General features: G+C 42.1%; 50 protein-coding genes and 2 pseudogenes (1 of these 52 running past the window's edge). 17 read left to right on the top strand and 35 right to left on the bottom strand.

The window, feature by feature from the left end:
- The 8 genes and pseudogenes from H6G28_RS29250 to H6G28_RS29215 form a co-directional block, all read right to left on the bottom strand.
- Positions 1-1,537 carry the 5' portion of a hypothetical protein gene (locus tag H6G28_RS29250; protein ID WP_190594526.1) on the bottom strand. Its footprint begins 284 nt before the window's first position, so only the first 1,537 of its 1,821 coding nucleotides appear in the window; its start codon is at positions 1,535-1,537; its stop codon lies off the left edge, out of view.
- Between the two features lie 71 nt (positions 1,538-1,608).
- Positions 1,609-2,043: pseudogene (locus tag H6G28_RS29245) on the bottom strand (four helix bundle protein).
- Between the two features lie 24 nt (positions 2,044-2,067).
- Complete coding sequence (locus H6G28_RS29240) at positions 2,068-2,784, bottom strand: hypothetical protein (RefSeq protein ID WP_190594525.1); 717 nt, start codon at positions 2,782-2,784, stop codon at positions 2,068-2,070.
- Positions 2,785-3,036: 252 nt separating this feature from the next.
- Complete coding sequence (locus H6G28_RS29235; RefSeq protein WP_190594524.1) at positions 3,037-3,447, bottom strand: hypothetical protein; 411 nt, start codon at positions 3,445-3,447, stop codon at positions 3,037-3,039.
- Between the two features lie 7 nt (positions 3,448-3,454).
- The gene (locus H6G28_RS29230) at positions 3,455-3,625 is read right to left on the bottom strand and encodes a hypothetical protein (RefSeq protein ID WP_190594523.1); all 171 of its coding nucleotides are present in this window, start codon (positions 3,623-3,625) and stop codon (positions 3,455-3,457) included.
- Between the two features lie 146 nt (positions 3,626-3,771).
- The gene (locus tag H6G28_RS29225) at positions 3,772-4,485 is read right to left on the bottom strand and encodes a hypothetical protein (protein WP_190594522.1); all 714 of its coding nucleotides are present in this window, start codon (positions 4,483-4,485) and stop codon (positions 3,772-3,774) included.
- A complete protein-coding gene (locus H6G28_RS29220; RefSeq protein ID WP_190594521.1) occupies positions 4,478-4,894 on the bottom strand; it encodes a hypothetical protein in 417 nt (138 codons plus the stop codon). The genes H6G28_RS29225 and H6G28_RS29220 overlap by 8 nt, the downstream gene beginning before the upstream one ends.
- Before the next feature lie 184 nt (positions 4,895-5,078).
- Positions 5,079-5,297 carry a hypothetical protein gene (locus tag H6G28_RS29215; RefSeq protein WP_190594520.1) on the bottom strand — a complete coding sequence of 73 codons (219 nt, stop codon included), beginning with the start codon at positions 5,295-5,297 and terminating at the stop codon, positions 5,079-5,081.
- 281 nt (positions 5,298-5,578) lie between these two features.
- Between H6G28_RS29215 and H6G28_RS29210 the strand changes: the two genes are divergently transcribed.
- From H6G28_RS29210 to H6G28_RS29200, 3 genes and pseudogenes are all read left to right on the top strand, one after another.
- A complete protein-coding gene (locus H6G28_RS29210; RefSeq protein WP_242048675.1) occupies positions 5,579-5,887 on the top strand; it encodes a hypothetical protein in 309 nt (102 codons plus the stop codon).
- 74 nt (positions 5,888-5,961) lie between these two features.
- Positions 5,962-6,273: pseudogene (locus tag H6G28_RS29205) on the top strand (DUF5674 family protein); the annotation flags it as partial.
- Positions 6,270-6,644 (top strand): hypothetical protein, encoded by a 375-nt coding sequence (locus H6G28_RS29200; protein WP_190594518.1) that lies wholly within the window; start codon positions 6,270-6,272, stop codon positions 6,642-6,644. The pseudogene H6G28_RS29205 and the gene H6G28_RS29200, both read left to right, overlap by 4 nt.
- Before the next feature lie 15 nt (positions 6,645-6,659).
- Here H6G28_RS29200 and H6G28_RS29195 read toward each other — a convergent pair whose 3' ends face one another.
- The 9 genes from H6G28_RS29195 to H6G28_RS29155 form a co-directional block, all read right to left on the bottom strand.
- Positions 6,660-7,031 carry a hypothetical protein gene (locus H6G28_RS29195; RefSeq protein ID WP_190594517.1) on the bottom strand — a complete coding sequence of 124 codons (372 nt, stop codon included), beginning with the start codon at positions 7,029-7,031 and terminating at the stop codon, positions 6,660-6,662.
- A 10-nt stretch (positions 7,032-7,041) separates the two neighbouring features.
- Positions 7,042-7,395: a hypothetical protein gene (locus tag H6G28_RS29190; RefSeq protein ID WP_190594516.1), complete on the bottom strand. Its 354-nt coding sequence runs from the start codon at positions 7,393-7,395 to the stop codon at positions 7,042-7,044.
- Between the two features lie 58 nt (positions 7,396-7,453).
- On the bottom strand, positions 7,454-8,320 hold the full coding sequence (locus H6G28_RS29185) for a hypothetical protein (RefSeq protein WP_190676195.1): 867 nt from the start codon (positions 8,318-8,320) through the stop codon (positions 7,454-7,456).
- The gene (locus tag H6G28_RS29180) at positions 8,320-8,589 is read right to left on the bottom strand and encodes a hypothetical protein (protein WP_190676193.1); all 270 of its coding nucleotides are present in this window, start codon (positions 8,587-8,589) and stop codon (positions 8,320-8,322) included. The genes H6G28_RS29185 and H6G28_RS29180 overlap by 1 nt, the downstream gene beginning before the upstream one ends.
- Before the next feature lie 179 nt (positions 8,590-8,768).
- Positions 8,769-9,467, bottom strand: coding sequence for a hypothetical protein (locus H6G28_RS29175; protein ID WP_190676191.1), 699 nt, complete (start codon positions 9,465-9,467; stop codon positions 8,769-8,771).
- A gap of 228 nt (positions 9,468-9,695) precedes the next feature.
- Positions 9,696-10,229, bottom strand: a complete 534-nt coding sequence (gene iscB, locus H6G28_RS29170; protein ID WP_190676189.1) for an RNA-guided endonuclease IscB — start codon at positions 10,227-10,229, stop codon at positions 9,696-9,698.
- Positions 10,230-10,463: 234 nt separating this feature from the next.
- Positions 10,464-10,634: a hypothetical protein gene (locus H6G28_RS29165; protein ID WP_190676187.1), complete on the bottom strand. Its 171-nt coding sequence runs from the start codon at positions 10,632-10,634 to the stop codon at positions 10,464-10,466.
- Positions 10,635-10,671: 37 nt separating this feature from the next.
- Positions 10,672-10,977 (bottom strand): hypothetical protein, encoded by a 306-nt coding sequence (locus H6G28_RS29160; RefSeq protein ID WP_190676185.1) that lies wholly within the window; start codon positions 10,975-10,977, stop codon positions 10,672-10,674.
- Between the two features lie 89 nt (positions 10,978-11,066).
- On the bottom strand, positions 11,067-11,627 hold the full coding sequence (locus H6G28_RS29155) for a hypothetical protein (protein WP_190676183.1): 561 nt from the start codon (positions 11,625-11,627) through the stop codon (positions 11,067-11,069).
- 492 nt (positions 11,628-12,119) lie between these two features.
- On the opposite strand from H6G28_RS29155, the gene relB reads away from it, so the two are divergent.
- The 3 genes from relB to H6G28_RS29140 all read left to right on the top strand — a co-directional run bounded on the left by relB (position 12,120) and on the right by H6G28_RS29140 (position 15,758).
- On the top strand, positions 12,120-12,446 hold the full coding sequence (gene relB / locus H6G28_RS29150; protein WP_190676181.1) for a type II toxin-antitoxin system RelB family anti-toxin: 327 nt from the start codon (positions 12,120-12,122) through the stop codon (positions 12,444-12,446).
- Between the two features lie 185 nt (positions 12,447-12,631).
- Positions 12,632-14,329 (top strand): hypothetical protein, encoded by a 1,698-nt coding sequence (locus H6G28_RS29145; RefSeq protein ID WP_190676180.1) that lies wholly within the window; start codon positions 12,632-12,634, stop codon positions 14,327-14,329.
- A gap of 109 nt (positions 14,330-14,438) precedes the next feature.
- Entirely contained in the window at positions 14,439-15,758 is a 1,320-nt protein-coding gene (locus H6G28_RS29140; protein WP_190676178.1) for a hypothetical protein, read from the top strand.
- 7 nt (positions 15,759-15,765) lie between these two features.
- Here H6G28_RS29140 and H6G28_RS29135 read toward each other — a convergent pair whose 3' ends face one another.
- Positions 15,766-16,242, bottom strand: a complete 477-nt coding sequence (locus H6G28_RS29135; RefSeq protein WP_190676176.1) for a hypothetical protein — start codon at positions 16,240-16,242, stop codon at positions 15,766-15,768.
- 195 nt (positions 16,243-16,437) lie between these two features.
- Between H6G28_RS29135 and H6G28_RS29130 the strand changes: the two genes are divergently transcribed.
- Both H6G28_RS29130 and H6G28_RS29125 read left to right on the top strand, forming a co-directional pair.
- A complete protein-coding gene (locus H6G28_RS29130) occupies positions 16,438-16,779 on the top strand; it encodes a Ycf66 family protein (RefSeq protein WP_190676174.1) in 342 nt (113 codons plus the stop codon).
- Positions 16,780-16,857: 78 nt separating this feature from the next.
- Positions 16,858-17,238, top strand: a complete 381-nt coding sequence (locus H6G28_RS29125) for a hypothetical protein (protein ID WP_190676201.1) — start codon at positions 16,858-16,860, stop codon at positions 17,236-17,238.
- A gap of 290 nt (positions 17,239-17,528) precedes the next feature.
- Here the strand turns inward: H6G28_RS29125 and H6G28_RS29120 are convergent, their stop codons facing one another.
- The 7 genes from H6G28_RS29120 to H6G28_RS29090 form a co-directional block, all read right to left on the bottom strand.
- Positions 17,529-17,870 (bottom strand): hypothetical protein, encoded by a 342-nt coding sequence (locus H6G28_RS29120; protein WP_190676172.1) that lies wholly within the window; start codon positions 17,868-17,870, stop codon positions 17,529-17,531.
- 59 nt (positions 17,871-17,929) lie between these two features.
- Positions 17,930-23,479, bottom strand: a complete 5,550-nt coding sequence (locus H6G28_RS37055) for an RHS repeat-associated core domain-containing protein (protein WP_397330342.1) — start codon at positions 23,477-23,479, stop codon at positions 17,930-17,932.
- A gap of 19 nt (positions 23,480-23,498) precedes the next feature.
- Positions 23,499-24,350 (bottom strand): Rpn/YhgA-type helix-turn-helix domain-containing protein, encoded by an 852-nt coding sequence (locus H6G28_RS29110; protein ID WP_190676170.1) that lies wholly within the window; start codon positions 24,348-24,350, stop codon positions 23,499-23,501.
- Positions 24,351-24,695: 345 nt separating this feature from the next.
- Positions 24,696-25,085, bottom strand: coding sequence for a helix-turn-helix domain-containing protein (locus H6G28_RS29105; protein WP_190676168.1), 390 nt, complete (start codon positions 25,083-25,085; stop codon positions 24,696-24,698).
- Between the two features lie 81 nt (positions 25,086-25,166).
- On the bottom strand, positions 25,167-25,766 hold the full coding sequence (locus H6G28_RS29100) for a hypothetical protein (protein ID WP_190676166.1): 600 nt from the start codon (positions 25,764-25,766) through the stop codon (positions 25,167-25,169).
- Between the two features lie 77 nt (positions 25,767-25,843).
- A complete protein-coding gene (locus H6G28_RS29095) occupies positions 25,844-26,545 on the bottom strand; it encodes a hypothetical protein (RefSeq protein ID WP_190676164.1) in 702 nt (233 codons plus the stop codon).
- Positions 26,546-26,654: 109 nt separating this feature from the next.
- Positions 26,655-26,990: a helix-turn-helix domain-containing protein gene (locus H6G28_RS29090; protein ID WP_190676161.1), complete on the bottom strand. Its 336-nt coding sequence runs from the start codon at positions 26,988-26,990 to the stop codon at positions 26,655-26,657.
- A gap of 220 nt (positions 26,991-27,210) precedes the next feature.
- Here H6G28_RS29090 and H6G28_RS29085 point away from each other — a divergent pair, with 220 nt between their 5' ends.
- From H6G28_RS29085 to H6G28_RS29075, 3 genes are all read left to right on the top strand, one after another.
- Positions 27,211-28,812 carry a hypothetical protein gene (locus H6G28_RS29085; RefSeq protein WP_190676159.1) on the top strand — a complete coding sequence of 534 codons (1,602 nt, stop codon included), beginning with the start codon at positions 27,211-27,213 and terminating at the stop codon, positions 28,810-28,812.
- 96 nt (positions 28,813-28,908) lie between these two features.
- Complete coding sequence (locus H6G28_RS37050) at positions 28,909-29,667, top strand: hypothetical protein (RefSeq protein WP_242049380.1); 759 nt, start codon at positions 28,909-28,911, stop codon at positions 29,665-29,667.
- 16 nt (positions 29,668-29,683) lie between these two features.
- Positions 29,684-30,745: a hypothetical protein gene (locus tag H6G28_RS29075; protein WP_190676157.1), complete on the top strand. Its 1,062-nt coding sequence runs from the start codon at positions 29,684-29,686 to the stop codon at positions 30,743-30,745.
- A 150-nt stretch (positions 30,746-30,895) separates the two neighbouring features.
- Here H6G28_RS29075 and H6G28_RS29070 read toward each other — a convergent pair whose 3' ends face one another.
- Together H6G28_RS29070 and H6G28_RS29065 are read right to left on the bottom strand one after the other, a co-directional pair.
- Complete coding sequence (locus H6G28_RS29070) at positions 30,896-31,960, bottom strand: ankyrin repeat domain-containing protein (protein ID WP_190594503.1); 1,065 nt, start codon at positions 31,958-31,960, stop codon at positions 30,896-30,898.
- A gap of 3 nt (positions 31,961-31,963) precedes the next feature.
- Positions 31,964-37,555: an RHS repeat-associated core domain-containing protein gene (locus H6G28_RS29065; RefSeq protein WP_397330341.1), complete on the bottom strand. Its 5,592-nt coding sequence runs from the start codon at positions 37,553-37,555 to the stop codon at positions 31,964-31,966.
- Here H6G28_RS29065 and H6G28_RS37510 point away from each other — a divergent pair.
- A complete protein-coding gene (locus tag H6G28_RS37510) occupies positions 37,518-37,652 on the top strand; it encodes a hypothetical protein (protein WP_277877390.1) in 135 nt (44 codons plus the stop codon). The genes H6G28_RS29065 and H6G28_RS37510 overlap by 38 nt on opposite strands.
- Positions 37,653-37,678: 26 nt before the next feature.
- Here H6G28_RS37510 and H6G28_RS29060 read toward each other — a convergent pair whose 3' ends face one another.
- On the bottom strand, positions 37,679-38,530 hold the full coding sequence (locus H6G28_RS29060; RefSeq protein ID WP_190676153.1) for an Rpn/YhgA-type helix-turn-helix domain-containing protein: 852 nt from the start codon (positions 38,528-38,530) through the stop codon (positions 37,679-37,681).
- A 496-nt stretch (positions 38,531-39,026) separates the two neighbouring features.
- Between H6G28_RS29060 and H6G28_RS29055 the strand changes: the two genes are divergently transcribed.
- Positions 39,027-40,088 carry an IS630 family transposase gene (locus H6G28_RS29055; protein WP_190676151.1) on the top strand — a complete coding sequence of 354 codons (1,062 nt, stop codon included), beginning with the start codon at positions 39,027-39,029 and terminating at the stop codon, positions 40,086-40,088.
- On the opposite strand, the gene H6G28_RS29050 is transcribed toward H6G28_RS29055, so the two are convergent.
- The 5 genes from H6G28_RS29050 to H6G28_RS29030 all read right to left on the bottom strand — a co-directional run bounded on the left by H6G28_RS29050 (position 40,074) and on the right by H6G28_RS29030 (position 42,253).
- Complete coding sequence (locus H6G28_RS29050) at positions 40,074-40,220, bottom strand: hypothetical protein (protein WP_190676150.1); 147 nt, start codon at positions 40,218-40,220, stop codon at positions 40,074-40,076. The two genes, H6G28_RS29055 and H6G28_RS29050, sit on opposite strands and share 15 nt — an antisense overlap.
- A 79-nt stretch (positions 40,221-40,299) precedes the next feature.
- Positions 40,300-40,827 (bottom strand): hypothetical protein, encoded by a 528-nt coding sequence (locus H6G28_RS29045; protein ID WP_190676148.1) that lies wholly within the window; start codon positions 40,825-40,827, stop codon positions 40,300-40,302.
- A gap of 45 nt (positions 40,828-40,872) precedes the next feature.
- Positions 40,873-41,172, bottom strand: a complete 300-nt coding sequence (locus H6G28_RS29040) for a hypothetical protein (protein ID WP_190676146.1) — start codon at positions 41,170-41,172, stop codon at positions 40,873-40,875.
- Positions 41,173-41,249: 77 nt separating this feature from the next.
- On the bottom strand, positions 41,250-41,828 hold the full coding sequence (locus H6G28_RS29035) for a hypothetical protein (RefSeq protein WP_190676144.1): 579 nt from the start codon (positions 41,826-41,828) through the stop codon (positions 41,250-41,252).
- A 107-nt stretch (positions 41,829-41,935) separates the two neighbouring features.
- Positions 41,936-42,253, bottom strand: a complete 318-nt coding sequence (locus tag H6G28_RS29030; protein WP_190676142.1) for a hypothetical protein — start codon at positions 42,251-42,253, stop codon at positions 41,936-41,938.
- Between the two features lie 260 nt (positions 42,254-42,513).
- Here H6G28_RS29030 and H6G28_RS29025 point away from each other — a divergent pair, with 260 nt between their 5' ends.
- The 4 genes from H6G28_RS29025 to H6G28_RS29010 all read left to right on the top strand — a co-directional run bounded on the left by H6G28_RS29025 (position 42,514) and on the right by H6G28_RS29010 (position 47,973).
- Positions 42,514-44,187: a hypothetical protein gene (locus H6G28_RS29025; RefSeq protein ID WP_190676140.1), complete on the top strand. Its 1,674-nt coding sequence runs from the start codon at positions 42,514-42,516 to the stop codon at positions 44,185-44,187.
- A gap of 87 nt (positions 44,188-44,274) precedes the next feature.
- Positions 44,275-45,726, top strand: coding sequence for a hypothetical protein (locus H6G28_RS29020; protein ID WP_190676199.1), 1,452 nt, complete (start codon positions 44,275-44,277; stop codon positions 45,724-45,726).
- A gap of 308 nt (positions 45,727-46,034) precedes the next feature.
- Complete coding sequence (locus tag H6G28_RS29015; protein WP_199332968.1) at positions 46,035-47,051, top strand: hypothetical protein; 1,017 nt, start codon at positions 46,035-46,037, stop codon at positions 47,049-47,051.
- 16 nt (positions 47,052-47,067) lie between these two features.
- Positions 47,068-47,973 carry an S-4TM family putative pore-forming effector gene (locus H6G28_RS29010; protein ID WP_190676138.1) on the top strand — a complete coding sequence of 302 codons (906 nt, stop codon included), beginning with the start codon at positions 47,068-47,070 and terminating at the stop codon, positions 47,971-47,973.
- A 109-nt stretch (positions 47,974-48,082) separates the two neighbouring features.
- On the opposite strand, the gene H6G28_RS29005 is transcribed toward H6G28_RS29010, so the two are convergent.
- Together H6G28_RS29005 and H6G28_RS29000 are read right to left on the bottom strand one after the other, a co-directional pair.
- Positions 48,083-48,868, bottom strand: coding sequence for an ankyrin repeat domain-containing protein (locus H6G28_RS29005; protein WP_190676136.1), 786 nt, complete (start codon positions 48,866-48,868; stop codon positions 48,083-48,085).
- Between the two features lie 19 nt (positions 48,869-48,887).
- The coding region (locus H6G28_RS29000; RefSeq protein ID WP_190676134.1) for a putative Ig domain-containing protein at positions 48,888-57,671 on the bottom strand (8,784 nt) is incomplete at its 5' end.

The following is a 57,671-nucleotide window of genomic DNA, read 5'->3' as shown; positions in this document are numbered from 1 at the left end:
AGAAGTTTTTCAATTGGGGCATAGGAAACCATTCATTGATACCGCCGTAATAAACGGCTCGACCTACAGGCGAACTCTGTGCAATCTGCATTACTTGAGTGGAAGTAATCTTGCGATCGCTCGGAATTAACTGTGTGGCGATCATGGCACTGTAAGCCGGGACATTATCTGGAGAAACCAACGCCACTGAGGTTAACTGAGATCGCAAACCCCCAGAAACACCCAAGTCGTCGGTGTGGGGATTTTGAACGACAATCCAGAAATGCCAGCCAGAGCTATCACCGCAAGAACAGTAAGAAATGATTTTGTCCTTGAGCCAACCAATTTCACCCTTGGCATTTTTGAACTTGGAACAAACAGCCGTGCCTTCATCGAGAATGATCAGCTTTGGGCCGGAGATTTTCTGGAACTCGGTAAAGCATTCTTTGACCCAACTGACGGCTTCGGCTGGAGACATTTCAACAATCTTGGCGCGTTTGAGGGTATCAACACGACCATTGAAGTAACCAGTTTCTTTTTCGTCACCTTTGGGGTCAATATAAAAGATATGTATGCCAGGATGTAGCCGCTTGATGGCATCGATGGCATTGCTAATGGTGATGCCCTTGCCGGAACCAGGGACACCAACCCACAGCATATTCGTAACTTTTCTGGCGATGTGAGCGATTAAGTCATATTCAGCATGGGGAGATTTTGTGTAAGTGGAAATTTCAGTATTAATAATGTGATCTATGGTGGAGGAAGCGGATGCTCCCGAATGCACAGGATAAATCTCATCCTGATTAATTTGTGGTGTTAATGCTTGTGTTGTTTGAGAGACTGGAGTTGGTAACTGCGTAAACCGCGCAGGAGGGATACCTAAATTCTGGGGCTTGGTTGCTTGCTGAATTGCTGTAACTTGTTGATAGTTCACTCTGGGGTCGATAGTAACTTGCGCCAAATGCCCAGATAGCTGCTCAGTAGTAGGGAACTGCCCTTTAAGTTGAATAAACCAGTCCAACAACCAACGGTAGGCATAAAATCTTTTTCCAGGCTCAACGGCATTCAGGTATTCGCACACAACATGAGAACATTGCTTGAGCATGGCGAACTCGTATTTCTCCATTGGCTCTAAGTGCAGCATTAACTCGGCAAGCTCATTTTGGTTAGCAAAATATTCTTCCCTGGCAACACTATCACCCATAGCCGAAAGGAAACTGAGGAAGTCGCCACGAATGAATGGAATCGGTGCAAATTGATGAGTATCGTTTAAGTCTTGGACAATTGACCAGAGATAACCAACTCCGGCAACAACCGCACCAATAGGAGCAAGGGGAGATGTGGCATAGCAAACCGCACCAACCGCAGATGTGGCCAAGGTGATGAACTTAGCGAGATTCATTTCATTGCGTTCGTCTGTTGCCCGAACTAACAACTGGTCTTGGCGTTCTTGCAACCAAGAGGCGATGTTACCAGCTTCCAAATACTCAATGCTGGGATAATCGCCACGTAATTGTGCCGTTTCTTGAGTTCCAAGCATTGGTATGGGTGATTCCATTTTTCTTGTCCTAGTGAAGTCTTATCGTGTGGGTTGCAGGGGGGCAGGGTGCAGGGTGCAGGGGGGAGTAATTAACGTTTTATAATCCAAGGTGATGGATTGTTAATGATGGTGACTAGAATGCTGAGAATTCGGTTATATGTAGAGTAAAGCTCTCTAGCTGCTTCAGCATTGAGGTAATTACATTTGACAGCAAACTTCAACCATGTCTGGGTTTCTGCGGCTTCTGCCTCACTTTATAGGCAGGGGAGATTGGGAGCAGGGAGCAGGGGGAGATTTGAAAGTTGTTTCCCTTGCTCCCTGCCCCCTGCCCCCTTGCCTCTTGTTCTCCATGCCTCCGCCATGTTTGCACAAACAGAACGTGATGATCTCCGAATTTGATCAGTTAATGAGTATCTTTCCTCAACTGGGAAAGTTTTAGAAAGCTCAAAAATTCGCATAGCTACATCAAACGCCAGTTTATAAACTTCTAAATCTTCGTGACTTTTAATAGGTTGTTTTTCCATCTCCCCTGCTCCCTGCTCCCCTCCCTATTTAGTAAGTTTCCAAATGCTGTAACCAATTTCTCCTGCTGCCATTGACACAATGTTGTAAACAATGCAAGCCAGGACTATGAGTGGATTGGTGTATTTAAAAGGCCATCTCCCAACGAATGTGGTAGTGATATCTAAAAACCAGAAAAATAAAGCAATCAATCCACCTGCGTAACGCTCTTTCATGCCGGCCCGCTTATAATCGCCCCACAAAGCAACTGTTAGATCGATATTTCCGGTGGGTTTAGTGCCGAGTGTGTATTGTTTTGATTCCTCAAACTCATTTTTGGCACTAGCCGGATCTTTACCGCGCAGAGTCTTAGCTTCCATCACTTGCACGAGTGCAGAGATGCCAAAACTAATCCAAAACAAAACATTAAATGGCAGTTGTAGCCAACCTATCCAACCAATCCATTCGGGTTCAAACCAGGGGAAAATCGGTTTTCCTTGAAATAAAACCTGCCAAATACTATCAGTTGAAAGTAATGTGCCAATCCAAAAACCGATTGCCCCAACTAGCTTATAACCAGATGTGCCGGGAGTGACAAATTGAGCAACAATATACGAAACAAACAGGACTGGCAATGATACCAGAGTCACAATCCATTGAGCTAATAGTTCTAAAATGTCACTGCCATTTTTTTTTGTCTGGGTTTGTGGGTATGGCTCCCGGTTGGATTGTGAATTAGTATCTTTTGGAGTGAGGTATTTCATACTAAAAGTTTTCGATAAAGTGAAGGATTTTTTGCTCTAAAACGTAAGCAATTAAATTGAATAAAAAACATTGATTCATTGAGACTGTAGGAAATATTTGATGAGCTATTACATTAACGCCAAGGTTAAGCAGGGGGAGAGAAAAGAACAAGAAAATAATTTACAATCTATTCCTCCCCTGCCGCCCTTGCCCCCTGCTCCTCATCTTCCCCTGCTTCCCCTGCTCTCTTTTTAACAGCACAAATCGGTAAATCAATTAGAAGAATCTTGATACAGTGGCGAATTTTTACAGGCATTTTTAAATCGATATTTCCATTTCCACTGCCTTTGTTCAATCCGTCCAACACATTTACCAGTTGAGTCATAAACAAAAACGATTTCATCTTCTAAATAACCTGTAGTGTTAGGTCTGGGGTTAAATCGTTTGGAGTCCAAATAATCGTTGATTCGCAACTTCTTGAAAGAGGGCATCACTCCCAGTTCATTAATTTTGTCGGCGGTCGCTGCCCTTTGCTCGGCTTTAATGCGTTCTAGTTCTTCTGATTCTCTGATGGTGATGCCACTGTTGTAAGTTTTGAATTGCGCTGGCAGTTGGGACAACCAAGGACTAATGATTAACCCCATTCCCAGTAATCCCAATAAAGCTTGTTTCTGGTATTTCATTACCAAATTAGTTTGAAACTGGGGCGTATTCATCCAGCAGTTTGCTGAAATTGTCGATAGTATTTGCGATTGGTTCGTCCTTGACTACTATTTCTTCAGCCTGATTCACCACACCTTCTGGTTCGAGTTGAGGAGTTTCAAAACCGACAGCATTTAATATTTCACGTTCTAGACACATGAGTACCTCTTACTGTCTAACTTGAATTTGTTCTGTACTTGTCTGGTTTGGTGCATTAGTCACACGAATGTAAACAGACAATCCAACACACACCATAAAGAAAATAATTGAGAAGCCCAACCAATTTTGTTGAAATAATTTCTGTATTAAGCTGGGGATTGGAGTTGTTTGCTCAACAAAGAGCGTGTCAAATTTTTCATGTCCTGAATCGTTGTTGGTTGAGTAGACTTTTTTTCGGGTGTTGGGACTCCTATTTCATCCAAAAATGCTTTCGGGTCAAAACCAGAGGTCGCACTATTGGTGAGCGTTTGAACTTCTTGTCTAATTTCTTGGGCAGTTTTCAGTCCGTAGTCTTGAGTGATACGTTGTCTGATTTCGGGGTTCTTCGCTAACTGATAGATAAATGCTACTTCCTCCAATCCCGCTTGTGTTTGTTGCTGTAAACTCTCAACATCAAGCTCACTCTTGATTTGGTTGAATAGTTCTTGTTCAAATTGATGAACAGCTAATGCTTTAGCTACAGCCTTACCTGCCACAATGTCCAAGAACGCTTTGAACGTTTCGCGGCTGACTCCTTCAATCTGCAATTGTTCGCTTACACTTTCTATGGCTTGGGTCTGTATATTCGCCAAATTACTACCACCTCCCAATAGCTTCGATTGATCTAGGGTTTTCTGCGCTAGGTTGAACAGCCTCTCTAAGCGATCGCTCACCTCCACATCAAACTCTTCGCCGTCTGGATCAATACTTGGGTCTGTTTTAGCCAACTCTTGCAACCCAGCAAGGATTTTCTCTGAAGGATAACTGGCACTTAATAACTCAAATAATTCTTGGCGGGTGAATGTATCTTTGTTAGACATTTTGTAAATCTCCTGTTAACGGTTTTGTAAATCTAATTTGTTCGACTTCAAACTCTTTGCGGCTGTACTGGGCTTTATTTGTCGCCACAATTGCTTTAGCTAGATTCAATTTATTTGTTCCTTGAGCTAAACCATCAAAGATTTCTCCGACTTTTCCCACTACCCAAACTTGGTAAGGAAGAATTGGTGACGCTCTGAGGCTGTATTGTTCTGCAAAGTTCTTCATCTGTATTTGTGCCAGTTTATACTGAGCTATCGTTTCTGCTACTTCTTCCCAACGTCCCCAAGTTCGATAGCAAATGCCCAAAATTCTCAAAGATTTGGCATTCGTCATGGGTAAAACTAGGGGATTTAATGCAGAATCTGTGTTTTCTTGATTAAAAAGTGCTTCTCTCCATGATTGATTCATTCTAGGTAGTCAATAGTCAAATTAAGTTGGTCAATACCCGTGTCAATATCCGTGTCAAATTGATATTACTTTCACAGTTAACAAACAGTTTGTTAACTGTTAATTGACCTTGCTCTTTTATAATAAAAAACCTGCCATCAGCAGGCTGGAAAAAATCGTGACAATTTCGTGACAAAAATTTCCGCTATTCCTCAAAAAAAATGGCGTAGTTAATTCTGCCTAATTGCTCCCACTCTTTATCTAACCTTTTTAAGTTCCAACGGACATATTGAGGTGTATTATTTACCCAATTACGAATTGTGCGTGGGTCACGCTCAAAAAATGTGGACAACATTCCTTTAAGTTTTTGCTCGGTTTCTGTGTCGTTACCCGCCCATTTATTTAAGAAGTCTAGGAGGTTCATTTTTCTTTTTTCTCCTTTGTCTTATTTGTCTGATATTCCTCAAGACAAAGCTCTAAAAAATTTGGCTAACTAATTATATTAATAATACTGTACTAATCCAGTAAATAAGTAGTTGTTTAGAAATACTCTTCTTGTACAGTATGATGAAAACACAGAACTCAAGAGTCAGTTTCTACAAGAAAGTAGAGCTACACCCGCTATTAATTCTGTATCAAATACAGAAAGCTAAACGAGCTACTGCTGGAGCGATTCGTTTTAGGTAAAGTTCTTGATTCTGACTTATGCCCAACTGCTTATTAGATAATTTATTTTCTATGCCACGCTCTGGTTATCAAAATGTTTCACTCAAAGATGAAGTCCTAGCTTTACTCGATACTTTGCCCGGTAGCAGTAGACCAGAAAAATTAGAGCGCATGATTAGAAGTACCAACGATGCTTTGCTGCGAGTTGGTTCACTTCCCGATGAACCACCTGAAGCTGTTATCCAGTATGTGCTTGACCAAATTCCTTCTTGGAACCAAAATTCTGTGTTGGAGTTAGCCATCGCTTTGCTCAAGCATCTGCAACTTGGAGAACAATTTCATGAATAGCTAAGGAGATAGTAATCGAAGTGGAAAGCATGAACCTGAGCGAGGATAACTGATTGATTTTACTGTTATGAGATCGCGCCACACCCGAACAAATTGAGCAAATGCTCGAAGAACACAAGTTCTACATTAAAACGGCAGTAGATATTGAGCGTCGAGTATTAGCTGGTGGTGGTGATCTGCACGCTGATTGTGAAAAAGAGTTGTTGAAAGATGGTAGTAGGCAGCAAGATATTTGGGCTGCTAGTTTTATGCCTAGCACGGGAAGAATTATTTACGAGTCGATGGTCAACCTCCGCCCACGCCAGAATCGTAAAATGGAAATACTTGACCCCAACATTAGGGAAAGAGTCGCTCAACTGATTAACGAGTTTCTGGGAGATTTATGATCGAGCCAACACCAGAGCAACAACTCTTCATGAAAGATGATGTTTCCACCCGCTTACATCATTTGGCAAGTCACTTGTCGCAAATTCAGTCTTTCTGGACTCAAAACTCATCAAAGGATTTAATGCTGCCTCTGGTAAAAGAAAGTCGGTATTTTATTGAGTGGACTGTACCTGACATGGTGAAAGCGGATGACATTGACCGGGCTTGTGAATTGGTTGATTTAGTTCGTTTACTGACTAATTGGTTATTCCATTGGGACGAAATATGGTCTGATGCCCAACAAAAACAAGCTGCGGCTGTTGCAACTGGGGATTGGTTGCATCGGGTTTTGGAAATAGCTGATACAGAACCAGAACCACTAAATGCTTAATGTTAGGGTAATCAATTAAGGCTTGCTGAACTTTTCGTGATCTGGGCAAGTACTCTCCTCTACTCCTTGTGGATGAATTGCACATACAATCTGCACCCCTCCATATTCCAGACCATGAAAATTGCGACACCCTCTGCAAGGTTTTGGTATTGCTTGAAGCCTTTGCTCTCTAGTTCTGTCGATCTCTTCATCGACTTGATATTTGAAAAAACGGTTGAGGGCGGCTGCTTGTAATGCAGTTCCACCTAGCATGAAAGATATAGCTGCAAACCAAGTCTTTGCACCTTCTCCCTTGATTACTCCTTTAATACCGATAATGCTACCAATGACTAATACAATTGCTCCACAAGCAGCCATAAAAAGGTTTAGATATTTAAGCTTTAACATTTTGGCTCTCCTATTGGGTTCCATCAAAATCCAGGCATCCATTCAACAAAGCACTACCTAAAACTCCCGAAATACATACCAACATCCCACCTAAACAAATGTTCTTCCGAGCTTGCCAGTTATAGTGACTGATAATGCTAGAACTCGAATTAGCTCCGATAATTTCAAATCCCCAACAACCTAAAGCACCAATTCCCAAAAATACTGTGCTTAACAGGCAAACAATACCTACTGATAGCAATGCGTTTTCAACAACATCTCTTGCTCTTGAACGTTTGATGTAGCGATATCGAATCACAATCAGGCTTGGTTCGTCGTACTTCGCTAGATATTCCTGGGTTAACTTTTGATTGCGGTTGTTCATACTTACTCCTATAAAGAAAAAAATAAGACAGCAACAGCTGTCTTATAAAAAACTAGAATTAGCGAGAGCTAACAGTTGCTCTTTGCCCCACAACATAATTCATCCATGCTTGAATAGCTTGAATTTCATCAGTACCAGAAGCGATCGCTCCTAACACCTGCTGCTGATACGAACTGGTGGCATGATTTGAATCAACCTTGTCAGCAGCCCACGACAAGCAAATGTCCCTCACCAGCTTATCGACCACAGCCACACTCAGTTGACTGGGAGCCGAAGCATCCTGAAATTGCAACCATTCTTTGATTAGATCAATAGGGTAATTTGTCAAAGTGCGGACTTGTTTGACCCGTAAATCTTGGGGATGTATCGCAGCTGGTTTTGTCGGTGTTGGAGCAGGCTGTTGTACAACGGAGCGATCTCGTTCATCCTCGTCTAAATCATATTTAGGACGGGTGAATAATCTTGATTGAATCTGCTGTAATAGTCCTGCCCAATCGGCATTAGCGTCCCAATCTCTACGGATTTTGGTCTTGGTTAAAGCATCATATAACCCGCAGAACACGACGTTTTCCTCTCCGGGATTAGCAACAATTGTTAGAGGTCTAGAGAAGTCTTCTACAATTGATGCGGCGAGTAAGAAAGACTTAGTAAAATTAGTCTCAATTCCGCTTCTGACGATATATAAATCATCTGCAAAGACAACAATATCTAATTTAATATTGTCCTTGCCTTTGAAATCTTTACCAGTCAACCTTAACTCGCTCAAATAACCTGTTAATGCTCTTTCGGCTACTGGAGTCTTTTTATCAAGACTAACATCATAGTTATACCAAGCATAAGCTTGACCATCAATTTCTAATTTGTTGACATACAGGTAAATAGGAAGTGGTGGATTACCTAAGCCTAGTTTGATTTCAGTGTTCATTAGAATTTCTCCAGTTCATCAGTAGTTGTTTCTTTAACGGGTTGTTTGTACATTCGAGCTTTGTTCATTTGATGTGATGATGCCTTAATTAATGGCATTGCTGCTTTTTTTACAGATTCCTTGGCTTGTTCAAAAAGAAACTGTGTTGCTCCATCTGCGTCTTCTTCTGGGTCTATTTGACCCCATAATGAGCAGCCTACTTCTACTGATTCAAAATCACCCAGATTAAATTTTCGGTGATAGGTTACAGAAATAGTTTTGATTTCCATTAGTCTAATTTCAAATGTTCAAAAATTATTAGCAAAGCGGCTATTATAGGTTATGAATAAGGCTGATTAATTTATGCTAGTACAACATCAGATATTAGAATATTTGGAATTTGAGAAACTAGCATAGTAATCTATAATTTATTATTGTAGCTGTTTCCAACTATAAATCGTTAGAGCTTCTAGGCTTTCCCATCAAAAATTAGTGATAAATTAGCGATTAATTCTTGCTCATCTGGAGTTAAATTATCTAAGCTTTGAATTATGGCGTTATACCAATGACTGATTAGGTCAAGAATATTTTGTCTAAATACGTTATTTTCTGGTAATGCCAATAATTCACATATAGCTTGGCGTTGTATTTCTCCTTTACCTAAAAGCCGGAGCCAAAGAGTATCGGGTGTAATCGGTAAAGAGTCAATTGCCACTATCGCTGTTCTATAGATGGGTGGCAAAAAGTATATGCCACAAGGCCAATCTTCTTTTAAGCGACCACCAAAACCATCAAGCAAATCTATAGAAGCTGATGGAACTAAAATGCGTGAACTTGGCAGTTTATCTTCCTCTAAAGGTAGATTATTTTGTTTAGCCTGAGACTGCAACAGTGCTAAAACACTAAAGAGTTTGCGAATGCAATTCAATACTTCATCTTCATCAATTAGGTCACAATAAACATTTAAAGCACAATCGCTTTGAGCAATTCTGGCAAGTAATCCTAACTCGGAATTTGACAGGACGAATCCCGAATTAGGAAAAAACAGAACAATTGCTTGTTCTTGCTCATGTTCTATTTGTTCTGGACTAACCTCTACATTTCCAAATCCTGAAAGTAATTCCTGCAAATACTGTTTGGCAAATTGGCTATAAAATCTTAGGGTCATTTTGCTATTTAAATTAAGCGAACTGGACAAGGAATATTTTGTAACAGCTACGAGCAATCAACAATTTCTTTTTTAGTCTAAGTGAGGGGGTTAACACCGCAGTCCTAATCAAACTTAAACGTATTACAGTCTTAACAACCTATTGCTTGTCAAAACTCCTCAATTATTTAAGTAGCGATCGCTCTTTGTACAGCGATCGCTTTTTCTGTGTAAACCAAGGTGACTGTTTTATAAATAGCAGTTGTTCTGTTGATGAAATAACTGCGATCGCTCGACTAACAGGCTTACCCCCAGAAGCAGTACAACAGTTACAGCAGCAGCAAACCATAATTTATTTACCCAAGTCAAAATATTCTCAATCCGAGATTGCAATGATGGTGGTAGCCAACCACTGGGACGAGTTCTATTGAGAAATCGCGCTTTGCGATAACGTGTTTTACGCGATCGCCTGGAACCTCTTAACTGCCTTCTTGATAGAAGTGCTTCTCTAATTTGAAACCCACGATGGGTTATCTCACAAGCAAATACACATCTGGCGGTATTTTCTTGCAGTATAGTCATTCCTGTGGTGCGGCTACCTGGGTCAATTTTTACCCGATGTGGATGTGTGACTGATTTTTCTAAAACTCTATCCTTGATAAGAATCGTAAATGGATAACGTTTATAGACCGCAGCCCTTCCCTTCTGCAATAACTCCCTTGCCCTTGCTGGATGGCACGGGTCAAGTGGTTGCTTGTTTTTATCTAAGACGAAAACGTACATTACTGTTACCTCTTACCTTGCGGTAGTAAAGTTTGCCTCGCCCAGATATCATGGCTTGTTCGGCTCAAAACACTGCTTGGTTCCCGTCCTTGCTGTTTAATTTTGAGCGACAGTTGCCCAGAACTGGCACGCATCCTGGGGTGTCGTGACCGTAATATCGTTTACCCGTAGGTGAGCTGGTCAATGTAGGCTTTTACAAGCCCCCACTAGAATCTGCAAAGATTTAGCGGCGGGTCATTGACAGCCAGTGTTCGTAACTTCCACCAATTCCCGATCTACGAGTGCTTGAATTACTTCTCTAGAAAATTTGATGTTGTACAACGGAACAGAACCACCACAACAACGGAGGGAATGCAGTAAATTTGCAGCAGTTAAATCAGAGGCATTCTTACGTGATTTAGCCATTTGTAGTACCTTTTTGATAGAGGTTAATTAGCCTTAATTACGCTGCAATGTTTTTGTCATCAGCCATACTTGCAGCCAGAAGGAAATCATCGAGTGCCACTGCTGCGTTCAACGGTTTGGTGTAATGGTTCTCGTCTACTTCGTTTGTCCAATGCGTGATGTGTTGAAAAACCAAACCCAGCATTGATTCACCCTTGTAAACGCGGTAGATTTTCGGGCGAAACCCGTTGCAGTAAACCAGCGTGTAACCAGGAATTTCAATTAACTCTGCGTTTGGATGATTCGGGGGTAAAAGTATCGGTTCGCAGCATTCACCCCAGTCGGGATCTTGAACGAATGACATAGCTATTTCGTGCCATGATTTTTCTATCGTTTTCGTTGTATTGGCGATCGCTGTTGAGTGAACAGCAATCGCCTTTTCTACGTTTGGTACTAAGCTGCTACTGCTTGTCTAACCCCTAATAATGCAATCGCCACATCAATATCGATAGCCGTGCGACTGCCCCCCAACTGACTGCACCTGCTGTACCATTTGCCTTCAAGGTTGCAGCCAAGGAAGCCTACACGCTGGCGGTTGAAGTATAGAGTAGTGCTGAAGGAAAGCCAGTCAATCTCTCCGTGAGTTAAACCGTATTTCTGACAAGCGGTTTCTAATTCTTCGCTCAGACGATCGTTGCGTTCTCTGGGGGTTTCGGGTAGGGTGGCTTTAACTTCTGCAACTCTTTTGGCGAACCAGTTGCGGTCGAATGGTAGTCGTCCACCATTCACCAATTGCACCCATACGGTGATACCACCTTCTATCCAGATAGTGCGGACGGATTCGGGGTCTACTTGGATAATCTCGGCAATGATGCGACGGTCACGAGATGTTAGGGGGTCTGCGGTTGGGGCGATAGTTTGGGCTTGGGCTTCGAGGTGGTTGTAAAATTCTGCTTGTGCTGAGGTTTGCTCATCAACACAATATTCTTGCTGTGTATGAGTTATATGCGTCATAATAGAATCTCCATTCACTTGGATAAAGGGCGATCGCTTTGTTTACCAGACAGGGGCGATCGCCTTTGACTTTTTACAAACTAACGTTGTGGTTTAGCACAACGCACTCATCAAAATTTGGCGTAGCCGTATTAAAACTCAAACCCAGTGGTATTTGAGTATTACCAAGATAGACACAGATGTTTGCAAAAGCTCAACTATTGATGGCTCTTGTTTGTGGTGGAGTCTTGGTTGTAATGAAGTTTTCAAGGTTCAAGGAGCTATGGTTGCAAACTCTTTAGCTGTTTAATTGCTGGTAATTTGCTTTGCTCTATACCCTTAATATTAGTACTTCTATTGGTAGTAGTCAATAAGGTAGTAGTTGCTTTCTGATAGAGATTTGTAATACTACTATTGGTTGTACATAAGCTTTTTAAATACCAATAGGTGTAAGCCCTATGTGTTTACAACCATTGGTAGTACCCCTTATAATAGGAGCATTATTTGGAGAGGATGATTGTGTTTATTGCATTAAAAAAATTGCGAGAGGCTGCTGGCCTTTCTCAAAACGACCTAGCTAGAAAAACTGGGTATAGTCCTCAGTTCATCCAAAAAATTGAACAAAATAAGGTTAAGTCCCTAACCTTAGAAGCGGCAGCCAGATTTTGTGAAGCTCTTGATTGCAAGCCTGGAGACTTACTTGAGGAGGGTGAGCCACCAAAGAAATTAGCAATTGACAAAGGGATTGCTTTAAATCCTCCTTTAGCAAAAGACGGATCTCACAGTAACAAAAGAATATCGGATAAAACTTCTGAACTTGATCTACTGAAAGCAGCCTAAAAATTGAGAGCGACCGCCGCCGACCAAGCTATGCGATCGCTTACTCAGATTGTTGGGCAACAAAGTGAGCTAAATATAATGCTGACACAGTTTTAGTTAAACCTGACGATCAGTATCAGTGTTCACTTTGGTTGAATTGCATTTTCTGTCTTTTTTTGTGCATTTACCAAGCGTGGGCAATAATCATGCTGACACTAGACCGCGAACAAACATCAGCAACCAGCTACAGCCTTCTCAACAGCAGCATTAAAGAAACGTTCACTGCCATTAACAGATTTGAATGGCAAGCAGTTGATGAAATTCTCGAAATGCGAGATCAACAACTGTATCGTGAAGCTGGCTACAAAACTTTTGAGGAATACTGCCAAGCTGAGTTATCCGCTTGGGGTGGATACCGACGCATTAACCAACTGTTAGGGGCTAAAAAAGTTAAAGATACAGCCGATGAATTGGGCGAACACATCAAAAATGAGCGTCAAGCCCGTTCACTGCTACGTTTGGTCAAAGAACCAGACAAGCTAAAGGCTGCTGTTGCGATCGCACTTTCTGAAAACCCTACCCCCAGTGAATCAGACTTTGCATCTGCGGCGAACATTGTGGTTCCTCGACTGCCACGGCAAAAAACTCAGGAACCAGTGGTTCCTAAAATTGTAGAACCAGTGGTTCACCAAAATCAGGAACCAATGGTTCTTAAAACCAACACAGTCAAAGTTACCTCACCAGCACACCTCCGTTTTGGTGAACAAGGAACCATTGAAGCAGACGCACCGAACCCCAAACAGCAGATTGTCACCTTTGAGGATGGTGAGAGAGAACTGGTGAACAATGCCGATTTGAGTAATAGCGCAATTGAGTCATTTAGCACCGAAAGAACTTACCCCAAAGAGTACGCCGAAGCGATCGCCCAACTCAAACAGCAGCACCAACAGGAATTGGAACGGCTGGAACAGGATTTGAGGATTGGGTTATTGTCAGAAGCAACTACCCAAGCCCAGCAACAGGTACAAGAACAACTGACCGCTTTACAAAACCTGTTTCAGCAACAGAAACAAGAAAACATCCAGCTACAGCAACGCATGAACGAGTTGGAAGGCTTGAGGCAGTTAGAACTTGAAAATCATCGTCTAAAAGGGCGTATTCAAGAATTGGAACGTGCTGTAGAAGAACGCCCTACAAGAAAGGAAAAGGGGCAGGGAGCAGGGAGTAAGGGAGAAAAACGTCCCCTTGTCACCCTGCACCCTGCCCCCATGCCTCTTATTGACCTGCGATCGCTTGCCGAAGAACCACCCAAGGAAAACGCCCAAGAGTGCTTACGGCTCATGGGTATAGCTTTGGGTAATCTGGCCAGTGCTATGAACAACACCCAAGCTCTGCAAGCTGCGGCGTTAATTTTAGGGAGTGAGCCAACCCCGCAAGCGATCGCATATCGAGCCGAACAGCTACAACTACTACCCCAAGCAGTAAGCGATATTCGGGCTGTGCTTGCCAAGCCTGGATGTAGTTGGTGGGACTATTTAGAAGTGGCTACAGAGTATGAGGTTATCAAAGCCGACTACTGGGCAGAGTTAACCCCACAAGAAGCAGAGTTAATCACTGCCCTCGAAAAAACCGCATCTTCTCAAATTACGGAACCAATGGTTCCTGAAGAAACTGTTACCGAGTCTGGTTCTTCTGATGACGAAGTGATTGGGCTGGGTTCTATCGTCGCCCATGCCGACATTTACTGTGCTTTGTACAACGCTAAAGGTGAAGTTATTGAAGACATGGGTGATGAAGTCTGGGTAGCTTGGAAGCATTGGCAAGACAAACCCAAGAAGACTGATCGCTATTTCAAGAACGAGTTGAGGTTCTGGCAAGAAACAACCAATCAATTCAAAATTTAAAATTCAAAATTCAAAATTAACTTTGCATTTTTAATTTTGCATTTTGAATTCACAAAGCGGCATTGCAACTATGTCGCTCGTATTGTCATGCTTAAATTTAGGAGAAAATATGACTACAGCATTAAAGGCAATCAAAGGTGGCCAAAATAAAGGCAACCACAAACAACCCACAGAAGAAAAACCGATTCGACCTCACTGCAAAATCTCGATTGAGGACATTAACTGGATAAGACAGCAACCGCCCTGTGTGCAGCAGCTATGGTTGGACTCAGTTGCAGCAGAACAATTTGGTGGGTCTGCTCACAAGCTGGATACGAATCTCACCTATAAGTCGCTACAAAAGGCAGGTGCAGCGTTGACGGCTCAGGGCTTGTTCCAGTATGAGGAAGTGTTTGGCCGATTACCATCTGGTAGACCTGGGCTGATTGGCTACCGTGTCCGTAACTTGCACGGTTATTACAATCGCTTTTACTGGGAATCGTCTACGTCCGGTGAAACCAATTCTTGTGACGAGAAAGCTGTCCATACCGGGAAGGAAATCAACCACACCAGGAGGAACCAAAACCACCCCGAAGTGAAACAAATCCAAGCTGATTTGGATCATTTCCAAAAAAATGGTCAAAAAAGTGAGGAATTGCAAGGGTTCCAGAAACCTAACAACGTTTCTAACTACCCCTTAACTACCTACCAACAACCAACTAAGGTTGTTGGTAAGGTAGTTGGTTCTTCCACGCAAAACAAAAATTTGTGTGTTGATGAGACGGCGATCGCACCCTTGGGGGGTGCATCGCCTCAAACTGTCCTTGGCGTGGAAGAAGAGAAAGAGTTACCTGCGGTAACGGACTGCACGACGCTGACGCTTGTAGAAGCTGTGCCGAGTCAATCCGCTTCGTTGTCTGTAAAAAACGAGGATTTGGGTAAGGATGCGATCACTCCTCATGAAGACAAATTTTCCGCCGCGCCCGTCGCTATAAATTTTGAAAATCTCAGTCAGTCCCAGAACCAAGCTCAACCGAGTCAATCTGCTTCCTTGGTAGAAAAGAACCAGGAATTGGGTGATGAGCCGGGAACCAATCATGAAGACACAATTTCCGCCGCCCCTGCCGAGTCGAATTTACCAGCACAGGAACCAAAAGCCCATTCTGTTCGCGCAGCGTCTCGCAGAGAAGGTGTTTGTGCTGTGGCAGCTGACTCTGATCCTGAAAAATGGTCTTATGAAGCAGTCGTTGAGCGTTCTAAGGCTCGGCCTTGGCGTATGGAAAAACTGAAGATGGCAGAACTATTATGTGAAAATCCAGGGGATGATTTTCTGATGGAATGCTGGGCAGATGACCCTGCTTTGAGGATTGTGATTAAGAAACTGGTGGTGAAGTGTCCGCAATGGGGGCTTGTGGCGGCGGATGGGGTGCTGCTGAGGTGGGATGAGTAGCAAGCAGCTATCGATTAGTGGCATATTTCAGCAATCGTTCCCACTCCCAACGCCATGCTGTCTCTACCGTGATTTCTTTGCCGTTAGTGAATTTGATAAACTCTGTGCCTTCATCATAAAAAACATCAGCAACGAGGCGATTGCGGACATCGTAACCCCACATTTTAGCTGCTGAATTCCACCACCTCTGACCCGGCGATTCTAGATTTGGTAGTTCCAGGTATTCATCACGCCATGCTTTTGGTTTCCATTGCTCCCGTAAAGCACTAGCCAAAATTGCGTTTGGAAAATATTGCTTTCCATTCCTTTGCAACCACAGCACATACTCAATTGTTCTTCTGAGTGCATCCTCTAACCCGTAAGTGCAGCCTTCTAAAGCGTTTTGAACTTCTTCAAGTGAAAAGTTAACGCTAAGACTGACTAACGCTCGTTCATATTTTTTGAATATCTCGTATTCAACGGAGTCTTTTTTCCAGAACCACACAGTTAATTTATCCTTCAAAATTGACTGAGTAACTTATATTTTATTAAATTTTGACAGTTGGCTGGATGTTAACTATATGTAAAGTCATTTTGAGAAGAATAGTTTCGCCATGTAATATTTTCAGGGTTTTAACTCTTTTAAGTTAATTGTTTACTCGGCTACAATGATACTTCATAAAAAAATAGGAATTTACAAATGCTAAATTTAGCTCAGGTTACTATTGGAGTAAAAACATCTGGTTTGATTGAAATTAAGTTAATTGCGTTGTCGTATATAGGGGTAGCAATCATTTATTTAATTTTGATGATAGGATGGCTTGTTTCAAGAAAAAATTCTCTAACAAACTCAGCTTTAGTAATTTATGTTATCCAAGGAATAGCAGTACCTATTGTAATTTTGATATCTGGGATAATATTAATGATTCAGGGTTGGCGTTTAGACCCAGTTATGCAATTTCAGCAGTTTTTTTTATTATTGCTAATTATTTATCTAAGCTTTAGAGATATTATATTCAATCTAATTTTGAGAATTAGATAAAGTGATAATAGACAAATAATTATGCTTCCAAGCTAAGGGGAAAATCAATTCGCCCAGTCAACAGAAGTAGCGTTTGTATTGCAACAGTTACGAAAAATACCCTGTACACCCCAGTTTCGGCTCAATACAGAGATTCAGCGTACGGCCAAGCGGTACTGGGAAAATGTGCCAGGGGCGATCGCCTATTTGAAAGAAGCATTGCGGACTTGGAAAGAGGTTAAATCACCCGAAGCCGTGTTTGTGGCTGCTTGTAAGGAGGGGAGGAAGCCGGAGGTGCAGCAGGACAAGCCTGGAGCGATCGCTTGGTTTGAGTGGGCGAGGAAAAACAGGATTGTGATTGCGATGTCGGGTGAGATCGTGTATACGCCGGATGGGGAGGCGGTTGCGATTGCGGAGATGATGCGGCGGTGTCCGGTGATTGAAGATGGCAAAACAACTGCGCGAAAATCCAGGGGATGATTTTCTAATGGAATGTTGGGCGGACGACCCAGCGAGTGCGGATTGTGATCAAGAAACTGGTGGCGAAGTGTCCGCAGTGGGGTTTTGTGGCAGTAGAAGAGATGCTAGTGAAGTGCGGTTGTGGGTAATAATCCTTATTATTTGTTGAAGTAAAAAGATACTTGTACTTACACTTACACCTAAAAGATTTGTGTATAAGTATAAAATCGCTTGATGATTAACCATTTAGTATAACTTAAATCACTTAAGTGTGGTTAGTGGTGCGGATTTAAATATCACAAGCAGACATCTCATTTCTCCTCTTTTGACCCGTCATCATTTTCAGTTTCATTATGCTCTTGTGCTTGGTAATCATCAAACAATGCAAATAATTTATCCAAAGCATCGCGTTCATCTGCTGAGTAAAACAGTATTAAATTGGCCCATGTATGATGTGTTTTAACAGGACAGATTTCTCTTAGCCACTCTAAAAAATCATCAAACTCTATTTCCTCTTCAGTTTTAGTAAATCCAAGATTTATTCGTGCTATTTCATAACCTTGAAGAAATGAGTGAAAATCAAAAATGCTTTTCCTACTTAAATATAAAGCTGGTCTTCTTTTAATTTCTTGTAAAAGTTCATAAAAATTCACTTTTAAACTCCTTTTATTTTTCGTAATGTTGATTGTGCAAGAAAGTGGAGATGATTTTATTAAGAAAATGGTTCATTTCTCACTATTTCTAACCTATTTCCGTTGCCTGGAAAAACTTCAAATTTACTCATCCATTCTTCATAAGCTATACCTTTAGGGTTAAGATTATCATAAACGATATCCTTATTACCCATCCTAACAACAATTGCTTCATGAAAACCATCAGTTGAAATTGGTTCTTCTATATCTCCATAAGCAATCCTACCAAATACACCTTTTTTACCAGCAGTTGTTTCTAGGCGAATATGTCTTCCTGGAATATTATATTTAGTCAGTTCTGCCTTTAAGACTTGAGCGCATTCATCACAAGTACCAATCCGAATTAGTCCTCTACTTGATAAAGTCTTGCTAGTAAGACGGCTTAATGAATTGGCGTACCTTGCTATAAAATTAGACGATACAATTAATGAACCATAAATTACAGGAGCAGCAAGCAATAGCCCAATAGCAATAGCACTGTCTTCAAGAAAATCTCCTGGGGTATAGTCTCCTCTTAGAGTTGCTAATACAAGTTTTCCACCATTATCAGTTTGCATTCCTGCCAAAACGTTACGAATTGTATCAGCAGCAGCCATTTCACCCATTGTAAATAAGCCAGTTGGATCGACACTATTTACCGGATTGTTATGGGCATAAATATATTTATGTAGTGTTAATACCTCAGCAATTCTTCCCTCATAATCATCTTTTCGTGTAAATCTTCCAGTATCGGCATCATAATACCTTGCCCGATTGTAATAATCTCCCAAGGCTTGATCGAACTGTTCTCCAGCAAACAGGTATTTATTCTCTACCCCACCAGTAGAGTTGATTAATTTACCGTAAGCCTCATAATCGTAAGTATTAACAACAGTACCTTGCTCATTAGTCAACACCCGCGTACTACCCAAGCCATCAACATGGTAGAAAGTGCGGCTGTTACTCTGTTCCTGAGCAATCAAGTCATTGCCATAAACATACTCCACCTGCACAGAACTATTAGGAGAATATTCTTCTAAAACCTGTGCATACGGTTGCATTTCATCAATCAGATACCGGGTTTCAACTCCATTAACCGTTGATGTAACCCGAATACCACTGTCGTTATACCGATACTGCATTGATTGTTGTGTTGCGCCGTTGGCATCTTTTACCCTTGCAGCAATCAACTGATTTTCGTAATCCCAGGTGTATTCAGTTGTAATGCCATTTTCGGTCTTGGTTAAGGTATTGCCATTATGATCGTAAGTATAATTAACAACTACCTGTTGATTCACTGTCTCATTTAACAGTCGGTCATTGGCATCGTAGGCGTAGTTAGTAATAGTTGTAGTACCGTTGACAGTTTCATTCTTAGTAAGGCGATTGCCTACCTTATCGAATGTGTAATCGTAGATGTGATCGCCGTTAACTGCATCAGTGATTTTCTCTTGAGTCAACCTATATAAAGCATCGTAAGCATAATCAACAGTACGTCCATTATGTTCTACAACTTTAGTACGATTGCCCACTTTGTCCAGTGTGTAGGTATAGCTTGAGAAAACAGTATCACCCTTACGATTTTCTAGATATTTGAGGTGATAGAGGTCGTCATATTGACGAATCTCTTGCGTACCATTGGCAAAAGTGGTACGCACCAGATTACTTACTGCATCATAGTCATAATCTGCTGTAACAGATCCATCTTCAATTACTTGGTCAAGGCGGTTGCGAACATCAAATGTGTAGTTAACTGTACCGGATGCAGTAGTAACTGAAGTGCGATTACTTGCAGCATCGTAGGTATAACTAATACTGCGGCTCACGCCAGCAATATTATCTGTGCGCTTGACGAGGCGATCGCGCTCATCGTAATCATAATCGTAAGTTGCAGTAGTTTGACCATTTGCATCAACAAAAGTGATAATGTCTTGTAATCCTACTGTTGTATAAGCATACGTTACTTTCGATCCATCCTGGAACTGCTTCGAGGTCATCCAGTTCATGGGATTGTAACTGTAGGTTATGGTATTACGGTTAAAATCCGTGTACGTCTTCAGGTTGCCAACTGCATCATAAACACTATCGGAACGCTGATCCATTGGCAAGATTACTGCTGTGCGACGACCAACACCGTCATATTCATACTCAGTGCGATGATCGTTAGCATCCTCTATCCAAATCAGATTACCAACTTCGTTATAACTATACTCAGTCCAATCCTGAAGCGCATTCTTCACTCCAGTTAGGCGACCCAGCGTATCATAGCGATATTCAGTCCGCTTGTCATTCTGGTCAGTCATTGCAATGCGCCGACCTAAGTTGTCGTATTCGCTGGTAGTGTACGTTTTATCGTTAAACTCAGTTCTGGTCAACCGTCCTAGATCATCATACTTAAACGTAGTAGTATGATTGAAAGCATCTGTTTGGGCAATTCGCTGCCCTGCTTTGTCATATTTATAAGTAGTGCGGGGATTGTCATTTAAAGTATTTGGTGTATCGTCGGCATAAATAACTTCAATCTGCCGCCCTGCCGCATCATAGCGGAACTCGGTTCTATTACCCCTCTCATCAATTTGCGCCTTAACCAAGCCATCTGTGTAATACTCAATCCGAGTTCTAGGATTATCATCCCAATTACTTGGCGTGTTGTCTGGAACAATAGTTTCAAACAATCGACCGACATCATCGTAAACAAAGCGCGTTTCTCTTCCAGCTTTATCAATGGTGGCTATCGTGCGCCCAGCTGCATCGTAGCGACTGATATCTCGCAAGTTATCAAATGGATTATCAGGAGTGTTGTCTGCATAAATAGTTTCTACCAGTTCACCCCTCTCGTTGTACTTATATTCAGTCCGGTGCTGAAGCGCATCAATTATAGCAATCTGCTTACCGTTAGCGTCGTATTCGTAAGTAGTTGTATGATTTTCAGCATCGGTCATAGTCCTCATGCGACCGTTATCATCATACGTCCACCTTGTTAATAGCTCCCGTACTTGGCCGTTAGCCAGAGTCATGTATCTTGTCTCGGTCAGCTTGTCACCATTACGGTTGTAAGTGTATTTGGTGACATTGCCCAAAGCATCTGTTACTTGTGTAACGTTGCCGTTTGAGTCATAGTCAAAACGGGTAGTCTGCTTATTGGCATCTGTGACTGAAGTTAGCTGACCATCGCCGTCATAGCCGTAGCTTGTGACCTTACCAAGTGCATCTTTACTAGCACTCAAGTTTCCATAACTGTCGTACACGTTGATACTAGTACGCCCCAAGGCATCAGTCTGTGTCAACAAGCGACTGTAAGCACCATAGGTATTACGAGTAACATTACCTAGCGCATCTTCTTGAGTCAATAAATTATTCTTGTTGTCGTAAGTATATTTTGTTGTAAAACCATTTGGGCCAGAACGATCTGAGATAACGGTTTCTTCCAGAACATTATTGTCATCATCATACTTACGTTTGGTAATCTGACCCTCAGCGTCAATTTCAGTGAGAATATTGCCACGAGTATCGTATTCGTAGATAGTGGCATGACCAAGTTGGTCTAGTACAGTCTGTCTGGAATTGCTGGGGTCATAGGACATTTCCACCTTCTGACCGTTAACATCCACAATCTCCTTCAACCGTCCGTCATCACCGTACTCATTGCGGATACCAGACCGGTTGAGTGGATCAATGATTTTGTCCAGGTAGTGCGATCGCTGTTGGTTGTACTCCATTTTGGTAGTATTACCTTCACGGTCGGTAACACTCACCAAATCGCCCTTCGCATCGTAGGTGTACCGAATGAGTTCACCCATTGGGTCTTTAACCGCAGCAATCCGCCCCTGAGCATCTCTCTCGAAAGTAACCTGCTTACCACTGGAACTGTAGATACCGTCATCCGTATACGTCAGCTTATTACCATTAGTATCAGTGACAGTCAACAAATCACCAGTCTGCGCGTCAATTTCGTAAACTATGCCTTCTTTCGTAGTAAGCACGTACACGTTACCGAAATTAACATCAGCCGGATTGTAATTTAGACCACCGTTCAAACCAACATACTCATCAGTCCCATCCTTCCGCAGAATCCGCGCACTCTTCACAGTGAGGGTGCTGGTAACGCCTTTGTCACCAACAAACGCAGGTTTGTAAACTGTACTATTAACACCACCGATCGCACTCGCCAATCCAAATATCGGGTCAACAGTAGGACGGAAAGTAAAGGCTTCTCGTTTTCCTCCAGGTAAAGTAATATAAACCCGTGTTCCATCCTTAAACGCCGACTGGTAGCCCAGTAGTTGCTCCTCCTCACTCGGCGATCGCAAACTAGTCCGTAAATCAGTATCCCTAAACTCCATCCGCCACCCATACCCAAAGTCATCAGTAATACCCGAAGTGAGCGTGTCATAGGTGCGAGTGAGAGTAATGGGTATACCAGTCACAGGAACAGTCAAGTCAGTAAACGACAGCCTAAAATTCCCCAGTTTCAGTTCCCCAGCAACATCCACCACTTCCTCGGAGTACGAAATATTACCGCCGTTGTCAGCCACTTCCAGCCTGAGAATATAGCTGTCATTCTGCAACAAGGACGGGTCGAATTTTCCGAGAACACCGTTAGCAATCGCACTAGGGTTATCGACAAATAATATTTCCCTAAACTCGCCACCAGCAACAGGCGCAACTAGTAGGCGGTAATAATCTAACTGCCCATCATCGGAAATCGACCCCCTAATATCAATCGGTGCTGTGACTAAACTACCGGCGATCGCACCCAAATTCAAACTGACTTCAGGTGCATTCAAGTCACTGGTATCAATTACTGCCACATCGAATGTTGCCTGCCCGATATTCCCTGCTGTATCTGTTGCGATCGCTTGAGCAAAGATTGTCCCGGCTGTGGTTGGCGTAAATCTCGCCATCCCATTGGTATCAAGTACCACAGCATTTCCATTGACCAGCAGTTGCAAACCAGCAACCCGAATATTATCAGTGGCTTTAGCCTGGAAGATGACTGTCTCACCTTGATTAACCGTGTCATAATTAGCTATCAGCCTAACTAGTGGTGCTTCAGTATCAGCCGCCACCGCTAAATCGTATTCCTGCGGAGTGGACACGATACCATCGCTGACAGTCAACACAATGCGGTGTGTGCCAATATTGCTAACGGTCGGATTCCAGCGCAGTCTGCCTAGTATATCAAGTGTGATGCCTTTGTCACGGGATGCTTGGTCGAGGGTATAGGTGAGGCGATCGCCATCCACATCTGCGGCTATCACATCATAAGCATAAGCACTCCCCGGAGTAGCAGTTAACACAGGATTAGACCGAATAAAGGGAGCATTATTCACCCGTGCAGTCAAGTTGAACCCCTGTGCAGCCCCCAATCCACCATCATCAACTGCCCCAACGACAATCCTGTAATTACCAGCAACAGGGTTATTCCAAGTCAACAACCCAGTGGTCGAGTCAATAGTAATACCAGTAACACCAGCAGGGACAGAGAGAAGTTGGTACGTTAGGCGATCGCCTGCATCTGGGTCAGTTGCTTGCACTTGGTATTGGTAAGCACTGCCAGTATTAGCGACGTAAACGGGAGTAGACGTAATACTGGGAGCGTGATTGATATCAATTCTCTTGAGTTAGCTGTGAGAGTAATTCCTGCACTTGCTCTGGCGTTAACCCTGTGACTCGCACAATTGTCTCAGTTGCGATCCCCTCACGTAGTAAATTCGCAGCAATCTCTTTTTTTGTTTTTTGGGCAGCTTTTTCTTCCCAACTAGTAACAATTTCCATAATTTCCTCCTGCTGTGTTAACCCCATTGTATCGATAGCCGCTTGAAAAACTTGCTCTTCGACTGCATCCAGACGCAAATAAGTATCCACAAACCCAGAAATCAATTGCATTCGGGCTGGGTCTAATTTTAAGGTTGCCAGCAATCGCAAACATTCTGCTTTTACCTGCGGACGCTCTTGTTTGGGAATATTCATTTTCGACATCAATGCTGCGGCTACTGGATTAGGTTGAGTGAGAAAATCCCGCCAGCTTAAACGGTTTAATTGAATGGCTGCAAATTGAAATTCTAGTACATTTAAGTCTGGAAACGCCACGCGATAAATTTGCGGTTCTGCACGCTTTGGTTCATCAAAAGAAAAAATTACCACTGGATAAATTGGTAAGTCGTATTTCTCATGCAGCCGAGCAAAATACTTAAACATCCGCTTTGCAAAGATTTTTTCAGTATAAGATTGATTCTCGACATGAATTAAAAAACAAGTTTTCTGCCCTTGGTAACGCACTTGCGCCAGTAAATCAATTTCTTTCTTTTCGCCAGAGGTAACATCGGTAAACACTTCTTGGGGTAAAAACTGAATGGAATCTCGGTCTATTTGACTAGATACTTGCGGTAAAAATAAATCGAGAAATTCCACAAAAAAGGTAGATAATAATTCTTTGAATAATCTGTCATGGTCAATCATAATTTATTGTCTAAGTTATTCATAGCAACTATGCAAATACTATACCTTAATCAAGGGTAAATTAAGTTTTTATATTAGTTGAAGAAGAAGTCAGAAGTCAGAAGTCAGAAGTCAGAAGTCAGAAGTCAGAATGTTATTAGTGTGGGATTCAGACCCGCCACTAATTGTAGACTGCTAAATTTTTAATTTAGCTGGGGTCTTAAACCCGCTTTTTCATCCACAACTCGTGTAGAATTCATACTGAATTCTGACTCCTGACTCCTGAATTCTGTTCGATAAAATAAAAAATAGCGACTCAATCTTGGAATCGCCTTTTTCTAATTAATGTTTTTGTCTGTAATATAATTAACCCACCAAATACCTAATAGCTTGTTGATCCAAAGATGCAATTAGATTTCTAATTCTGCGGGGAGGATTTTGAAGGAATCGCTTCAAATCTCGGCTTTTAATTTGGTATTGATGCACAGATGGTTTGATAGCTTTGAGCCAGCCACGCTTTACCCAAGCAGCAACAGTACCAGAATCTACCTGCAATACTTTAGCGACTTCATTACAACTGTAGTTATCAAGGGTAGGACGTACAGAGTAACCTAGCGAATGAAGCTTTTTCCTGATTCCTTCGAGACTACGATTGTACCCTCGTCTTTTCAAGCGAAATGCTATTTGTTTTGGCGTGTAAGATTCTGCCATTTCTTCTAAAGTTTCTATCTCTTGGGGAGTCCATTTTCTGCTCATAAATAAACCTCCAAAACATATAAAAACAGCATTAATGTTGTGTTTGGCAATCCAAAGGTGAATCGCCTTTAGTGGGTTTAATTAAGCTGATTCTGCACTTGGAATGATGTCTATGCTTCTGTTTTCGATACTGGCAGGCTGTTGCTTTAATTCCAGTTCCATTTGCAAATAAGAAAGCGCACTTTGAGCATCACCAATAGTCAGGTCGGGGTGATAATCTAGTTGTTGGAAATCAGAGTGTTTTGCAATTTCTCTGATGACAAATTTTGCCGCATCAATCAATTTGTGTAATTCTGGAGGAGATATTGAAGACTGATGCTCTATCTGATTATTTGCCTGTGTTTGGGTAGTAGATTCAGTTGACACAACACTCATACCAACTGCTTTTAATTCGTGTTTCAGCAATTTAACTTGGCGCAAGTGGTTGCTGATTTCTGCCTCTAAAACTGCCTTTAATTCCTCTGGTGAGAGCAGTTTTATTTCATCCTCAAGCCGAGTTTGTTCATCTTCAGTATTCTTGTTAGGCAGTAGAACATAACGCCAACCTGCACCATATTCGTCAGCTAGAAAAGTATTTTGGGCGTAATACTTCATGCCAATGATTTGACCCCGTTCCGTCCGTTGCCCAAAAGCAAATCTGGGGTATTGCCAACCCTGGGGAATTGATATTGTTGCTTCCATTGTTCTAATTGGTTAATAAATGAAGAGAAAAAATTAGGAATCAGAAGAATATTCGCTTCTGATTCCTGAATGTTGATTTACGCAGCGACTAGCTCTAGCATTGACTCATACTCCTGTAGCCGTTCCCATTGCACACTCGTCAGTTGGTCAAATGGCAGGTCTAGCAAATGGTCGTAATCATCGATTTCAGGAAGAGTTACGCTATCCACCATTGACAGCCAGTAGACAGCATCCATTTCCGAATCACACAAGACCTGTTCCTGATTGCCTTCAGATGCTCTGATAAACCACCATTGGCCATCTGTGCAACCTGCTTCGCCTAATTTCTCGTCGCCTCTGTAAATTCCATCGTCAAGCAACTCAAGACCAAAGTTTTCACAAGCCTGAGCAATCTGTACCATAATTTCGTTACCAGTTGTAGTGACTGGGGTTTCTGGTTCTTGTACAGGTAAAGAACCATTTTTGTGATGTGTGCAGATGTAGCGGTAGCACTTTGCCCAAGCATTAGCTCTGAATTCTTCTTTACCGTTGACCAATACAAGCCAAGGTTGAGTGACAAAATCGTTGCTGTCGTAGGTGATTTTGGCTATCAGTTGACCATTGAAGTAGATTTCGTGATCGTAAAAACTGATTTCAATGCTGGTGTATTCTTCGGGAGCTACAGCTTGTGTTTGTGCTTCGAGATGGCTGTATAACTCTGCCTGTGCTGCGGCTTGCTCATCTATTGGGGTGCGGTTGAAGCTTATGGGTGCTTGCTGTGTATCGGTTGTGTAGGTCATAATAGATATTCCTTTGATAAAAGGTAGAAAGGCGATCGCTGAGTTTGCGAGACTGGTGCGGTCGTCTTTTGTTTTGATATATCTATAATAACAACTCAGAGTACAAAATTCAACTAGTAGTGCAAATATTTTTTGTAACTTCAACACGCAACTCAGACATAATTTCAATCAGTTCTACACCAAGGGTTTTAGCGATTGCTGTGATAATTTTTGTGGAAACAGAGGCAGCTTCGCCATTTTCCAGCTTTCTGATGTATTCTTGAGAGCATTCTACCTGCTGGCTAAAAAGTGCATCTGCAATTTCGCGTCTAGACTTCTTGCCACGCAATGATCTTAAGTTATTCCCACATTCTTTATTCCATGCAAGCATAACAACCCAATCCAGGGGAACCATAATTACCTCCTTTGTATTTTTTACTTTTATATTTGCACTTTCAGTTGTCATGTGGCAATATATTTTTGTACTACGAGTTCAACTAACCAGCTCAGTTATACAGGAATTCATAGACGGCAAGAGCATTTCAGCCGTCAAATTGGGTTGTCAATTTATTTTAAGGAGATGATGGCAAAAAATAATTCCCTTTTTTAAGGGGAATCGAAGGTGGTTGCTGATAGTACGGCAGTTTTCATTTGCATTAACCAATTTTTGGTATTTAGGTAATGCCATGCTGACACTAGACCGCAAACAAACATTAGTACCCAGCTACAGCACTCTCAACACCAGCATTCAAGAAACATTCGCCGCCATTGACCGCTTTGAGTGGCAAGCGATAGAAGAATTGTGCTTGATGTGCAATAACTCCTATTACAAAGATGCTGGGTATAAGAGTTTTGAGAGTTACTGTAATGAAGAGTTGACCAAATACGGAGGATACCGAAGGGTTAGAGATTTACTCACTGCTAAGAAAGTAGTTGATTCTCTTCCCGACGAACTAAAGGACAAAATCACTAAACCCTCTCAAACCCGACCCTTACTAAAACTGGTCAAAACTCCCGACAAATTGCATGAAGCCGTTGCGATCGCAGCCAAAGAAAAACCCTTCCCTACCGCCGCAGACTTTGCCAAAGCAGTACAAAAGGTTGTGCCAAAGGTCGTAAATCCTGCTGAGAACGATACTACAGCCGAAGATTCAAAAACGCAATTGTGTCATTCGGTTAGGGTTTCATCACAATCTCACCCTAGATGTGGAGAAGAGGGAGTAATTGAGTCAGAACCACCAAACCCCACCCAGCAGATTGTCACATTTGCTGATGGTGAGAGGCTGTTGGTGAACAATGATGATTTGACTAACTTCAGTAATGACGCAATTGTGTCATTTAGCAATGAAAGAACTTACCCCAAAGAATATGCTGATGCGATCACACAACTAAAGCAGCAACACCAGCAGGAATTAGAACGGCTGGAGCAGGACTTGAGGATTGGCCTACTCTCAGAAGCCACAGCCATCGCAGAAGCACGAGTACAAGAACAACTTTCCTCTGTGCAGAAACTGTTTCAACAGCAGAAGGAGCATAACATCCAATTGCAGCAACGGCTAGACGAGATGGAGGGGCTAAGGCAGTTGGAGCTTGAAAACCAGCGACTACAACAACGGATTCAGGAGTTAGAGAACGCTGTACAACAAAGACCTGCTCAAGAGTGGGGTAATACTCTAACCAAACAGGCTACCAAGGCACTGAATAAAGAAGTCAAGCGATCGCTCGACCGAACCATTGACCTGCGATCGCTGGCTGTTGAACCACCCAAAGAAAATGCCCAAGAATGCTTACGGCTCATGGGTATAGCTTTGGGGAATCTCGCTAGCGCAATGAACAATACCCAAGCTTTGCAAGCTGCGGCTGTGCTTTTGGGCAGTGAACCAACACCATCTGCGATCGCATATCGAGCCGAACAATTGCAATTATTACCCCAAGCAGTTAGCGATATTCGACGTGTGCTGGCCAAACCTGGGTGTAGTTGGTGGGATTATCTGGAAGTGGCTACTGAGTATGAGGTTATCAAACAGGACTACTGGGCGGAATTGACACCGCAAGAAACCGAGCTAATCACTGCTTTGGAGAAATCTGGACAACCCCCAAGTATTGGTAATGGTTCTATTGTTGCTCACTCTGACCCCTACTGTGCTTTGTATAACGCCAGAGGTGAAGTCATCGAAGACCTGGGGGATGAAGTGTGGGTGGCTTGGGAGCATTGGAAAGACCAGCCCAAGAAGACAGACCGCTATTTCAAGGATGAACTGCGCTTCTGGCATGAACACAACCAGTAAATAGAACTCACTCTCTACAACCAAAAAACTGGATGCAGCATAGCTCAACTGCTGCTGATATTTTCATGCGCCAAATATCAACAACCACTAAAAATTATGACACCAGAATTTACGCTTGAACTGGCTCAAAATTTGCACAACAGCAACCAGATTATAGATTTTGATTGGGCTTGGTCTGTGCTGGGGTATAGCACCAAGAGCAATGCCAAAAGAATGTTGAGTAGTTACTTTGAACGAAATTTCGATTATTTCGTACAACTCCAAGATGAATCTCTAGAAGCTTTACCATATAAAGTTTTCATCACTTCTGAGGAAAATTCAAAAGCAGGTAGACCAGTCGAAAAAATTTATTTGACAACCGAATGCTTCAAAGAAATGGGGATGCTCTCGAAGAGTGAACAAGGTAGACAGATCCGCAAATACTTTCTGCAATGTGAAGTAATTGCCAAAGAATCAGTCAAGCTAATTCCTCAACTGCAACAACAAATTCAGGAACTACAACAAAATTTCGCCCAATTACAAGCGCAAGTCCAAACGCTACTGCCCCCATCATCTGACTTTATACCCCCCGGCTGGGATTCCGAAATATGGCGATCGCTCCCCCCGCAAGACAAACGCCATTTCCGGTTTTTGTACCGTCGTCGTGGTTTTCGTCCATCCGCCAAAAATGAGCCTCTGGCTTTACCAGCTTTAACTACTGAGCAGCTGAAGCAACGACAACAGGCTGAATTACAGCAATTAGTTGGGGAAGTGTCGCCCGAAGAGAAACAGCGACTACAGGCAGCGAAACTCCAAGCACTCCGCGAATTTTGGTCACAAGCTCCAGAAGAAGACCAAAAAAATATGCCATTTTAAATATTGAGTAAAATATATGACCAGTAAATTAATCACCCCCGAATCCCCTCTGTTAGTTCCGCCGCTACTGGCCTCCGAGATTGGTTTAGAAGAAGCAGTAATACTCCAGCAGATTCATTACTTTTGTCAAATATCCAAACACATCAAGGGTGATGGCAGGCGTTGGTTTTGGAAGACCCTCACTGATTGGGGTAAAACACTGCCATTCCTCACCATATCAGCCATTAGACGAGCGATCGCCAACTTAAGGGATAATTTTAAGTTGATTGATGTGTGTCGTCACAGTGAGAAGACATGGTATCAAGCCAACTGGTTCACAGTTAACGTCGAGAACGTACAAGCCCTATGGAATCGCATTTGTCAAAATCAGCAGATCGATGTGAGCAATTTGGACATATCGATCTGCTCACTCCCAGCAGATCATATCAAAGAGTTCCCTTCTCAAGAGTTCGCTTCACAACAACACACTGCTGTTGAGCTTGAAAAAACTGAGGAAGTGAAAACCGAGATTTTGGAATGTGACCAGGAATCAGAGTTACCCCAAATTACTCACTTCGTTGATGAACCAGAACAAGATGACTCGACTAACGAGATAGATACTCATGAGGGTCATTCTTCCGCAGCCTCGGTTGCGTCAAATTTTCAATCAAGAGACTCTAGTGATGATGATTACACTGAACCACAAGAAAAGTCAGTACAGCCCAGTCAGCAGGAGGTTCAGGATGTATTGCAGCAGCTACGAGAAATCCCCTGTACACTACACTTCCGGTTAAACGGAGAGATTCAGCGCACAGTCAAGCGGTATTGGGAAAATGTTCCGGGCGCGATCGCCTATCTCAAAGAAGCGTTACGAAATTGGAAAGGGGTTAAGTCACCGGAAGCTGTGTTTGTAGCTGCTTGCAAGGAGGGGCGGAAACCGGAATCCACGCAGGTTCAATCTGCTGTAAAAGAATGGTTTGAGTGGGCGAGGCGGGAGAGAATTGTGATTGCGATGTCAGGGGAGGTTGTGTATACGGCGGATGGTGAGGCGGTGGTGTTGCAGGAGATGATGCGGCGGTGTCCGGTGGGGGAGTTATAACACAAGGAACCTGGTAAAGTTTCCGCAATTGCAAATTGGTTGCGTTAGTAGGGAATTGGAAAATTGGAATGAGTAGTGATCTGCTGTTTTTCTGAATGACGCTTACTTTAATGATATATTAATCTTATTTGTTCCCTAACAGCAGCTTTATCATATATTTCCTGCCTGCTGAAGAATTTCAACAACAGCAGGATAGTTGACATTGGCAGCCCAAAAATAATTGTCTTGAGAATGAAGCAAAGCGTAATCTAAAGCACTTTTTCCCTCGCAATCTTTGATATTAATGTCAGCGTTCATTTCAATCAATAATTGAACACAGCTAGGACTGCCAATATTTGCTGCTTCCATTAAGGCTGTCCTTCCATAATTATCTTGAACATTAATATTTGCTCCAGCCTGAATTAAATTTATGCAAATATGAATTCTATTATTACTTTCTCCAACAGCATACATTAATGGAGTTTTACCATCATCATCTCCAATATTTGGATTAGCACCTAATACTAATAATTCTTTTAATATTGATAATCTACTTTTAGCAGATGCTGTAATAAGAGCAGTTAACCCATCTGTATTAGGAGCGTTAATATCTGCTCCTCTAGCAATAATTTCCTTAACTTGGCATAGGTTGTCGTTATCAACTGCATCAGTAAGAACATTAATTTGTGGATTAGCTAACTGTTCTCTTGACTTTATACGTATACCAACTAATAAACGTTCTCTTGTCCCCTCTCTCAATTCAGGGTTGGTCAATGAATATAAGTAATTATAGACTTCTTCATGACCACCTTCTGCGGCTCCTTGTAGAGCATAATTTCCACTCCACAGACAATTAACATCCGCACCAGCTTCAACTAATAGTTTGACCATATCTATATTTCCATTACAAGCAGCAGAAAATAGTGGTGTGTAATTATCATCAGATTTCAATGGATAATTTACGTCTGCACCACCTTCAAGTAGTACTTTTACTATAGGTAAATTTCCTGTCATAACAGCACGCTCAAGAGGTATACCATCCAACAACTCAAAGTTTACATCTAATCCTGCTTTGACAAAGAGTCTAACGATTTCTAAAAGTTCTTTATCTACTGCTTCAATCAGAGATTGATAAGCATTGTCAGGAGTTATTTGATAATTCGATACTAGCTCTTTAACTCTTTGAATATCGTTCGACTGTACAGCATTTAACAGTAAAAGAGAATCTAACAGCATATTCTATAAACCAAAATCAAGTAGAGATAAAACAACACCGAAATTCTTCAAAGCATATTTCTCATAATGGTTTTCTTCATCTTCCGTCAATTTTTTTACACTTAAATACAAGGCAAATGGAGCATAAGTATGGCCTCCACCAGTTCTTGCGACTGCCTTAAGACTTCCACTACCTACACCAGGATATTTTGTATATGTTAAAATCCTTTTTAACTGAGTATCATTCTGTACTTTTATTTGTCCAGCATCAAATTTAATATCTCCAATTAGATATGCTGGAGGATTTTTATCTGTATCTACAGGTTCACCCTCTTTAAAAATAAAGTCAGGATAAGAGAAGCTTGTTGGTTTCTTTGCATTCAAATCAATATTATCATTAATGTTAAATCCTTTATATTTTGGTTCCCCTGCGTCATTAATTCCTACTGCAACATATAATTTATCAAGAAAAGGAACATCTTGTAATAATTGACGTACAGAACCCAATAATAAATCTTCAAGTACAAAACCAACATCACCCTTTGGATTAATGAATGGCTGAAAATTAAAGGGAGTAACTGTTTTAATAAAACTGGTCAAGATTTCAGTAGAAATCTCTTTTATTTTATCCTTAATTCCCTCTTGGAATTGATATTTAGTATTTGTTTCTATGGATTCTAAAATTTTATTAATGGCATTAGTAACATTAGCCTCAGTAATAGTAAACATCCCTGTTGGATCGCTATATATGTAGGGATTGTTATACACAAATTGATAGGGATTAAAACTCTCCGGCTCCATCTCCATAATATCCACTGGGTCACGGCTCAAGAATAAGCCTGTTGCAGGATCATAATCTCTCGCCCTAAAGTGATACAACCCACTCTCAGATTCTAACCACTGCCCTTGGAACCTAAAATCACCACCCGCATTACTATCTGTACCACCTACCTGCGAGAGAATATCCCCAAACGCATCATACAGAAACTTACCTGAACTTGCACCACTACCGTCAGCCAATCCTATTACACTACCCATTGCATCGGTGAGGTAGTACACAGCATTGCCGTTAGCATCTAACCGCATGAAGGGACTGCTACCGCCACCGTAAATGTAGTTACTGATGAGATTACCGCTACCATCAGTGATGAGGTCAGTAGATTGTAAGCTACCGCCCATCGCAGGTGCTACCAAGAATCTACGTTCTTGCGTCCTTTCGACTGCTTTAACCCTGTTACCAGCACCATCATAAACATACTGTGTTGTTTCACCAGTTGTTTCATTTTCAACAGTAGTTAAGCGGTCGTAAGTATCGTGGTTTAAATCAAGGACTTTACCATTACGCTCAATCAGCGTTAACCGACCATTAGCGTCATAATCGTAGTTTTCGGTTTCGCCTGCTTCAGTTACAGTATCTAACTGATAGCCTGTTGTGTAATTAAATGTGCGATCGCCTGTGCTTGTTGATTGTACTTGTCGCTTACCAGAGGCATCATAAGTATAGGTAGTTTCATTCAGCAATTGCCCAGCAGCATTGTAGTAAGATTCCTTTTCAACCCGCAGTGCTGAATCATACTCCAATAGCACATAGGAATTATCTTCACGGGTTATCTTGCTGGGTTCGCCAATACCTTCACGTTCATAAGTTACAGATGCCAATACCTGACCTTGTGCGTTTGTGTGAGCAATAGATTTTATTCTATCAAGGTCATCGTATTCATAAGTTGTCTTCACACCATTAGGCAGTGTTCTTTCTTGCAAACGGTTCACGATATCGTACTTCATTCTAGTGATGCCACCAGCAGGGTCTTTTATCCAGCTAAGATTGCCAAAAGCATCGTAGTCATATTCAGTCGTGTACGCTGTTGCAGTAGCAGAACCTTTTTCTGTTAGTGTTTTGATGCGCCCCACAATGTCGTAAGTGTAGCTAATACTGCTACCGTTAGGAGAATCAATCCCTTCAAGACGCTTACTGCTGTCATAGCGATAAGTCGTTGTGCCAGTAGAATCAGTCATTGTCTTGACTGCACCCTCAGCAGTGTAAGTGAAGCTAACACTACCATTAGTAGACGAAGTTTGCGATTTTAACCGCCCAGCCTCATCATAATCGTAAGTTATGGTTTCTCCACTTGGCAATGTTACGGTTTCTAGACGATTATCTACGGTATTGTAAGTCATCTGTTTGAACGCATTATCGCCATAAGTAACTTTTGCCAAATTACCTAGTGCATCATAGTCATACTGTAAAGTTTCACCTGTTGGGGAAGTAATCTTCGCTAACCCATCATCACCATAGTCGTAAATGTATTTGCCATTGCCCAAATCAGTTGCTGTCTTCAAGCGACCTTGAGTATCGTACTCAAATACACGGTCATTGCCACCGATATCAACTACTCTAGTGGGATAATCTTTGGCTTCTTGCAGATTATTGGCATAGAGATATTCCGTTTTCTCGCTAAATTTACTGCCATCACGTAATTGGTAAATTGTTTCTTTCGGCAAGTAATAATCATCAGAGACAGTTGTTGTTCTACGTTCCAATGGGTCAATTACCGTTGTTTGCAAACCGTTGTATTCATAGCGGTAAGTCCGTATTTCCACAGTTGTGTCAACTATGGGATTATTATTGGCATCAAGAATGAGATTACCTGAAGCATTAGTTAAATATTTACCGCTTTCGGTGGAATCTAGACGACCTGTGCGAGAGTTGTAATTGTACCGAGTAAACACCTTCAGGGTATCGACTTCTTCAATTACCCGACCACCTGCATCATATTTTTTGGTAGTGATTGCGCCAGTTTGCAAATCTTTGACGCTGGTTACTCTTCCGGCGGCATCATACCCATATTCAGTAACATCATTACCACTGGCATCAGTTTCTCTCCACAAACGCCCAGCTAGATCGTACTTGAACGTCGGCGTACCACCATCAGCTGTCACCCACCCCGCTAATTTACCATCAGCAGTTAATTTGCGCTCGATTTTACCGATGGTGGGAGCTTCCAGTTTAGTCCAATCACTACCAACACCTTCATAATCGTATTTCACCCAGATGCCATTACCGTAGTCAGCAAATTTCTCTCGTCCCAGCTTATCGTACTCAAAAGTAAAAATCTCATCATCACTGGTGTCATCAGGAGTTCCATTATCTTCCACCATCCGCTTCAGCTTACCATTGGCGTAATACTCCATTGTTGTAATGCTGCCATCCGGGTCGGTAGTTTGAATTACATTACCTTCTTCGTCATATTCGTAGATTGTTGTACCAGTGGAGTCTGTTTCACTTCTGACTAAGCCATTGGCATAATAACTGAACGACTGAATCAGGTTTCCTTTGCCATCCTTCATCGATAGCATTTGACCATAGCTGTCATACTTCATCGTCATGGAAGCACCAGTTGGTGTCACTAACGATGTCATGTTGCCGTACTTGTCGTATGTGTAGTATGAAGTTCCAGGGGTGACAGTGGCACAACCACAATACTGCTCTGTACGTGACTTCAGGTTGCCTTTGTCGTCGTACTCATACTTAGTAACAAGATTATTAGCATCTGTTACTTGCAACAGGTTGTTATTGTCGTCATATACCATGCGGGTTTGATTACCCAGTGCGTCAACAACCCGTACAACATTACCTCTGGTGTCATATTCATAAGTGGTAGGATGTCCTAACACATCCTTAACTGTTTGCAGCGAGTTTGCAGGGTCGTAGTCAATCTCTACAGAATTACCTGTGGCATTTAGTGTTTTCTTCAGCCTACCATCATCACCGTACTCAACTTTTGCACCAGTACGGTTTAATGGGTCGATGATTTCTTTCAAATAATGTGCTTGGGTAGTGTCGTAAACAAAGCGAGTCTCAAATTGTTCTTGATCCTTAACACTTACCAAATCCCCGTTCGCGTTATACTCATATCTGATTAACTCACCCATCGGGTCTTTGACCGTAGCAATCCGCCCCTGTGCATCGCGCTCAAAGGTTACTTGTTTCCCGGCAGAACTGTAGATACCATCATCCGTATAAGTCAGCTTGTTGCCATTTGTATCTGTTACAGTGAGTAAATCCCCAGTCTGCGCGTCAATTTCGTAAACAACCCCTTCCTTGGTCGTTAGCACGTACACATTACCGAAATTGATATCTGCCGGATTGTAATTGATACCACCGTTCAAGCCAATATACTCATCCGTCCCATCCTTCCGCAGAATCCGCGCACTCTTCACAGTGAGGGTACTTGTCACCCCTTTGTCACCAACAAAAGCAGGTTTGTAAACTGTAGTGTTAACACCCCCAATCGCACTTGCCAAACCGAATATCGGGTCAACAGTAGGACGGAACGAAAACGCCTCCCTTTTTCCTCCAGGTAAAGTAATATAAACCCGTGTTCCATCCTTAAACGCCGACTGGTAGCCAATCAACGCATCCTCCTCACTTGGCGGACGCAGAGAAGTTCGCAGGTCGGTATCTCTGAACTCCATCCGCCACCCATACCCGAAGTCATCAGTGATACCCGAAGTGAGGGTGTCATACGTGCGTGTCAACGTGATCGGTATCCCCGTTACAGGCACAGTCAAATCCGTAAACGACAGCCTAAAGTTACCAAGTTTCAACTCGCCAGCAACATCAACAACCTCCTCAACCGTGCTGGCATTATTACCTTGGTCATAGGCAGTTAAACGCAGGATGTACGAGTCATTTTGCAGCAAAGACGGGTCAAATTTGCCTAGTACATTGTTATTGACTGTAGTTGTACCTCGGAAAATTTCTTTGAACTCCCCACCAGCAACAGGCGCGACTTCCAGGGTGTAATACTTGAGATCGTCATCGTTGATAGTACCAACAATATTGACAGGTGCAGTGATTAGACTACCAGCGATCGCACCAAGGTTAAGGCTAACTTCAGGAGGGTTGACACTATCAGGATTGCGGACAATTACATCGAATGTTGCTTGGCTAGTATTACCAGCCGTATCAGTGGCGATCGCAACGGCGTTCAAGTCTTTTAATTCACTAGCTGCCACCCTCGCCATACCGTTAGCATCAAGCACAACCGCATTACCGTTAACAAGCAACTGCAAGCCAGCAACCTTTATGTTGTCAGTAGCTCTGGCTTGGAAGATGACTGTCTCACCTTGATTAACCGTGTCATAATTAGCTATCAGCCTGACTTGTGGTGCTACATCATCAGCCGCCACCACAAGGTCATACTGCTGCGGCGTAGACGTAATGCCATCGCTGACAGATACCACAATGCGGTGAGTGCCAACATTGCTAGTAGTCGGATTCCAGCGCAGTCTGCCCAGTGTATCTAAAGTTATGCCTTTGTCACGGGATGCTTGGTCGAGGGTGTAGGTTAAGCGATCACCATCCACATCCGCCGCAATGATGTCATAAGCATAAGCACTACCAGGGGTAGCAGTTAGCACAGGATTTGAGCGAATCACAGGCGCATTGTTAGCTCGTGCAGTCAAGTTGAACCCTTGTGCCGCACCCAATCCACCATCATCTACAGCCCCAACCACAATCCTGTAGTTACCAGCCACTGGATTACTCCAGGTCAATAACCCAGTAGTCGCATCAATGGTAATACCAGTTACCCCAGCAGGAACGGAAAGCAGTTGGTACGTTAGGCGATCGCCTACGTCCGGGTCAGTTGCTTGGCTTGCACCTGATACTGGTAAGCACTACCAACATTTGCCACATACACGGGAGTAGACGTGATGCTGGGAGCGTGGTTGATATCAATTCTCTTGAGTTAGCTGTGAGAGTAATTCCTGCACTTGCTCTGGCGTTAACCCTGTGACTCGCACAATTGTCTCAGTTGCGATCCCCTCACGTAGTAAATTCGCAGCAATCTCTCTTTTTGTTTTTTGGGCAGCTTTTTCTTCCCAACTAGTAACAATTTCCATAATTTCCTCCTGCTGTGTTAACCCCATTGTATCGATAGCCGCTTGAAAAGCTTGTTCCTCGGCTGCATCCAGACGCAGATATGTATCCACAAACCCAGAAATTAATTGCATTCGGGCTGGGTCTAATCTTAACGTTGCCAGCAATCGCAAACATTCTGCTTTTACCTGCGGACGCTCTTGTTTGGGAATATTCATTTTCGACATCAATGCTGCGGCTACTGGATTTGGTTGAGTTAGAAAATCCCGCCAGCTTAAACGATTGAGTTGAATAGCAGCAAACTGAAATTCCAACACATTGAAATCGCCAAATGTAACGCGATAGTGTTGAGGTTCAGGACGTAATGGTTCATCAAAAGAAAAAATCACCACTGGATAAATTGGTAAATCATATTTTTCGTGCAGTCGAGCAAAATACTTAAACATCCGCTTGGCAAATTCTTTCTTGGTGTAAGACTGATTTTCGACATGGATTAAAAAACAAGTTTCTTGTCCTTGGTAACGCACTTGCGCCAGTAAATCAATTTCCTTTTTTTCTCCAGAAGTGACATCAGTCAACACTTCCTGGGGTAAAAACTGAATTGAATCACGGTCTATCTGGCTGGAAATTTGTGGTAAAAATAAATCGAGAAATTCCACAAAAAAGGTAGATAATAATTCTTTGAATAGTCTGTCATGGTCAATCATAATTTGTTTGTCATCTGAAACATTAATAGCAATTATGCCAGTATTATACCTTGATTAATTAATAGTAAATTAAGTTATTATATTAGATAAAATTAAAAATGTGGCGACTCACTTTTGGAATCGCCTTGTTCTAATTATTGTGCCTTTCTCTGTGAGATAACTACCCCGCCAAATACTTTACAACCTGCGGATCTATCGCTGCAATGTGTTTTCTAATTGACGCAGGCGGGTTCTTAAAAAACTGCTTCAAATCCCGACTTTTGACTTGATAACAACTGGTACAACGCTTTTTAGCTTTTAACCAACCTTGTCTGACCCAATAAGTAACAGTAGTCGGGTGTAAGCAAAGATTTTTTGCAATCTCACTACAACTGTAATTATCTAAAATCGGACGTATAGAATACCCCAAAGAATACAATTTATTCTTATACCAATTCACGGAAAGTGTGATATACGGAAAAGAATAAGTTAAAAACGAACAGGTTCGCCAGGGTGTATGAAATTAGAGATAAAAGAATCAGAAGAAGAATTGTATAAAATGCTGAGTGAACAAAAAACAGCATCAGGAAAAGAAAGAGTGCAAGCGTTATATCTATTAAAAAGTAAACAAGTAAAAAGCATAGCAGAATTGGTCAAAATATTGGCAAGGAAAAGAATTACGCTACAGAGGTGGTTAAGATTATATAGAGAAGGTGGAATCAGTAATCTATTATTAGAAAGAAAAAGCACAGGAAGACCACCAATTATAACAAAAGAAGTCAGAGAGAAATTAGAAAAGGAACTAGAGCAACCAGAAGGATTCAAAAGTTATGAAGAAATTCGGAGACATTTAGAAGCTGTGGAGGGGATAGAAGTTTCATACAAAGTGGTACATGACACTGTGCATTATCAAATGAAAGCAAAGCTAAAAGTGCCAAGACCAGTGGGGATAAAACATGATGCAGAAGCGGAAGAAGAGTTTAAAAAAAAACTACCACAGACTCTGGAAACCATTAAAAAACACTTTATTGCGGCGAGTGAACACAGTCGAAAAATACGATACTGGTGTGGAGATGAAAGTCGGTTAGGATTAAAAACAGAAGTAGGAAGGTTAATTACACTCACAGGAATAAAACCACTAGGACTAATGCAATGGAGAAGAGAAAATTTCTATTTATATGGGTTAGTAGAACCATTAAGTGGAGAATTTTTGATTTGGGAATTCTCGCATTTAAATACTGATTGTTTTAATATATATTTAGAAAAATTCGCAGATAGTTATCCTGACGATATACATATTATTCAACTAGATAATGGTGCTTTTCATTTGAGTCAATATCTGAAAGTGCCAGCCAACATAATTTTGTTATTTCAACCAGCACATACGCCACAAGTCAATCCAATTGAGCGACTATGGCAAGAAATTAAAAAGAATTTGAGTTGGGAATGTTTTGATAATTTAGATGAATTAAGAGCAGTTATCCGTCAACGTCTTGACCAGTTAACTACATCAATTGTTGCTTCTATTACAGGTTATGGATTTATTTTGGATGCTTTATTTGTATCAGGCTTTTCGTGAATTGGTATTAACGGCTGATACTGTGCGATAATAACCGCGTCTTTTTAGCCGAAAAACTATTTGTTCTGGGGTGTACATCTCTGCCATTTCTTCGAGAGTTCCTAGCTCTTTTTCTGCCCATTTAGTACACATTAGTAAACCTCCAAAAAATTTATCAAAATAGGACTAATATTTTTAGTTGCGATTTGTAATTGAATCGCCACCACAGAGTTCATTTGCTATTTCCTGGAGGCTCAAGTTCTACTTCCAGATAAGAAAGCGCAGTGTCAGCATCACTGATAGTCAGGTCGGGTTGATACTCAAGTGTTAAGTAATCGGGGTGTTTGGCAATTTCTTGAATGAGGAACTTTGCACCATTAACTAAATCGTGCAGAGATGGATAACTTGCTTGAGTGGTTTTTCCAACCGTAGAGTTAGCAGCTAAAACAATTACAGGAATAGCATCTAATTGATGTTTTAGTGATTGAATTTGACGCTGATGATTCTGGATTTCTGCCTCTAACGTTGTTTTTAATTCCTGCGGTGAAAGTAGTTTAATTTCGTCTTCAGTACGATGTTCTTCATCTTCACCGTGCTTATCGAGCAACAGAATATAACGCCAACCCGCACCATATTCGTCAGCTAAATATGTGTCTTCGGCGTAATATTTGAGTCCGATAATCACACCGATTTCTGTCCTTTGCCCAAAGCCAAAGCGAGGGTACTGCCAATCCTGGGGAATTGAGATTGTTTGTTGCATTGTTTTAATTAGTGAATGGTTATTTGTTGAGATTGAAAAACTTAATTACGCTGCGATAGTTTTGTCCTCAGCCATACTTGCAGCCGAATCATCGAGTGCTACTGCTGCGTTTAACGGTTTGGCGTACTGTTTCTCGTTTACTTCGTTTGTCCAATGCGTGAGGTGTTGAAACACCAAACCCAGCATTGATTCACCTTTGTAAACACGGTAGATTTTGGGGCAAGCACCGGAACAGTAAACCAGCGTGTAGCCTGGGATTTCGACTAACTCTGCGTTTGGATGAGTCGGGGGTAAAAGTATTGGTTCGCAGCAATCACCCCAGTTAGGATCTTGAATAAATGACATATTTGCTGTAATTTGCATTTATTGTAGTGAGGTAGTGATCGCTCTCTAAAGATGCGACCGCTTTTCTACTGTCGGTACTATGCGGCTACAGGTTGTCTGATTCCCAATAGAGCAATCGCCTCATCAATACTGTCAGTTGTGCGGCTGCCCCCCAATGGTCTTTGTCGGCTGTACCATTGATCTGTGCGGTTGTATCCTATAAAACCCACTCGTCGGTTGTTGAAATATAGGGTGGTGCTGAAGGAAAGCCAGTCAATCTCTCCGTGAGTCAAGCCGTATTTTTGACAAGCTGTTTCTAATTCTTCGCTCAGGCGATCGTTGCGTTCGCGTGGTGTTTCGGGTAGGGTTGCTTTAACTTCTGCAACTCTTTTGGCGAACCAGTTGCGGTCGAAGGGTAGTCGTCCACCATTCACCAATTGCACCCATACGGTGATTCCGGCTTCTATCCAGATGGTGCGGATGGTTTCGGGTTCTACTTGGATAATCTCGGCAATGATGCGGCGGTCACGAGATGTTAGCGGATCTGCGGTTGGGGCTATGGTTTGGGCTTGCGTTTCGAGATGGTTGTAAAATTCTGCCTGTGCTGCGGTTTGCTCGTCTATTGTGTTGCAGTTGAAGCTTTTGGGTGCTTGCGTTGAATATGTGAACTGGTTCATAATAGAGTTCTCCTTTTTAGGGACAGAAGGCGAACGCTTAGTTTTCTCAGGACGGGCGGTCGTCTTTTGTTTTGATAACTCTATTGTCTAATGACAGTAGACAAATGTCAAGGGGCAATAGACACAATTGTTATTGCTGTACTAAAAAATTCTTCGATACTGCTGTTTAACGCTTTGAGGAGAACATAAATTTTGGGGAAAGAAACCGTAGAAGCTGAATTATCGTATCTTTCAGGGTCTTCAAGCATATGAATATATTGATGAGAGATGCGCTCTCCAAGCTCTGCGGTTTTTTCAGAAATTGATCGGACAGAATGAGTGCCACGTAATGCTTTCAGGCGTTCACCTAGCTCTTTATCCCAGTAAATAGAAGCAACGTATTTTGTATCCAACATAATGATTATTTGTCTACCAGCACTTGCCATAATCTAACAGATTTTATATTCTATAGGTACTAGACAACAAAAGCGACCGCCTCCACTAATCTTTATCGAAGCGATCGCCCTTATTGTTTACATTGCCAGGCGCGTCAAAGATTTTTAAATCATGATGCGTAATTTTATGATGCCATACAACTGCTAGTAAGAGTAGACAAACAATCTTGGTAAATAAGAGTGCTGGCAAGCGTTTTGACGATTTTGTTAACAAAATTGCTCGATGCTTAATTCTTTAGTGGGCAAGGTTTATGCTGACACTGGAAGAAGAAAAAATATCAGCCACTTCGTACGGCATTCTCAATACCAGCATAAAAGAAACGTTTACGTCCATTGACCGCTTCGAGTGGCAGGCGGTGGACGAAATATTGCAGATGCGTGATAAACAGCTTTACCGTGAAGCTGGCTATCAAAGTTTTGAGGAATACTGCCAAGCCGAATTATCTGCTTGGGGTGGCTACCGGAGAATCAACCAACTTCTGGGAGCGAAAAAAGTAATTGATGCAGCTGATGAATTGGGCGAACACATCAAAAACGAGCGTCAAGCCCGTTCGCTGCTAAGGCTAGTTAAGGAACCAGAAAAACTCAAGGCTGCTGTTGCGATCGCACTGGAAGATAATCCTTCACCAAGCGAATCAGACTTTGCGGCAGCTGCAAATAAAGTGGTTCCTCGTCTGCCACGCCAGAAAATCACCGAACCATTGGTTCCTAAAATTGAAGAACCAGAAATTCAGGAACCACTGGTTCTTCAAACCAACACAGTCACGATTACGTCACCAAATCATCCAAGACACGGAGAATCAGGAACCATCTCAGCCGATCCACCCAATCAAAGACAGCAGATTGTTACCTTTGAGGATGGCAGCAGGGAACTGGTCAACAATGCGGATTTGAGTAATAACGCAATTGAGTCATTCCCCACCGAAAGAACCTACCCCAAAGAGTACGCCGAAGCGATCGCCGCACTCAAACATCAGCATCAGCAGGAATTAGAACGACTGGAACAGGATTTGAGAATTGGTTTGCAAACGGAAGCTGCTGAATTGGCAGAAGAACAGGTAAAAGAACAACTGACCGCTTTACAAAACCTGTTTCAGCAACAAAAGGAAGAAAATATCCAGCTACAGCAACGATTGTTTGAGTTGGAAGGATTGAGGCAGTTAGAACTGGAGAACCAGCGATTACAAAAACGTATTCAGGAATTGGAACGTGCTGTAGAAGAACGCCCTGCTCAGGAATGGGGGCATACTCTTACCAAACAGGCAACCAAGGCTCTCAATAAACAAGTCAAACAAGCCTTAGACAAGACTATTGACCTGCGATCGCTGGCACAGGAACCACCAAAGGAGAATGCCCAAGAGTGCTTACGGTTGATGGGTATTGCTTTGGGTAATCTGGCCAGTGCCATGAACAACACCCAAGCATTGGAAGCTGCTGCAATCATCCTCGGCAGTGAGCCAACCCCGCAAGCGATCGCATATCGGGCTGAACAATTGCAACTCATTCCCCAAGCCGTAAGCGACATCCGGGCTGTGTTGTCCAAACCTGGGTGTAGCTGGTGGGACTATTTAGAAGTGGCACAGGAATATGAGGTTATCAAAGCTGACTACTGGGCGGAGTTAACACCCAAAGAAGTTGACTTAATCACTGCCCTTGAGAAAACCGCATCCTCTCAAATTACGGAACCAATGGTTCCTGAAGAAGTCCCTGCCGAATCTGGTTCTTCTGATGCTGAAGTGATTGGGCTGGGTTCCATCGTTGCCCATGCGGATATCTACTGCGCTTTGTATAACGCCAAGGGTGAAGTCATCGAAGACATGGGGGATGAGGTTTGGGTGGCTTGGGATCACTGGCGAGACAAGCCCAAGAAGACTGACCGCTATTTCAAGGACGAGTTGCGGTTCTGGCAAGACGAGAACCAGTAAATAGAACTCGCTCTCTACAACCAAAAAGCTGAATGTGGCATTAGAACTATGTCGCCCATATTGTCATGCTTAATTTTAGGAGAAATTATGACTACAGCATTAAAAGCAATCAAAGGTGGCCAAAATAAAGGCGATCGCAGAACAGAGGAAAAACCAGTTCGACCCCACTGCAAAATCTCGATTGAGGATATCAACTGGGTACGACAACAACCGCCCTGTGTGCAGCAGCTATGGTTGGACTCGGTTGCAGCAGAGCAATTTGGTGGGTCTGCTCACAAGCTGGAAACTAACCTCACTTACAAGTCACTCCAGAAAGCAGGTGCAGCGTTGACTGCCCAAGGGCTGTTTCAGTATGAGGAAGTGTTTGGCCGATTGCCTTCTGGTAGACCTGGGCTGATTGGGTATCGTGTCCGTAACCTTCACGGTTATTACAATCGCTTTTACTGGGAATCGTCCACATCGGGCGAAACCAATTCTTGTGACGAGAAAGCCGTCCATGCCGGGAAGGAAATCAACCACACCGGGAGGAACCAAAACCAACCCGAAGTGAAACAATTCCACCCTGATTTGGAACAATTCCAAAAGAATGGTCAAAAAAGTGAGGATTTGCAAGGCTTCCAGAAACCTAACAACGTTTCTAACTATTCTTTAACTACCTACCAACAACCAACTAAGGTTGTTGGTAAGGTAGTTAGTTCTTCCACGCAAAACAAAAATTTGTGTGTTGATGAGACGGCTGACGCGCCCCCAAAAGGCGCGTCGCCTCAAACTGTCCTTGGCGTGGAAGAAGAAAAAGAAGAGTTACCTGCGGTAACGGACTGCACGACGCTGACGCTTGTAGAAGCCGTGCCGAGTCAATCCGCTTCGTTGTTAGAAAAGAAGGAAGAATTGGGTGTTGACCAGGAAATCATTCATGAAGACAATTTTTCCGCCGCGCCCATCGCTGCAAATTTAGAAAACCTCAATCAGCCCCAGAACCAAGCTCAACCGAGCCTGTCTGCTTCGTTGATGGAAAAGAATGAGGATTTGGATGATGAGCCGGGAACCAATCATGAAGGCACATTTTCTGCCGCCCCTGCCACGCCGAATTTTGAAAATCTCAGTCAATCCACAAACCAAGCTCAACCGTGTCTGTCTGCGTCGTTGATGAAAAAGAATGAGGATTTGAGTGGTGATGCGATCGCACGTCGTGATGAGAATTTTTCCGCCGCGTCTGCCGTTCCAGAAAACAGCCATTTCGCCGCGTCCTCCCAGGAACCAAAAGCCCATCATGAAGGTGTTTGTGCTGTGGCGGCTGACTCTGATCCTGAGAAATGGTCTTATGAGGCTGTTGTTGAGAGATCAAGAGTGCGGCCTTGGCGTATGGAAAAACTGAAGATGGCGGAACAATGGCGCGAAAATCCAGGGGATGATTTTTTGATGGAGTGTTGGGCAGATGATCCGGCTTTGAGGATTGTGATCAAGAAGCTGGTGGCGAAGTGTCCGCAGTGGGGGCTTGTGGTTGTCGATGGGCTGTTGATTGAATGGGAGCGAGAATAAGGCGGCAACAACCCTAAGTAAGAGCTTGTCAAATAATAACCTTCCTTCTTTTTAATTAGAAATGCTTTTTTAGCAAGTGTTCTAGACAAAAAAATGTAAAAGTTATTTTTTTACAGGCTCTAATCAATTTAGTACCCAGTAGCCGTCAAAATTCGTATTTTCCAAGAATTAAAGCGAAGTACGGTTATCCCTACTCACAAAGTAGTACCTTTATATACCTCAAAGGTTAAAATTTTGACAAATTCCAGTACAAGTTTACTATTGATACTATTTACGGCATAAATTAATAAAAAAGCTAATACATCCCCATGAAAATAGCTAGAACAGTTGATGAAGCTTTTGAAATTTTTTTAAGAGATTATGTCAATTTAGATCCCGATAAAACTAAATTACCTAGAAGTAGTCGAAATTGGCTCCTTTCTCAAATACACTTGTTTCCAAGTAAGGATAGAAACTTTCCAAAGCTGTACTCAGAGAAAGATATATTTTTTGGCTCATTTGCTAGGCGTACTAAGAAACGAGAGCTAGATGATGTTGATATAATGATTGCCCTTAGTGCTGAAGGCAGCCAATATCAAGAATATGCAGATAGGGTCGAAATATATGTCCCTAATTCTGAATATAAATTGAAATTGCTGTGTTATGAGAACACAAATAAACTTAATTCAAGGAGAGTTATCAATAAATTTGTTAGCCTCCTTTCGCCGGTTTCACAGTATGGTAGTGCTAATATTAAGCTTAATAAAGAAGTTGCTATTTTAAATTTAAAGAGCTATCCTTGGACTTTTGATATAATACCTTGTTTCTTTACAACTAAAGATGCCTATAACAGGACTTATTATTTAATACCTGATGGAAAGGGCAACTGGCAAAAAACTGACCCTAGAATTGATAGGAGTCGTGTCAATGAAATAAATCAGATGCACGACGGCAATGTATTAAATGTCATAAGAATTATAAAATATTGGAACCGAAGACCTACAATGCCATCTATGTCTTCGTATTTATTAGAAAATATGATATTAAATTATTATTCTACGCAATTTTATTTCAAAGCTAATAAATATGTTTATAAAGAAATTTCTAAAGTATTAAAATACATTCAGGATAATATTTATTCTCCAGTTTACGATCCTAAAGCTATTCAAGGTAATATTAACAGTTTAAGTATGGAAGAAAAAACTAAAATTTTTACTAAAGCATATTTTGATGAAATAAAAGCTTTAGAAGCTTTAAAATTAGAAAATGAAGATAGACAAAAACTATCTATTACTAAATGGAAAGATATTTTTGGTTCTAATTTTCCTGGATATGGTGAATTTTAACAAAAAAACATAATGTATGAATGATATTCCTCAAAAACAAAATCTACCTAATCAATTAGAAAAATTAGCAGCACAAAGGCAATTATACTCTGATGCAAAAGTTTTGCAATTTATTAGCGTATTAATTACTGTTCCCTTAGCAATTATATGGTCAATTATAATTGCTTTCTTCCCTAACATGACAGTTTATGCCGGATTGTGGGGAATCATAGCTAGTTTATTAGAAAGTTTAGTTTTTACTAATATCCAAAAATCCCTTCAAGAGAAAGCTGCAAAAATACAGCAACTTTTTGACTGTGAAGTTTTGCAATTTAATTGGTTAAGTCTGAACTGTGGGCTTCGTGTTGAGCCAGAAACTATTATTGAGGCAGCTAATAAATTTAAGATTAAAGAGCCAAACTATGCAAGCCTTATAGATTGGTATTCGCCGACTGTTGGACAGTTACCTCTTGACCAAGCACGAGTAATTTGCCAACGTTCCAATGTATGGTGGGATGCTCAATTACGTCGTCGATATGCCATAGTAATGATAACTATACTATTTATCCTTACACTTACAGTTTTCTTAATTAGCTTGATTGGGGGTTTAACACTTGAAAAATTTTTATTAGCAGTAATAGCTCCCTTGGCTCCAGCTTACGTTTTTGGATTACGCCAATATACTGAACATAAGGAGGCTGCAAACAGGCTAGATCAACTTAGGGAAGATGCTGAGGCTCTTTTACAAGACTTAAAAAACGGAAAGTTAACCTCTCAAGATTTAGAAAGAGAGTCATATACTTTACAAACTCAAATTTACGATCACCGTCGGCGCAGTCCATTAATTCTTGATTGGTTTTATTCTCGCTTGAGACGTAGGAATGAAGAACAAATGAATAGAGGGGCTGAGGATTTAGTTGAAGAATTGAAGAAAACTCCTTAAATTTAAGCTTATAATCCTTATACGGTTGGAGAGGCAACTTTGACGACTATGGTAGCTAAACATGGCAATGTAATGATGGTAATGAAATCTAAGTTTGGTTTAAACTACATTATTCACCCTTTGCATTTTGGAGTAACTTTGCTATTTCTATATGATTACTTTCCAAAGCGTAGTTTAACGCGATCTTACCATCATGATCTTTTATAGTAATATCGGCATTAGCTTGAAGCAAAGTTTTTACCATCTCCGTATTACCCATTTTTACTGCTTTTATGAGAGCCGTTTTTCCAGTAAAGTTTTGTGAATTCAAATCAGCTTCTGCCTTTAGCAACAAGCGAACTACTTCTACATTTCCACTTTCGACTCCATACATCAATGGTGTTCCACCTGTATCTCCTTCTGTCAAATTGGGGTTAGCATTTGCATCTAATAATACTTTCACTATCTTAGAGTACCCTGCTTGAGCAGAAATCATTAAAGCGGTCATTCCATTTTGATTCCAAACACCCTTTTGTCTGTAAGCATCAACATTTATACCACTAGAAATTATTGCTTGGACTAATCTAGTGTGTCCCTCAGATGCTGCGGCAAACAAATGTGTTGCTCTCAATTCAGGTTTAGCTAATGGAATTAAGTAATCAACTATATCCCAGAAATTTTCAAATGAAGCATACATTAAGGCAGAATTGCCATAAACATCTATTTGATTAATGTCTGCACCAGTTTCAACTAATAACTGAACAATTCCTAAATTTCCTGTGCTGGCAGCCATCATTAGTGGCGTTACTCCATCTTCAAGTTGAAAGTTAATATCACATCCAGATGTAATTATTTCTCTGGCATATTGTAGATTTTCCTGTGTAATAGAATCAAACAATTCTTCTATTAATTCCATATCGATACTCATTTTTCAGTTACTTAGTCCTAGATACTAAGGGTGCAACTACTGGATTAACTCTGTATGGTAAAGCTCTTTTTTGAATTTTTTTATACTCCGCTTGAGTTGGAGCAAAAAAAGTGACAAATAAAGCAACAGGTTGATACTGATGTCCATTCTCATATTTTGCATAATTCATAATAGCTTTCCACTGATTGCTATAGCTACTACTAGCCACTGTTTTACCAGCTAGTTTTACATCTCCAATTAAGTAAGCTTTTGGGTTTTTATCTGTTGTCCGGGGGCCTCCACTCTTTATAATAAAGTCTGGTCTTGAGCCAAATAGCTTTAATTCAAAATAGCGCTGACTTATATTTGATGGAATTTCACTTCCACAAGCAAAACCATCATCAATAGGCTTTCCTAAACTTGAAACCCTAGGTTGTAACCAAACATTTTGAGTAAACTGAGGAAAAGAACCTGAAATAACTTCACATACAGCGTTAGTAAGTATATTTTCAAATTCAATTCCTGCGTCTAAAGTTCTCCCCAGAGCTTTAACAGTATCAAACGCATTGAAAGGAACTAGTTGATTTACAACAGATAGAAGAATGTCTCCAGCCACTCCTTTAACTTTATCAAGCAGATATTCTTTTGCTTGTTGTGTACTATAGGATTTTATACCTTGTAGTATATTTTCTACTTGACGCGCAGAGGCCAATTCCCCAAGAGTAATCATTCCTGTTGGATCGCTATATATGTAGGGATTGTTATACACAAACTGATAAGGATTAAAGCTTTCAGGTTCAGTCTCAATAATATCCACAGGGTCACGGCTCAAAAACAATCCTGTTGCAGGATCGTAATCCCTTGCCCTAAAGTTGTACAACCCGCTTTGTGACTCTAGCCACTGCCCTTGGAACCTAAAGTCACCGCCTGAATCATTATCTGTACCACCTACCTGTGACAAAATACTGCCGAAGGCATCATAGAGAAACTTTCCTGAACTTGCACCACTACCGTCAGCCAATCCAATCACACTACCCATCGCATCGGTCAGGTAGTACACAGCATTGCCGTTAGCATCTATTCGCATGAAGGGGCTGCTACCGCCACCATAAATATAGTTGCTGATGAGATTACCACTACCATCAGTGATGAGGTCGGTTGATTGTAGTCCTCCGCCCATTGCTGGAGCAACCAAGAATCTGCGTTCTTGCATCCCTTCTATTGCTTTAACTCGATTACCTTGACCATCGTAAATATACTGTGTTGTCTCGCCAGTAGTTTCATTTTCTACTGTTGTTAAGCGGTCATAAGAATCATGCTCTAGGTCAAGCGTTTTACCATCACGTTCAATCAGCGTTAACCGACCATCAGTGTCATAATCATAGTTTTCAGTTTCACCCGTTTCAGTGACAGTATCTAACTGATAACCAGTAGAGTAATTGAAAGTGCGATTGCCCCCGCTTGTTGATTGTACTTGTCTCTTACCAGACGCATCATAGCTATAGCTGGTTTCATTCAGCAATTGCCCAGCAGCATTGTAGTAAGATTCCTTTTCAACCCGCAGTGCTGAATCATACTCCAGTTTCACGTAAGAGCCATCTTCACGAGTTATCTTGCTGGGTTCGCCAATCCTTTCACGTTCATAAGTTACAGATGCCAAAACTTGACCTTGCTCGTTCTTATGAACAATTGATTTAATTCTATCCAAATCGTCATATTCATAAGTGGTTTTCACTCCATTTGGCAGTGTTCGTTCTTGCAAACGGTTCACGACATCGTACTTCATTGTAGTGATGCCGTTAGCAGGGTCTTTAATCCAGCTAAGATTGCCAAAAGCATCGTAGTCATATTCAGTCGTGTACGCTGTTGCAGTAGCAGATCCTTTCTCTGTTAAAGTCTTAATGCGCCCCACAATGTCGTAAGTGTAGCTAATACTGCTACCGTTAGGAGAATCAATCCCTTCAAAACGTTTATTGCTGTCGTAGCGGTAAGTTGTTGTACCTGTAGAGTCAGTCATCGTCTTGACTGCACCTTCTTCAGTATAAGTAAAACTAACAGCACCAGTGGTGGAAGAAGTTTGCGAGGTCACTTGTCCCGCATCATTATACTGATAGGTGATAGTTTCCCCAGATGGCAGTGTCTCCATTTCCAAACGGTTGTCACTAGCACGATAAGTCATCTGCTTGAAACTACTATCGCCATAGGTGACTTTTGCCAAATTGCCCAGTGCATCATAACCATACTGCAAAGTTTCACCTGTAGGGGAAGTGATCTTTGCCAAACCATCATCACCGTAGTCATAGACGTATTTGCTATTCCCCAGATCAGTAGCAGACTTCAATCTCCCCAAATCATCATATTCAAATACTCGGTCATTGCCGCCAATATCCACTACTCTAGTAGGATAATCCTTAGCTTCTTGCAGATTGCTTGCGTAGAGATATTCTGTTTTCTCACTAAATTTGCTTCCGTCGCGCAACTGATAAATTGTTTCTTTCGGCAAGTAATAATCATCAGAGACAGTTGTTGTTCTACGTTCCAATGGGTCAATTACCGTTGTTTGCAAGCCATTGTATTCGTAGCGGTAAGTCCGTATTTCCACAGTTGTGTCAACTATGGGATTATTATTGGCATCAAGAATGAGATTACCTGAAGCATTAGTTAAATATTTACCGCTTTCGGTGGAATCTAGGCGACCTGTGCGAGAGTTGTAATTGTACCGAGTAAACACCTTTAGGGTATCCACTTCTTCAATCACCCGACCACCTGCATCGTATTTTTTGCTTGTGGTTGCACCTGTCTGTAAATCCTTGACGCTGGTTACTCTTCCAGCAGCATCGTAGCTGTATTCAGTAACATCATTACCACTAGCATCCGTTTCCCTCCACAAACGCCCAGCTAAATCGTACTTGAATGTTGGTGTTCCACCATCAGCAGTCACCCAGCCCGCCAACTTGCCATCAGCAGTTAATTTGCGCTCAATCTTGCCAATGGTGGGAGCTTCCAGTTTCGTCCAATCACTACCAACACCTTCATAATCGTATTTCACCCAGATGCCATTACCGTAGTCAGTAAATTTCTCTCGTCCCAGTTTGTCATACTCAAAAGTAGAAATTTCATCATCACTGGTGTCATTAGGAGTACCATTATCTTCCACCATCCGCTTCAGCTTTCCGTTGGCATCGTATTCCATTGTTGTGATGCTGCCATCCGGGTCGGTAGTTTGAATTAAGTTGCCTAAATCGTCATATTCGTAAACTGTTGTACCAGTGGAGTCTGTTTCACTTCTCACCAAACCATTGGCATAATAGCTGAACGACTGAATAACGTTCCCTTTGCCATCCTTCATTGACAGCAATTGGCCATAACTATCGTACTTCATGATCATGGAAGCACCAGTTGGCGTTACCAGCGATGTCATGTTGCCGAACTTGTCGTAAGTGTAGTATGAGCTTCCAGGAGTGACAGTGGCACAACCGCAATACTGCTCTGTACGAGATTTCAAATTGCCTTTGTCATCGTACTCATACTTAGTTACGAGATTGTTAGCATCTGTTACTTGCAGCAGGTTGTTATTGTCGTCATATACCATACGGGTTTGATTACCGAGTGCATCGACGACACGTACAACATTACCTCTGGTGTCATATTCATAAGTGGTAGGATTCCCTAACACATCCTTGACAGTTTGCAGGGAATTAGCTGGGTCGTAGTCAATCTCTACAGAATTACCTGTGGCATTGAGCGTTCTTTTTAATCTGCCATCTTCCCCATACTCAACTTTTGCACCAGTACGGTTTAGGGGATCGATGATTTCTTTCAAATAATGGGGTTGAGTAGTATCGTAAACAAAGCGAGTCTCAAATTGTTCTTGATCCTTAACACTCACCAAATCACCCTTCGCATCGTAGGTGTACCTGATAAGTTCACCCATCGGGTCTTTAACCGCAGCAATTCTACCCTGTGCATCCCTCTCAAAAGTGACTTGTTTCCCGGCAGAACTGTATATTCCATCATCCGTATAAGTAAGCTTATTGCCGTTAGTGTCGGTTACAGTAAGCAGATCCCCAGTCTGCGCGTCGATTTCGTAAACGATACCTTCCTTGGTCGTCAGCACGTACACATTACCGAAATTCACGTCTGCGGGATTGTAATTTATTCCACCATTCAAGCCAACATACTCATCCGTCCCATCCTTCCGCAGAATCCGCGCACTCTTAACGGTCAACGTGCTAGTAACCCCTTTATCACCAACAAAAGCGGGTTTATACACTGTACTGTTAACCCCACCGATCGCACTCGCCAATCCAAATATCGGATCTACTGTGGGACGGAACGTAAAGGCTTCCCGCTTGCCACCCGGTAACGTGATATACACACGAGTACCATCCTTAAACGCCGACTGGTAGCCCAGTAGTTGCTCCTCCTCACTCGGTGGACGCAGAGAAGTCCGAAGATCAGTATCTCTAAACTCAAGCCGCCACCCATACCCAAAGTCATCGGTAATACCCGAAGTGAGGGTGTCATACGTGCGTGTCAGCGTGATCGGAATCCCGGTTACAGGAACCGTCAAATCAGTAAACGACAGCCTAAAATTCCCCAGTTTCAACTCGCCAGCAACATCAACGACTTGTTCAACTGTGCTGGCATTGTTGCCCTGGTCATAGGCAGTTAACCGCAGGATGTACGAGTCATTTTGTAACAGAGATGGATCAAATTTACCTAGTACATTGTTATTGACTGTAGTTGTACCTCGGAAAATTTCTTTGAACTCTCCACCAGCAACAGGCGCGACTTCTAGGATGTAATACTTGAGATCGTCATCGTTGATAGTACCAACAATATTGACAGGTGCAGTGATTAGACTACCAGCGATCGCACCAAGGTTGAGGCTCACTTGAGGAGGATTGACGCTATCAGGATTACGGACAATTACATCGAATGTCGCTTGGTTAGTATTACCTGCTGTGTCAGTGGCGATCGCAACGGCGTTCAAATCTCTTAATTCACTAGCTGCTACTCTGGCCATACCATTTGCATCAAGCACAACCGCATTACCATTGACTAGCAACTGTAAACCAGCAACCTTTATATTGTCAGTAGCTCTTGCTTGGAAGATTACGGTTTCACCTAAATCAACTTGATCGTAATTTGCTATCAGCCTGACTTTTGGTGCTATATCATCAGCCGCTACCACAAGGTCATACTGCTGCGGAGTGGACACGATACCATCACTGACAGATACCAGAATTTGATGCGTCCCAACATTACTAACAGTCGGGTTCCAGCGCAATCGTCCTAGCGCATCTAATGTTATGCCTTTATTGACCGACACTTGATCTAAGGTGTAGGTTAAGCGATCGCCATCCACATCCGCCGCAATAATATCATAAGCATAAGCACTACCAGGAGTGGCAGTTAACACAGGAGTAGAGCGAATCACTGGGGCATTGTTAGCTCGTGCAGTCAAGTTGAAACCTTGTGCTGCACCTAATCCACCATCATCAACTGCACCGACAACGATTCGGTAGTTACCAGCCACCGGATTCTGCCAAGTCAACAGACCAGTCGCCGCGTCAATGGTAATACCCGTGACATCCATAGGCACGTACAACAGCTGATAAGTCAAGAGATCGCCTGCATCTGGGTCAGTTGCTTGTACTTGGTAGCTGTAAGCACTGCCAGTATTTGCTACGTACACAGGAGTGGAAGTGATACTGGGTGCGTGATTGAGCGCGGTTTCGCTCACTTCAATAGTAAATGTTTGGATTATTGCATCGCCCTGACTATCAGTAACTAGTACTTCAACGGTTTGAGAGCTAATTTGGTCTCCTTGAGGAGTCCAGCGAATCATACCGTTACTGTCAATGGTCATGCCGTCTGGCTTTGTACCTAGAGCAAACGTCAGTTCATCATTTTCTGGGTCATTGGCAACAACTGTGTAAGTATAAGCCTGATTTAATGCTGCTCTTGTAACTGGTGCAGAAACAATCTGCGGTGGTGCATTAACTCCGGTGACAGTTAAAATAAATTCCTGACCAATGTACAAGCCATAAGCATCGGTGAGTCGTACTGCTACAGTATGTTCGCCAACTTGATTAGTTGTTGGTTGCCAGCGCAATAAACCAGTCTGAGCATCAATGACCATACCAGTTGGTGCATTGTCCAAGCTCCAGAACAGCAAATCGCCATCTGGGTCGCTGCCTGCAAGGTTGTACTCATAAGCCCGATCTAGGTTGGTAATTAGGTTAGGAGCAGAAGTAATGGTGGGTGCATTATTAACGTAAAAAGCAGCACTGACTACATTAATATCAAAAGATTGAGTAGCAATTCCACCGCGACCATCGCTGACATTCAGTTTGACGTGTTGAGAACCAAGTTGTGAAGCTTGAGGCTGCCAGAAAATTCTGCCACTGCTGTCGATGGTCATGCCGGCTGGGGCATTCTCCAGACTCATTGATAGTGGGTCGCCGTTCGGGTCAGCAACTTGGACTGCGTAGAAGTAACTCTGTCCTAATGCAATTTCAGTTCTAGGATTAGAGCTAATAACTGGGTTTTGATTGAGTGGAGCATTTTGTGCGTCCAGTACCTGAATTTCAAAAGATTGAGTAGTTTTACCACCCCGACCATCGTTAATCGTAATTGCAAACAATTGTTGACCGATTTGACTATCAGTAGGAATCCAAGTTAAAAGACCAGTCTGCGGATTGATGTGAGCATTACTAGGCGCAGCAGTCAAACTGTAAGTGATAGTGTCACCATCTGGGTCTTGAGTACGAGGCTGATAGGAGTATGTTTGCCCAACAGCAATCGGCTCTGTTGGCAGACCATAACCCGGCCCAGATAAAAATACTGGTAAGGAATTAAAAGGATCTACTTTAATTTGGAATGATTGTAGAGTTTGTTCACCGCGCCCATCAGCCACAGACAAAATGACATCATGCAATCCTAAGTCATTAGCCGTAGGAACCCAAGAAATTAATCCCGTTGTCGGATCAATTACCATACCATCAGGCCCAACCTTGAGACTGTAAGAAACTGGGTCGCCGTCTGGGTCACTAGCGATGGGTTTATAGCGGAACTTCTGCCCTGCCATTGCGGTTGTTGTCGGCTGGCTGAGGAAAGTAGGTGGTGAGTTAATTGCCGACCCAATAACATTGACAAAATCAATTTGTTTAATTACTTGATTATTAGCAACCGTGACCTGATAATTTCCAGTGGTCGGTGTAGTTAAAGACCAAGTAGGTTGGAGTTCTTGTACTACGGTATAATTACCAGCCGCAACATTAAATGAGTAATTACCTTGATTATCGGTGCGTGTAAATACTTCATCCCCATCGCGTTGACCATTATTATTACTATCAAGGTATACAGGAACATTGGCTAATCCTTTACCTTGAGAAATGGTGCGAATTTCAATGTCATCTAGACCCCAGCTTTCATTATCAAAAGATAAGAAGGGATTGTCTCCTGAAAAATCTAGGATTAAATTATCGCCTGAATGTTCAAAGGTAAAAGTTAAATCATAAACAGTATCTCCATAGAAGCTGTAACCCAAAGTATTCACTTCAGAAGCACCTGTACGGGGTGCATTATTGGCAGTAGAGGGAATATCAGGATGAGTATCTGGATAATTATTAGGATAAGCTTGTCCTGCATGTTGCCCAAAAGTATTTTCATACCAATAAAAATCTACATTCAAGAAATTGGTATGGAGTAGAGTAGGTCCATCCCGTACTATTAAATCCCAGGTATGTGGTACATCACCCAACCAATTCGCATTCCCATCCCAAGATTCAATGACAAACAACTTAAATGACAACGTGATTTTGTCGTGTTCGGGTAAGTCATTAAGTGTTAGGCTCGTCTTCCCTCCTCCTTGCCCATCTCTGGCATATCGCCCTAAAAAGCTGCGTTCCCCTACTGGAGTGATTTCTGTTTTCGGGTTTGACCATTCAGACAATGATTTTGTTGGGTCTTCAAAATCTTCAAAGTAAATCAGTTGTTCTTTTGGCCCACCATTATCTACATAAACTCTGCCACTAATGACTCCTGGTAGAACATCTGAAGTATTTAAAGTGAAACTTTGAACATCTACCCCACCTCGGCTATCTTGCACCTGCACTGTCACATCCTGTTGACCTACTACGGGAGTAGTCCAACTAATTATGCCAGTATGGGCATCAATGGTCATTCCTTCTGGAGCTTGCACTAGTGAGTAAGTTAAAGCATCATTATCTGCATCCAGCGCATTAACATCATAAGTGTAAGTTTTAGAGATATAAGCTGAAGTTGTTGCTTCTGAAATGATAGTTGGTGCATAGTTTCCAGCTTGTGCTTGCGTCCGTACCTGAAAAGCTTGCTCGGCAACTCCACCCCGACCATCGGTAACTGCAAACACTACATTGTATGTGCCTAGTTGTGTGCCTGTGGGAGTCCAATTAACTACTCCTGTATTGGGGTCTATCGTCATCCCTTGTGGCCCATTGACCAGTGAAAAAGTTAAACTGTCACGATCAGCATCCTGAGCAACTAATTGATAAGTATAAGGAGTATTAATTTTGGCATCAACTATTGGTGTAGAAGTGAAAACTGGTGGTCGGTTCGGTGGTGCATCAATTACAGATAAAGTATATTGCTGCTGCGTCACACCACCACGATTGTCATCTACTTCCACAACAACGACTTGATTACCAATAGTTGTCGTTTCCCAATTAATTAAACCAGTAGTAGCATCAATCGTCATCCCATCAGGGGAAACCAACAGTTTGTAGGTCAATGAATCGCCATTAGGGTCAGTAGCATTGACATC

The sequence above is a fragment of the Nostoc sp. FACHB-190 genome (assembly GCF_014696905.1).
Classification (GTDB): domain Bacteria; phylum Cyanobacteriota; class Cyanobacteriia; order Cyanobacteriales; family Nostocaceae; genus Nostoc_B.
Note: the sequence above shows the minus strand (reverse complement) of the source record. Positions and strands in the feature narration are given on the sequence as shown.

Coding starts and splice junctions, on each gene's coding strand:
- H6G28_RS29025 (WP_190676140.1), top strand. CDS start 42,514: ATGCTGACACTGGAAGAAGAAAAAATATCAGCCACTTCGTACGGCATT.
- H6G28_RS37050 (WP_242049380.1), top strand. CDS start 28,909: ATGACACCAGAATTTACGCTTGAACTGGCTCAAAATTTGCACAACAGC.
- H6G28_RS29185 (WP_190676195.1), bottom strand. CDS start 8,320: ATGAACACTGAAATCAAACTAGGCTTAGGTAATCCACCACTTCCTATT.
- H6G28_RS29095 (WP_190676164.1), bottom strand. CDS start 26,545: ATGACCTACACAACCGATACACAGCAAGCACCCATAAGCTTCAACCGC.
- H6G28_RS29190 (WP_190594516.1), bottom strand. CDS start 7,395: ATGAACAACCGCAATCAAAAGTTAACCCAGGAATATCTAGCGAAGTAC.
- H6G28_RS29180 (WP_190676193.1), bottom strand. CDS start 8,589: ATGGAAATCAAAACTATTTCTGTAACCTATCACCGAAAATTTAATCTG.
- H6G28_RS29055 (WP_190676151.1), top strand. CDS start 39,027: ATGAAATTAGAGATAAAAGAATCAGAAGAAGAATTGTATAAAATGCTG.
- H6G28_RS29200 (WP_190594518.1), top strand. CDS start 6,270: ATGATCGAGCCAACACCAGAGCAACAACTCTTCATGAAAGATGATGTT.
- H6G28_RS29215 (WP_190594520.1), bottom strand. CDS start 5,297: ATGAACCTCCTAGACTTCTTAAATAAATGGGCGGGTAACGACACAGAA.
- H6G28_RS29240 (WP_190594525.1), bottom strand. CDS start 2,784: ATGAAATACCTCACTCCAAAAGATACTAATTCACAATCCAACCGGGAG.
- H6G28_RS29110 (WP_190676170.1), bottom strand. CDS start 24,350: ATGATTGACCATGACAGATTATTCAAAGAATTATTATCTACCTTTTTT.
- H6G28_RS29085 (WP_190676159.1), top strand. CDS start 27,211: ATGCTGACACTAGACCGCAAACAAACATTAGTACCCAGCTACAGCACT.
- H6G28_RS29060 (WP_190676153.1), bottom strand. CDS start 38,530: ATGATTGACCATGACAGACTATTCAAAGAATTATTATCTACCTTTTTT.
- H6G28_RS29220 (WP_190594521.1), bottom strand. CDS start 4,894: ATGAATCAATCATGGAGAGAAGCACTTTTTAATCAAGAAAACACAGAT.
- H6G28_RS29140 (WP_190676178.1), top strand. CDS start 14,439: ATGACTACAGCATTAAAGGCAATCAAAGGTGGCCAAAATAAAGGCAAC.
- H6G28_RS29050 (WP_190676150.1), bottom strand. CDS start 40,220: ATGTGTACTAAATGGGCAGAAAAAGAGCTAGGAACTCTCGAAGAAATG.
- H6G28_RS29105 (WP_190676168.1), bottom strand. CDS start 25,085: ATGAGCAGAAAATGGACTCCCCAAGAGATAGAAACTTTAGAAGAAATG.
- H6G28_RS29030 (WP_190676142.1), bottom strand. CDS start 42,253: ATGGCAAGTGCTGGTAGACAAATAATCATTATGTTGGATACAAAATAC.
- H6G28_RS29130 (WP_190676174.1), top strand. CDS start 16,438: ATGCTAAATTTAGCTCAGGTTACTATTGGAGTAAAAACATCTGGTTTG.
- H6G28_RS29075 (WP_190676157.1), top strand. CDS start 29,684: ATGACCAGTAAATTAATCACCCCCGAATCCCCTCTGTTAGTTCCGCCG.
- H6G28_RS29020 (WP_190676199.1), top strand. CDS start 44,275: ATGACTACAGCATTAAAAGCAATCAAAGGTGGCCAAAATAAAGGCGAT.
- H6G28_RS29235 (WP_190594524.1), bottom strand. CDS start 3,447: ATGAAATACCAGAAACAAGCTTTATTGGGATTACTGGGAATGGGGTTA.
- H6G28_RS29005 (WP_190676136.1), bottom strand. CDS start 48,868: ATGGAATTAATAGAAGAATTGTTTGATTCTATTACACAGGAAAATCTA.
- iscB (WP_190676189.1), bottom strand. CDS start 10,229: ATGTACGTTTTCGTCTTAGATAAAAACAAGCAACCACTTGACCCGTGC.
- H6G28_RS29010 (WP_190676138.1), top strand. CDS start 47,068: ATGAATGATATTCCTCAAAAACAAAATCTACCTAATCAATTAGAAAAA.
- H6G28_RS29100 (WP_190676166.1), bottom strand. CDS start 25,766: ATGGAAGCAACAATATCAATTCCCCAGGGTTGGCAATACCCCAGATTT.
- H6G28_RS29035 (WP_190676144.1), bottom strand. CDS start 41,828: ATGAACCAGTTCACATATTCAACGCAAGCACCCAAAAGCTTCAACTGC.
- H6G28_RS29160 (WP_190676185.1), bottom strand. CDS start 10,977: ATGTCATTCGTTCAAGATCCCGACTGGGGTGAATGCTGCGAACCGATA.
- H6G28_RS29195 (WP_190594517.1), bottom strand. CDS start 7,031: ATGTTAAAGCTTAAATATCTAAACCTTTTTATGGCTGCTTGTGGAGCA.
- H6G28_RS29045 (WP_190676148.1), bottom strand. CDS start 40,827: ATGCAACAAACAATCTCAATTCCCCAGGATTGGCAGTACCCTCGCTTT.
- H6G28_RS29015 (WP_199332968.1), top strand. CDS start 46,035: ATGAAAATAGCTAGAACAGTTGATGAAGCTTTTGAAATTTTTTTAAGA.
- relB (WP_190676181.1), top strand. CDS start 12,120: ATGATTGTGTTTATTGCATTAAAAAAATTGCGAGAGGCTGCTGGCCTT.
- H6G28_RS29070 (WP_190594503.1), bottom strand. CDS start 31,960: ATGCTGTTAGATTCTCTTTTACTGTTAAATGCTGTACAGTCGAACGAT.
- H6G28_RS29165 (WP_190676187.1), bottom strand. CDS start 10,634: ATGGCTAAATCACGTAAGAATGCCTCTGATTTAACTGCTGCAAATTTA.
- H6G28_RS29175 (WP_190676191.1), bottom strand. CDS start 9,467: ATGACCCTAAGATTTTATAGCCAATTTGCCAAACAGTATTTGCAGGAA.
- H6G28_RS29225 (WP_190594522.1), bottom strand. CDS start 4,485: ATGTCTAACAAAGATACATTCACCCGCCAAGAATTATTTGAGTTATTA.
- H6G28_RS29090 (WP_190676161.1), bottom strand. CDS start 26,990: ATGACAACTGAAAGTGCAAATATAAAAGTAAAAAATACAAAGGAGGTA.
- H6G28_RS29155 (WP_190676183.1), bottom strand. CDS start 11,627: ATGACGCATATAACTCATACACAGCAAGAATATTGTGTTGATGAGCAA.
- H6G28_RS29040 (WP_190676146.1), bottom strand. CDS start 41,172: ATGTCATTTATTCAAGATCCTAACTGGGGTGATTGCTGCGAACCAATA.
- H6G28_RS37510 (WP_277877390.1), top strand. CDS start 37,518: ATGGTAATACCAGTTACCCCAGCAGGAACGGAAAGCAGTTGGTACGTT.
- H6G28_RS29210 (WP_242048675.1), top strand. CDS start 5,579: ATGCCCAACTGCTTATTAGATAATTTATTTTCTATGCCACGCTCTGGT.
- H6G28_RS29145 (WP_190676180.1), top strand. CDS start 12,632: ATGCTGACACTAGACCGCGAACAAACATCAGCAACCAGCTACAGCCTT.
- H6G28_RS29230 (WP_190594523.1), bottom strand. CDS start 3,625: ATGTGTCTAGAACGTGAAATATTAAATGCTGTCGGTTTTGAAACTCCT.